The sequence below is a fragment of the Pseudomonas sp. 1L-E-NC-VB-C3 genome (assembly GCF_057291535.1).
This window is the reverse complement of the sequence record NZ_JBXAWD010000004.1, coordinates 56127-112425: the sequence shown is the minus strand read 5'-3', so window position 1 is coordinate 112425 and position 56299 is coordinate 56127. Positions and strand designations below refer to the sequence as shown.

Here is a 56299-nt window from a genome sequence, read left to right as displayed (position 1 = left end):
GGAGCGAGCCTGCTCGCGAAAGCGGTAGCGGCCGTAACGAATCACACCCTGGCGACAATAAATATTCGCTTGAATGCAAACAACGTATGCCCATCCCCCTCTTGCGGATAATGCTCATGCACCCGCATCAGGTAGTGATAGATAAACCGCGCCTGTTCCGCTGAACTCAACGCCTGCATCACCGGCCGCAGCGCCGAGACCTTCACCCAGTCATACACCGGCGACTTGCCGTCAACCACCTGCAACTGCTCGGTCTCCCAGATATCCAGCGACATAGTCATGGGCGCGAGCAACCGATAGTAATCCTCCAGTGCCAATAACGGCCGCGCCGCCATGCGCTGGCGCAGTTCAGGTGTGCCCAGTGGTGTGCCACCGGGGCCGCCGTTTTCGAGGGTGTCGAGCATCAGCCGATACCACAGCGCATCGCGCCAGTCCGGCATGTGCGCCGCCAGACAGCCGCCGGGATTCAGATAACCGAGCAGGCGCGGCAGCAGTTTTTCATGGCCTTCGATAAAGTGCAGCACGGCGGCTGCGAACAGCAGATCCGCCGGTTGCTCAGGTTGCCAATCAAGCAGGTCGCAATGTTTCCACAACGCCCGGATCGGCAGGCAGCGTGCCTCAACGAGCATCTGCGCGGAGCTGTCGACGCCCTGCAACTGCGCGCGCGGCCAGCGTTTGGCCAACAACTGCGTGGCAATGCCGGTGCCGCAGCCCAGATCGTAAATACGTTGGGGATTTTGCAGTTCGATACGGTCGAGCAATTCGTTGACCGGACGTTGTCTGAGACGGGAAAACTGCTGGTACGCCTTGGCGTCCCAATCGGGTGCAGTGGTGCGGCGTGTGATCATGAGGTGATCCTCCGGTGATCAAATGGTGTCTTCCGATGACAACCTGGTGCACAGCTGGAGACCGACTACGAAACGGAAGCGTGAAGGGTTGGAGCACCTGAGTCCTTCAGGTTTGCTCACTGTAACCGCCGCCCGCAAAAGCGCTACATGGCCTGACCAATGGCATGCATCTGTGATGGGAATCAAATGTGGGAGCGAGCCTGCTCGCGAAGGCCATTTCATATTCGACACAGATGTCGACTGAAGCAGCGCTTTCGCGAGCAGGCTCGCTCCCACAGTGGAGCATGTTTGGTTAAAGCAGGCTGATCGGGTAGCTGACGATCAATCGGTTCTCGTCGAACTCGTTGTTGCTGAAGTCGCGGCGCATGGTCGAGTTGCGCCATCTGACGTTCAAATCCTTCAACGTGCCGCTCTGCACCGTGTAACCGAGTTCCGATTCGCGACCCCATTCCTTGCCGTCGGTGATCGTCCCGGTGTGCACGTTGTCGCCGCTGATGTAGCGGTTCATCAGGGTCAGGCCGGGGATGCCCATGGCGGCGAAGTTGTAGTCGTGACGCAACTGCCAGGAGCGTTCCTGAGCGTTGTCATAACTGGCGTTGTAGCTGTCGTTGGCCAGAGTCCCGCCACTGGTGCCGTTGACGCGCATCCAGGCGCTGTCGCCGGTGAGTTTCTGCAGGCCGAGGTAGAACGTGCTGCCGCCGTACTTGGCCGAAAACATCCCGTACCAGGTCTTGTTGTCCAGATCGCCGGCACGCGCGCTGCCATCTTCCTTGCCATAGAAAAAGCCGAGGTTGGCGCCCAGCGTCCAGTCACCGAGCGGCTGACTGTGCAGCACATTGAGGTACTGCTGGCTGTAGATGTCCTTGAGTTGCGCATTCCATAAGCCGATCTGTGTGCGCTTGTCGTTGAACAGGTATTCGCCGCCCTGGAAGTTGAAACGGTCAGAGGTGAACGCGGCTTTGCCGGTCATCGACATGTCGCTCATGCTGCTGTCGTCGCGCGGGCTGTTGGCGCGGAACTGGCCGCCATAGAGGGTCAGGCCGGCGATTTCCTTGGAGGTGATCTGGCCGCCACGGAAGGTTTGCGGCAGCGAGCGACCGTCGTCCGAACGCAGAATCGGCAATACCGGCATCCACTCGCCGACCTTGACCTCGGTCTGCGAAAGTCTGGCCTTGAAGGCGACGTTGGTGCGACCGAAGTTGTCCGCCGGGCGCCCGTCATGGTCCAGCGGCAACAACTGCGTACCGCCCGTGCCTTTACCGCCATCGAGCTTGATCGAATACAGCCCGAGTACGTCCATGCCGAAACCGACGGTGCCTTGGGTAAAGCCGGATTTGGCGTCGAGGATGAAACTCTGCGTCCATTCTTCAGCCTTGCCCTGGGTTTTGGTCGGGTTGGTGAAGTTGCGGTTGATATAGAAGTTGCGCAGGTTGAGGTTGACCTTGGCGCCTTCGATGAAGCCGGCTTCTTCGGCGCTTGCCGGCAGGGCCAGACCGGCGATGGCCAGGGCGATCACAGCGGGCAATGCGTAGGGCACAGGGAAAACTGTCATGGACTTGGGTCTCTCTTGTTTTTTTAGGGCGAACGGCTGCGCTGTCGCGGCGGGTGCGGCGCAGGCAACGTGATGCAGGTCTGAGATGCAGCGGTGGCGGTCAGCCGGGCGGGGCAGGGCGCTGGAGCATGGTGTCGAACCTTGTTGTTATTGGTTTTCTGGTTCGAATGGTGAAGGGACTGTGTGTTCAGGTTCAATTGCTGAAAGCGGGTTTTGGGCGGTTATCGAACAGCAAAAGATCGCAGCCTTCGGCAGCTCCTACAGGGCAACGCATTTCAAATGTAGGAGCTGCCGAAGGCTGCGATCTTTTGATCTTCAAAAAACAAAAAGCCCACCAATAAGGTGGGCTTGATGTATTCAGCCGAGGATCAGAACAGCTTCATCTTCGGCGCTTCTTCTTTCAGCGCTTCGTTCTGCGCGGTCTGCGCATTCCAGCCACCACCCAGGGCCTTGTACAGGTTGACCGCACTGGTCAGCTGCGCGAGGCGGTCGGTGATCAGCGCTTGTTGTGCGCTGAACAACTGACGCTGGGCATCGAGGAAGGTCAGGTTGCTGTCGACGCCGATGCGATAGCGACGTTCGGCCAAGCGGTAGTAATCCTGGTTGGCCTGCACGAAGTCACGCTGCGCTTGCAACTGCTCGGTGTAGGTCTGGCGCGCGGCCAGGCCGTCGGCGACTTCCTGGAAGGCCGTTTGAATGGACTTCTCGTAGTTCGCCACGCCAATGTCCTTCTGGATCTTGGCGTAGTCGAGGCTGGCGCGCAGGCTGCCGGCGTTGAAGATCGGCAGGTTGATCTGCGGCTGGAACAGCCACGTCCCCGAGCCACCCTTGAACAGACCGGACAGATCCGGGCTCAGGCTGCCCGCGTTGGCGGTCAGGCTGATGCTCGGGAAGAACGCTGCCCGCGCCGCGCCGATGTTAGCGTTGGCCGCCTTCAGGTTGTACTCGGCCTGGAGGATGTCCGGACGACGTTGCAGCAGGTCCGAAGGCAGACCGGCCGGTACGTCGCTGAGCAGATCATCAGACAGCGGTTTGGCGGCTTGCAGATTGGCCGGGATACCGGTGCCGAGCAGCAGGGTCAGGCTGTTTTCGTCCTGCGCGACCTGGCGGGTATAACGCGCCAATTGTGCCCGGGCGTTTTCCACGGAAGTGCGCGATTGCGCCAGGTCCAGCGCCGAAGCCACACCGACTTCGTTGCTGCGGCTGGTCAGCTTGTAGCTTTCTTCGAAGGCACCGAGGGTGTCCTGCGTCAGCTTGAGCAGTTCCTTGTCCGCTTGCCAGGTCAGGTAGGCATTGGCGACGTTGGCGACCAGACTGATCTGCGTACTGCGGCGTGCTTCTTCGGTAGCGAAGTACTGTTGCAACGCTTGCTCGCTCAGGCTGCGCACCCGACCGAACAGGTCGAGTTCGTAGGCGCTGACGCCGACGGTAGCCGAGTAGGAGCTGCTGATCATCGACTCGCCGGTCTGCGAGGCACGGGCCGGCAGACGCTGGCGGCTGCCGGCGGCATTGGCCGACACTGCCGGGAACAGGTCTGCGCGCTGGATGCGGTACTGCGCCGCGTAAGCGTCGATGTTCAGCGCCGCGACTCGCAGGTCGCGGTTGTTTTCCAGGGCGACCTGGATCAGCTGTTGCAGTGCCGGGTCATGGAAAAACTGCTTCCAGCCCTGTTCGGCAGCGGCTTGCGCCGGAGCCTGGGCCGGCGAATATGCCGGCCCCTGCGGGTACTGGCCTGCGACCGGAGCCTCAGGCTGCTGATAGTCAGGTATCAGCGAGCAACCGCTCAGCACGAAGGCGGCGACTGCGATGGAGAGTAGCGACTTGCTCATTGGCCAGCCTCTTTAGGAGTTTCAGTAGTCTCATCCGCGTCGGTCTTTTTACGCTGACCGATGGACGACACAGTAACGAAGAACAGTGGGACCCAGAAGATCGCCAGGATCGTGGCCGTGAGCATACCGCCAATCACGCCGGTACCGATCGCGTGCTGACTGCCTGAACCGGCGCCGGTGGAAATCGCCAGCGGCACAACACCGAGAACGAAGGCCAGCGAGGTCATGATGATCGGGCGCAGACGCATGCGGCAGGCTTCGATTGCCGCTTCACGCAGGCTGCGTCCCTGTTCATGCAGTTCCTTGGCGAATTCGACGATCAGAATGGCGTTTTTAGCCGCCAGACCGATGGTCGTCAACAAGCCCACCTGGAAGTACACGTCGTTGGACAGACCGCGCAGGCTGGTAGCCATCAGTGCACCGATGATCCCCAGCGGTACCACGAGCATGACCGCGATCGGAATCGACCAGCTCTCATACAGCGCCGCCAGACACAGGAACACCATCAGCAGCGACAGGGCGTACAGCGCTGGCGCTTGCGAGCCGGACAGACGTTCCTCGTAGGACAGACCGGTCCAGGAGATACCGACACCGGCCGGCAGCTTCTTGGCAATCGCTTCGACTTCAGCCATCGCTTCACCGGTGGAGTAGCCCGGCGCCGGAGCCCCGAGGACCTCGACCGCTTCCACACCGTTGTAACGCGCCAGTTTCGGCGAACCGTAGACCCACTCACCCTTGGCGAACGCCGAGAACGGAACCATGGTGCCTTCGGCGTTGCGCACGTACCACTTCTTCAGGTCTTCGGGGCTCATGCGCGAATCCGGCTGGCCCTGCACGTAGACTTTCTTCACCCGACCACGGTCGATGAAGTCGTTGACGTAGCTACTGCCCAGCGCGATCGACAGGGTGTTGTTGATATCGCTGATGGTGATGCCGAGGGCACTGGCCTTCTCGTCGTCGATTTCCAGCTGGAACTGCGGCTCATCGTTCAGGCCGTTCGGACGCACTTGGGTCAGCACCTTGCTTTGCGCCGCCATGCCAAGGAACTGGTTGCGCGCTTCCATCAGTTTTTCGTGACCGATACCGGCGCGGTCTTGCAGGAACACGTCGAAACCGGTGGCGTTACCCAATTCCAGAACCGCTGGCGGGGCGAAGGCAAACACCATCGCGTCACGGAAACTGAAGAAGTGTTGCTGGGCACGCGCGGCGAGCTTGAACACGCTGTTGTCGGCGTTACGTTCGCCCCACGGTTTGAGCATGATGAACGCCATACCCGAGCTCTGCCCACGGCCGGCGAAGTTGAAGCCGGTCACGGTGAACACCGAAGCCACCGCGTCCGCTTCACCACCGTCCTTGTTCGGACGCAGCAGGTACTCACGCATTTCATCCACGACCACCTGCGTGCGCTGGGCACTGGAACCGGCCGGGGTCTGAACCTGGGCGAACAGTACGCCCTGGTCTTCTTCCGGCAGGAACGCGGTCGGGATGCGGGTGAACAGCCAGATCATGCCGACGACGATCAGCAGATACGCCAGCAGGTACGGCGCCTTGCGGGTCAGCATGTTGCCGACGCCGCGCTCGTAGCTGCGTACGCCACGGTCGAAGTTACGGTTGAACCAGCCGAAGAATCCTTTCTTCGGAGTACCGTGCTCGCCTTTCGGAATCGGCTTGAGCATGGTCGCGCACAGCGCCGGGGTGAAGATCAGGGCAACCAGTACCGACAGGGCCATGGCCGACACGATGGTGATCGAGAACTGCTTGTAGATCACACCTGTCGAGCCGCTGAAGAATGCCATCGGCAGCAGTACCGCCGAGAGTACGAGGGCGATACCGACCAGTGCGCCCTGGATCTGGCCCATGGATTTCTTCGTCGCTTCCTTCGGTGACAAGCCTTCTTCGCTCATCACCCGCTCGACGTTTTCCACCACGACGATGGCATCGTCCACCAGCAGACCGATGGCCAGCACCATGCCGAACATGGTCAGGGTGTTGATGCTGAAACCGGCGGCGGCGAGGATGCCGAACGTACCGAGCAGTACCACTGGCACGGTCATCGTGGTGATGACGGTGGCGCGGAAGTTCTGCAGGAACAGGAACATCACCAGGAACACCAGCGCGATCGCTTCGACCAGGGTGTGCACCACGCCTTTGATCGACTCGGTCACCACCGGAGTGGTGTCGTACGGGAACACCACTTCCATGCCTTGCGGGAAGAACGGCTTGAGGCTGTCGATGGTGTTGCGCAACGCTTTGGCGGTATCGAGAGCGTTGGCACCGTTGGCCAGTTTCACCGCCAGACCGGACGCCGGGCTGCCGTTGAACTGGGCGCTGATCGCGTAGTTCTCGCCGCCGAGGCCGACTTCAGCCACGTCTTTGAGGCGAACCTGCGAGCCGTCCTTGTTGACCTTGAGCAGGATTTCCTTGAACTGCTCAGCGGTCTGCAGACGGGTCTTGCCGATGATCGTCGCGTTCAGTTGCTGGCCCTGCACGGCAGGCAAGCCACCGAGCTGACCGGACGACACCTGGACGTTTTGCGCGGCAATGGCGTTTTTCACGTCGACCGGGGTCAGGTTGAAGTTGTTCAACTTGGCCGGGTCGAGCCAGATACGCATCGCGTACTGCGCACCGAAGACCTGGAAGTCACCGACACCGGCGGTCCGCGAGATCGGGTCCTGCATGTTCGACACGATGTAGTTGGACAGGTCGTCCTTGGTCATGCTGCCGTCACGCGACACCACGCCGATCACCAGCAGGAAGTTCTTCACTGCCTTGGTCACGCGGATACCCTGTTGCTGCACTTCCTGCGGCAGCAGCGGGGTGGCCAGGTTCAGCTTGTTCTGGACCTGTACCTGCGCGGTGTCGGAGTTGGTGCCTTGCTCGAAGGTCGCGGTGATGGTCATGCTGCCGTCGGAGTTACTTTCCGACGACACATAACGCAGGTTGTCGATACCGTTGAGCTGTTGCTCGATGACCTGTACCACGGTGTCCTGCACGGTTTGTGCGGACGCGCCCGGGTAGGTCACCTGGATCGCAATGGCCGGCGGCGCGATGCTCGGGTATTGGTTGATTGGCAATTTCAGGATCGAAAGTGCCCCGACCAGCATGATCACCAGGGCGATTACCCAGGCGAAAATCGGACGGTCGATGAAGAATTTTGACATGGGTTACTCCCCTTTGCCGCCGGCGGCTTTGTCAGCTGCCTGTGCGGGGGCCGGGTTCTTGGTGCCGACGTTAGTCGCTTCGGTCGCTTTGACCTCGACGCCCGGTTTGACGTACTGCAGCCCTTCGGTGATCAGACGATCGCCGGCTTTCAGGCCGTCTTCGATCAGCCACTGGCTGCCGACGGTGCGGCTGGCCTTGAGCTGACGCAGTTCGACCTTGTTGTCGGCGCCGACGACCAGTGCGGTCGGGGTGCCTTTGAGGTCGCGGGTCACGCCTTGCTGTGGCGCGAGGATCGCTGCGCTGTTGACGCCGGCCTGCAACTGGGCGTGGACGAACATGCCTGGCAGCAGGGTGTGATCGGGGTTGGGGAACACGGCGCGCAGGGTCACCGAGCCGGTGGTCTGGTCAACCGAGACTTCGGAGAATTCCAGCTTGCCGTCGAGCTTGTACTGGCTGCCGTCTTCCAGGGTCAGCTTGACCGCAGCGGCGTTGTCGCCAGCCTTCTGCAGACGGCCGCTTTCCAGTTCGCGGCGCAGTTCCAGCAGTTCCACCGACGACTGGGTGACGTCGACGTAGATCGGATCGAGCTGCTGAATCACTGCCATTGCATCGGCCTGGCCATTGCTGACCAGTGCGCCTTCGGTCACCGAAGAACGGCCGATACGGCCGGAGATCGGCGCATAGACCTTGGTGTAACGCACGTTGATCTGCGCAGTCTGAAGCGACGCTTCCGATTGCAGGCGGTTGGCCAATGCGGTGTCGTATTCCTGACGGCTTACGGCTTGCTCATCGACCAGTTGCTTGTAGCGGTCGGAGATGGACTTGGTCGAACGCAGGTTGGCTTCGGCACTTTTCAGCGTCGCTTCATAGACCGACGGATCGATCTGATAAAGCTGCTGACCGGCTTTGACGTCGGCGCCTTCCTTGAACAGGCGCTTGAGAATGATGCCGTTGACCTGCGGGCGAACTTCAGCGATGCGGAACGCACTGGTGCGGCCCGGAAGTTCCGAGGTCAGGGTAAAGGCTTGTGGTTGCAGGGTGACGACGCCGACCTGAGGGGGCGGAGCGGCTGGGGCCGCTTCTTCCTTTTTACATCCGCTGAGCAGCGATGCCAGGGCGACGGCAGTGACCAGAGCGGTAACAGCTGGCTTGAATTGCATGAAGATCCTCGGGTCAGGCGCGCATGAAGCGCACAAGAAGTGTGAAAGAGTAAAAATCGGGCACCGGGTGGATAAGTAGCTTGCTAAGTAATATACTTACGTTCATGGTTGTTTGTAAACACCTGCGCCGCGTACCCACCCTGTTACAAAAGTCGTCGCAAGGTTTGAAATTGTAGGCCGGGGAGTCGATTCACGAGAGATCGCCCCCTCTTTATTCAGCGGATATTCAGCCATCCCTGAAACATCCTGTTTGAGGTTTTACTGCCATGGTCCGTCGTACCAAAGAGGAAGCTCAGGAAACCCGCAGCCAGATTCTGGAAGCGGCCGAGAAAGCCTTTTATGAAAGGGGGGTTGCCCGCACCACCCTGGCGGACATCGCGACCCTCGCCGGCGTGACGCGTGGCGCCATCTACTGGCATTTCAGCAACAAGGCCGATCTGGTCCAGGCGATGCTCGACAGCCTGCACGAACCGCTGGATGAACTGGCCAAGGCCAGCGAAAGCGAGGACGAACCGGACCCGCTGGGCTGCATGCGGCAGTTGCTGATTCATTTGTTTCATCAAGTTGCACTGGACCCGAAAACCCGGCGCATCAACGAAATTCTGTTTCATAAGTGCGAGTTCACCGATGAAATGTGCGATCTGCGCCAGCAGCGCCGGACGGCCAGTCTCGATTGCAATCTGCGCATCGGCCTGACCCTGCGTAATGCGGTGAATCGCGGCCAGTTGCCGGAAGACCTCGACACTGCCCGCGCGGCCATCAGCATTCATGCCTACATCGACGGCCTGCTGTACGGCTGGCTGCTGGCCCCGGACAGCTTCGAACTGCACGCCGAGGCTGAACGCTGGGTCGACACCGGGCTGGACATGCTGCGCCTGAGCCCAAGCCTGCGCAAATGAAACAAAATGCGCAATTGCCCGGCAGGATGTCAATCAGCCGCCATGGCTGATCATCGCGGCGGGGAGTTTAAACGTAGCGAGTCGTGGATTTTGTAGGGAAATTGTGTCGCTGTTGTTAAACGGTGTTTGCTTGCGCTTGTCCTGCGCCAATAGCAAAAAGCCCCTGACTCTCAAAAGTCAGGGGCTTTCTTATTTCTGCGCTACAGCGTGATTACAAGGTCGGATAGTCGATATAACCGACCGGACCCTTGCCGTAGAAAGTCTCCGGATGCGGCTCGTTCAGCGGCGCATCAGCCTGCAAACGTGCCGGCAGGTCCGGGTTGGCAATGAACGGCACGCCGAACGCTACGGCGTCTGCCTTACCGCTGGCCAGCCACTCGTTGGCGCTTTCCTTGGTGAACTTCTCGTTGGCGATGTACGGGCCACCGAAAGCTTCTTTCAGTTGCGGGCCGAGGCTGTCGGCGCCTTCTTTTTCGCGCGAGCAGATGAACGCGATGCCACGCTTGCCCAGTTCACGGGCGACGTAGGTGAAGGTCTCGGCAAGATTGTCATCGCCCATGTCATGGGAATCGGCACGCGGTGCCAGGTGCACACCAACGCGGCCAGCGCCCCAGACTTCGATCGCGGCGTCGGTCACTTCCAGCAGCAGGCGCGCACGGTTTTCCAGCGAGCCGCCGTACTGGTCGGTGCGCTGGTTGGTGCTGCTTTGCAGGAACTGGTCGAGCAGGTAGCCGTTGGCGCCGTGGATTTCCACGCCGTCGAAACCGGCGGCCTTGGCGTTCTCGGCACCGGTGCGGTAGGCGTCGACGATGTCGGCGATTTCAGCGGTTTCCAGAGCGCGCGGCGTTGGGTAGTCGGCCAGCGGACGCACCAGGCTGACGTGGCCCTTTGGCTGGATGGCGCTTGGCGCGACCGGTGCTTCACCATTCAGGTACGAAGGGTGAGATATGCGGCCGACGTGCCACAGTTGCAGGAAGATCTTGCCGCCGGCGCCGTGAATCGCTTTGGTCACGTTGGCCCAGCCACGCACTTGATCGTTGGACCAGATGCCCGGGGTGTCCGGGTAGCCGACGCCCATCGGCGTTACCGAAGTGGCTTCGCTGAGGATCAGGCCGGCCGAGGCGCGTTGTACGTAGTATTCGGCCATCAGCGCGTTCGGCACACGGCCTTCGTCGGCGCGGCAGCGGGTCAGCGGGGCCATGATGATGCGGTTGTTCAGCTCGATGTCGCCGAGTTTGATCGGGTCGAAAATAGTCGCCATGTCTAAAAGCCTCTCTTTAATAAAGGAAGTTGATCAGTTGGAAGCAGGGGCCAGCTCGGCATTGCCGTTCTGGCGGAAGGTAATCAGGGTTACCAGCAGGGCCAGTACAGCCAGCGCGGCGGCAGCCAGTGGCACGCTGGTCAGGCCGTAGCCGTGGGCGATGACGCTGCCGCCGACCCAGGCGCCAAGGGCGTTGCCGACGTTGAAAGCGCCGATGTTCAGGGTCGAAACCAGGTTCGGGGCAGCCTTGCCGAAGGTCACCACGTTGACTTGCAGTGCCGGCACAGCGGCGAAACACGCGGTGGCCCAGAGGAACAGAGTGATTTCAGTCGGGATCAGCGCGACGCTGGTCCAGCTCAGCACCGTGGAAACCACGGCCATGGCGATGAACACGCCGATCAGCGTGGCGGCCATGCCTTTGTCGGCGAGTTTGCCGCCGATGATGTTGCCGACCGTCAGGCCCAGACCGATGAGCATCAGCGTCCAGGTCACGCCACGCGGCGACACACCGGTGACTTCACCGAGCAGTGGGGCGACGTAGGTGAACAGGGTGAAGACCGAGGCGGCGAACAGCGCGGTCATGCTCAGCGACAGCCAGATGCCGGCGCCTTTGAGGGCGGCGAGTTCGGCGCGCATGTCGAGTTTCTCTTCGTCACGCTTGGCCGGCAGAAAGCGGATCAGGCCGATCAGCGCGATCACACCGATGACGGTCACTGCCCAGAAGGTCGAACGCCAGCCGGCTTCCTGACCCAATGCGGTGCCCAGCGGTACGCCAAGTACGTTGGCCAGGGTCAGGCCGGTGAACATCAAGGCTACTGCCGAGGCACGTTTGTTGGGCGCGACCAGATTGGCCGCCACCACCGAGCCGATGCCGAAGAACGCGCCGTGACACAGCGCGGTGACTATCCGGGCAAACATCAGCACGTTGTAGTCGCTGGCGATGGCGCAGAGCAGGTTGCCGACAATGAAGATGCCCATCAACGCCACCAGCGCTGCCTTGCGCGGCAACCTGGCGGTGGCCAGCGCCATGAACGGTGCACCGATGGCCACGCCCAGGGCGTAACCGGTGACCAGCCAGCCGGCGCCGGGAATCGACACACCGAGATCCGCCGCCACGTCGGGCAGCAGGCCCATGATGACGAACTCGGTGGTGCCGATGGCGAAGGCGCTCAGGGCGAGGATGAGAAGCGAAAGGGGCATGCAGGTTTCCTTGTCGGCTGACTGACGTTAAGGGTCAGAGCTCTTTACTGAGAGTGCTGAGAAACGCCTGGATGACGTCCTCGTTACGTTTGAAGAAATGCCACTGCCCGGCCTTCTGGCTGCTGATCAGCCCGGCCCGTTGCAGGGTCGCCAGGTGGGCCGACACGGTCGATTGCGACAGGCCGCAACGCTGATCGATCTGCCCGGCGCAAATACCGTATTCGTGGTTGTGCAACTGCTCGGGGAATTCGCCTTTCGGGTCCTTCAGCCAGTTGAGGATGTCTCGCCGTACTGGGTGCGCCAGGGCTTTTATTATTTCGTCGAGGTCGAGGTTCATGGCTTGGGCTCGTGTTGGCAGTAGCGATATATCGCGATGGGACGAACTTTAAATCGTCGGATCGCGATATACCAATATGAATTCGGTCTGACGAGCGCATAAATCGTTATATCGGGTTATAACGATACGAGGATGCTGGAGCAGCAAGCGCAGTGCTAAGCTGCGCCCATGAACTATCTCGCGCATTTGCATCTCGGCGGCCAGCGCCCCGGTCAATTACTCGGCAGTCTCTATGGCGACTTCGTCAAAGGTCGGCTGCAAGGCCAGTTCGACCCGGAGGTAGAGGCGGCGATTGCGCTGCATCGGCGGATCGACGTGTTCACCGATCGGCATCCACTGGTGGACACTGCCCTGGGCCGCTTCAGCGAAACGCGGCGGCGTTATGCCGGAATCGTCCTCGATGTGTTTTTCGATCATTGCCTGGCGCGGGACTGGACGCTGTATGCCGACCGACCGCTGGAGCAGTTCACCGCAGACGTCTATCAGGTGCTGTCCCGCGAACGGCAATTGCCGGAGCGGCTGGCAAAGATCGCCCCGCACATGGTCGCCAACGACTGGCTGGGCTCGTATCGCGAGTTTGAGGTGCTGGAGCAGGTGCTGCGCGGGATCTCGCGACGGCTGACCAGGCCGGAGGAATTGGCCGGGGCAATGGCGGAGTTGCGGCGGTTGTATGAGCCGTTGAGTGAAGACTTCAGCTTGTTCTACCCGCAATTGCAGGATTTCGCACAAAACTCTGATCCACTGAAGATCTGAATGTGGGAGCGAGCCTGCTCGCGAAGGCGTCCTGTCAGTCAATATATTCGGCGACTGACAGGTCGCATTCGCGAGCAGGCTCGCTCCCACAGGGGATTTGTATTTTCAGGCGGCGATCAAATCGCCTGCGCGACGCGGTTCGGCAGGTTTCGCCACCTCACCAAACAACACCTTCTGCACCGCCTGCTGCGCTTCGAACGCCAGCGCCGCGCGCTCGCGGCCCTGACAGGCAATCGGCTTGAGCAGATGCACCTCGACATCGCCGCAGTCGTTGCTGAACAGGCGCATCAGGTGCGAGAGCAGGTCATCGTCACCAATGAACGGTGCGAGCGTATCGATTTCGCCGTCACGCAGATAACGAATCGCCACCGGTTGCAGCATCACCTCGGAATCGATCGCCGCCGACAGCAGGCGACCATGAAAGGTGCGCAGCGAACGGCCATCGGTGGTGGTGCCTTCGGGGAACATCAGCAGCGCATGTTCGGTTTGCAGATGGCGGGTCATCTGCTTGCGAATCAACTGGCTGTCGCCCGACCCACGGCGGATGAACAGGCTGCCGGCCTTGGCCGCTAGCCAGCCGGCCACCGGCCAGGTGCGTACTTCGGCCTTGGACAGAAACGACAGCGGCGTGAGCATGCCCAGCAGCGGAATGTCGGTCCACGACACGTGATTGCTGACCCACAGCATCGGCTGTTTCGGCAGCTCGCCATGGACCCTCACGCGAAACGGCAGGGCGTTGCTCAGCCGCGCCATGAAGAAGCGCGACCAGCGCTGGCGCCGCTCCATCGAGTGGGCCAGACCGATGCGTTCGAACACGCCGAAGACGCTCGCCATGGTCAGCCCCAGCGTCACCACCAGCAGCACTCGCGCGATTCGCGCGTACACCCGCAACCGGCTCATCACACCGCCGCCTTGAAGTGTTTGGCGTAGCGCGGGCAGAGTTCGTCGCGCTTGAGCAGGATGAACACGTCGGCCACCTGGAAGTCTTCGTCCCAGCACGGCTCGCCGCAGATCTTCGCCCCGAGGCGCATGTAGGCCTTGAGCAGCGGCGGCATTTCGGCGATGACGTTGGACGGAATATCCAGCGTCGGCAGCGGATTTTTCGGCTCGGCGCGCAGGTGTTCGGTGCACAGGTAACGTTCGCGCAGACGCTGCATGATCGCGTGGGCCTGAATGCCGCCGTCCTGCATCGGGATGCTCGCGCAACCCATCAGATAGCTGTAGCCGCCCTGATTGAGCACTTCGGCCAATTCGCCCCAGAGCACGGCGATGGTGCCGCCGTTGCGGTATGCCGGATCGACGCAGGTGCGGCCGATTTCCAGGATCGGGCCTTGCAGATGGGCGAGGCCGTGCAGGCTGAATTCTTCTTCGCTGTAGAACTTGCCGAGGCTGCTGGCGGCGGTGTGATCGAGCAGACGCGTGGTGGCGACCAGGCGCCCGGTGTTCAGATCACGCACGCCGATGTGGCTGCAGTGAACATCATAATCATCCATGTCCAGACCCAGTTCGGCGCCTTTCAGTTTGGCGTTGAACTCGCCGCTGAAGACGGCGAAGCGCAGGGCCTGGGCTTGCTGCAAGGCTTCGGCGCCGATCAGGCGTTCGGCTTGCAGGCGGCGTTCATTGCCGGTGTCGCTGATGCGGGCGATTTGCGTCATGTGAATCTCCGTACGGGCCTTTAACCCGTCGTGGGTTGCAGCCGATCGACTTTCTTTATGCAGCCGTGTTGTGCAAAGTCAGGCTATGTAGCCCCGGTGTCATCGCCATGAACGTTCGGTGATGCTTATATGACAGCCCACAAGGAGGCGCCCATGCCCTGGCCAGATCTGCTGCACCGCCGTGAACGCTTGCCCGCCGCAGCTGATCTGGCCGAGGGCTTTGCAACGTTGTTGCAGACGCTGGGCAACGTCACGCCGTTCGAATTGGCGGTGGCCGGCGGGCGGCGGATGGCGACGCCGGGGCTGGCGTTTCTGGTCGGTTATCAGGCGGCGCTGCGCATGTTGTGGCCGAGCGCGCCGCTGAGCCTCGGCGCCTTGTGCGCTACCGAACAACGCAGCCTGCGTCCGGCCGATATGCAAACGCGGCTGCGCGATTTGCGCTTGAGTGGGCGCAAGGATTTCGTCACCGTAGGCGACGCCGCCGATTGGTTACTGGTGGCTGCGCGCAGTGAGGAGCCTGGCGAAACACCGCGCCTGAGTCTGGCGGTGGTGTATCCCGGCGAGCCCGGCGTGAAGGTGGAAAAACTTCCGGCGTTGCCGTTGATGCCGGACATCAGCCACGGTCGCCTGTACCTCGACGGCGCCCTGTGCGAATTGCTCGCTGGCGATGGCTGGGACGCCTACGTCAAACCGTTTCGCACCCTTGAAGATGTCTACGTGCTCAGCGCCATGACCGCGTGGTTGTACGGCGTCGGCCAGGACAGCGACTGGCCGCAGGCCCTGCAATTGCGTTTGCTGGCGCTGCTGGCCGGGTGCGCCGAGGCCAGCCGGCAAGCGCCGAACAATCCGCCCGGGCATGTGCTGCTGGGCGGGTTGTTTGCGCAGTTTGAAGCGCTGGCGGGGGAGGTGGACCAGGCATTGGGCAATGGCCCGGTGGAGTGGGCGCAGATGTGGCAGCGGGACAAGGGCGTGATGCAGTTGGCGGCAGGGGCGAGGGCGAAGCGGTTGGCCAAGGCTTTGGCGGTGACCTGAGCGGCCCCTTCGCGAGCAGGCTCGCTCCCACAGGGACGGTATTCTTCAATTGAAATGCGATCAACTGTGGGAGCGAGCCTGCTCGCGAAGGCGGCCTCAAAATCACCATACATCTGTCATAAACCCCGACTAGTCTCGACAGGTTCATTCCCAGAGCGCCCACCATGTTCAAAGGCCTGTCCCTGTTCCTGCTGCTGATCAGCCTCACCGTCCGCGCCGAACAGTGGCCCGGCGAGCAATGGCCCATCGCCCCGCAGATCACCGGCCCGGCCGTCGAGGCGCTGGAAAACTACGCCTTCGCGCCGCGCAACGACGCCACCCGCGACGGCATCCGCACCGACGCCTTGCTGATCATCCACGACGGCCAGATCATCTACGAACGCTACGCCGCTCCGACCACTGCTCAGACACCGCATCTGACCTGGTCAATCAGCAAAAGTCTGCTGGCAACCGTTCTCGGTGTGGCCTACGGCGAAGGCCGGTTCAAACTCGATGATCCAGCGCTGAAGTTCTACCCGGCGCTGGAAAAACACCCGGCGATCACCCTCGGCCATCTGCTGAACTGGGCCTCCGGTCTCGATTGGCAGGAGGACTACGAATACGCCCCGCTGAAATCCTCGGTGGTGGCAATGCTCTACACCCGCGGCCATCGCGACATGGCCGCGTTCACCGCCGCACACGACAGTTATGCCGCAGCGGGTCAGGCTTTCCGTTATTCCAGCGGTGACAGCAATCTGCTCGCCGCTGCCCTGAAAACCATGGTCGGCGCAGAGCGTTACGCCGACTATCCGTGGACAGCATTGTTCGAGCCGTTGGGCATTCGCCACGCCGTGTGGGAAAGCGATGCCAGCGGCACATTTGTCGCCTCGTCCTATGCCTATCTCACCGCGCGGGATCTGGCGCGGGTCGGTCTGCTGATGGCGCGCGGCGGGCGCTGGAACGATCGGCAGTTGCTGCCCGAGGATTGGGTGGCATTCAATCTCAAGCCCTTTGCCGGCTACAAGGCGCATCAGGACGAAGCCATGCCCGGCGGCCATTGGTGGCTCAATCGTCCTGTCGACGGCGCCACATCACCATGGCCCGACGCCCCATCCGACACCTTCGCCGCCCTCGGCCACTGGGGCCAGGCGCTGTACGTAATGCCCAGCCAGAAGCTGGTGATCGTGCGTTACGGCGATGACCGCGATGGCAGCTACCGGCACAACGAACTGCTCAAACGCGTGTTGCAGGCGGTGCGGCGATGAAGCGCTTTCTATTGTTGCTGTTGGTCGTGCTGCTCGGCTGGGGTTGGTATGAGCGGGAGAATCTCCGGGCTTTCCCGGACATCATCAGCGCCTACACCGCCAAGGAATATTGCTCGTGTCGTTATGTGATGAACAACGACGCCGGGTATTGCCGTGGCTATGTGAAGCAATGGCTGCCAACCAGCGGTTTTACCGATGACGCTTCGAGCAAAACCATCACCGTCAGCGGCATGGGCCGCAGCAACAGCGCGCAGTGGCTGAGCGAACGCCAGGGCTGTCGCCTGAATCCTTGAATTATCTGGTCTCCCCTGTGGGAGCGAGCCTGCTCGCGAAATCGTCGCAAGCCGCAATACATGCTGTGCGGGGAGCATTGCATTCGCGAGCAGGCTCGCTCCCACAGGGCTTGCAATAACTTGGCGGGCGGTTAAGGTTCGTGCAGGTTTATCGCCCCCACGAGTGTTCAATGTTCAACCGCTCCCTCTATACAACCTTCGCCAGTCTGCTGTTGACCGCCGTTGCGCTGCCGGCCCAGGCCAATTGGTATCTGGACGGCGAGTCGTCGCGGCTGTCGTTCGTCAGCACCAAAAATGCCAGCGTTTCGGAAGTGCAGCGCTTTCTGGTACTGCACGGCAAAGTCGATCCCAACGGTCGCGCCGAAGTTGAAGTCGAGCTCGAATCGATCAACAGCGGCATTCCGCTGCGTGACGAGCGCATGCGCAAGGAGCTGTTCCAGATCGAGCAGTTTCCCGCAGCCACCATCACCACCCAAATCGACCTGCGCCCGATCAACGATCTGGCCCCCGGCGCGCAGCTGGAGTTGCGACTGCCGCTGACCGTCAGCCTGCACGGCAAGCAGCACGAATACCCGGCCGAGTTGCTCGCCACGCGTCTGGATGATCGGCGCTTTCAGGTGGTGACGCTGGAGCCGCTGGTGATCAACGCCGAGGATTTCGATCTGGCGCCTGGCCTGGAAAACCTGCGCAAACTCGCCGATCTGTCGGCGATCAGTCTGTCGGTGCCGGTGGGTGCGGTGCTGATCTTCACGGCGCGCTGACATGCGCGGTGCGGTGTTCCCCTGGCGTGACGGCAACCGTTTCGAACTGTTGATCGACGGCCCGCAGTTCTTTCCGCGCATGCTCGAGCACATCGCTGGAGCTACCGAGCAGATCGAACTGGAGCTGTACCTGGTCGAGGCCGGCGCCTGCGCCGAAGCCATCGTCCAGGCGCTGGTCGCGGCGGCCGAGCGCGGAGTGCGCGTGCGTTGCCTGTTCGATGATTACGGCAGCCTCGCGTTCACGTTGCATCTGCGCCAGCGCCTGACCCAGGCCGGGGTCGAGCTGCGCTTCTACAATCGCCTGAGCTGGCGGCGCTGGGTCGGCAACTTCTATCGCGACCACCGTAAATTGCTGTTGGTCGACCAATGCCTGGCCGTGGTCGGCGGCACCGGCGTGACCGATGAATTCTGGACGCCGGGCCACGATGTCAGCGAGTGGCACGAAGTGATGGTCGAGATCAGCGGCCCATTGGTGATCGATTGGCAATTGCTGTTTGATCGCCAGTGGATCGCCAACCGTTACCGCCGCGCCTGGCGCCCGGCCGCGCATTTCGGCTTGCCGCGCCTTCCCCGCGTACCGGACAAGGGCGAAGGCATGGGCCGCGTGGCGTATGCCGATGCCCGTCAACATCGCGACATTTTGCAGTCGTTGTTCCGTGCGTTGAACAGCGGGCAAAAACGCATCTGGATGGCCACGCCGTACTTTCTGCCCACCTGGAAAATCCGCCGCTCCCTGCGCAAGGCTGCCGCGCGCGGTGTCGATGTGCGGTTGCTGCTGACCGGCCCGCGCACCGATCACCCGTCAGTGCGCTACGCCGGCCATCGCTACTACCCGCGCCTGCTCAAGGCCGGGGTGCAGATCTTCGAATACCAGCCGTGTTTCCTGCACCTGAAAATGGTTCTGGTCGACGAATGGGTAAGCATCGGTTCGTGCAATTTCGATCACTGGAATCTGCGTTTCAATCTGGAGGCGAATCTGGAAGCGCTGGACCCGGCGTTGACGGCAGCGGTGGAGGCGAGTTTTGTGAAGGACTTCGGCTTGAGTCAGCTGGTGAGCCTGGAGGAATGGCAGCGCCGACCGTTGTGGCGGCGGATCAAGCAGCGGGTGTGGGGCTGGGTGGATCGGTTGGTGGTGAATATTCTCGATAGACGCGGATAACCACGATTTTGAATACACCCTGAATCCAATGTGGGAGCGAGCCTGCTCGCGAAAGCGGTGTGTCATTCAGCAATTTTTTGTCTGAATGATCGCTTTCGCGAGCAGGCTCGCTCCCACAGTGTTTTGCAGTGTTGCTGCTGTTACAGCAGTTCAAAACTCTGCTGCGTCACGTCCTGGGAATCCAGGCCGATCTGCACGTTGAACTTGCCAGGCTCGGCTGCGTATTTGAGCTGGGCGTTGTAGAACTTCAGGTCTTCCTCGGTGATGGTGAAGTGCACGACCTTCTGTTCGCCGGCCTTGAGCATGATCTTCTGGAAGTTCTTCAGTTCTTTCACCGGGCGAATCATCGAACCGGTGACGTCCTGGATGTACAACTGCACCACGGTTTCGCCGTCACGCTTGCCGGTGTTCTTGACCATGACGCTGGCGTCGAGCTTGCCGCTGGCGTTCAGGGTGGTCGATGACAGCGCCATATCGCTCAGGGCGAAGGTGGTGTAGCTCAGACCATAACCGAACGGAAACAGCGGGCCGGTGGTGTCATCGAAATACTGCGAGGTGTAGTTGCCCGGTTTGCCCGGCGTGAACGGCCGGCCGATGCTCAGGTGGTTGTAGTAGGTCGGGATCTGGCCCACGGAACGCGGGAAGGTCACCGGCAGTTTGCCCGACGGGTTGTAGTCGCCGAACAGCACGTCGGCGATGGCGTTGCCGCCCTCGGTGCCGCTGAACCAGGTTTCCAGAATCGCATCGGCCGACTGGTTCTCTTCGAGAATCGTCAGCGGACGGCCGTTCATCAACACCAGCACCAACGGCTTGCCGGTGGCTTTCAGCGCGCGGATCAATTCGCGCTGGGTTTCCGGGATGTTCAGGTCGGTGCGGCTCGAGGATTCGTGGGACATGCCACGGGACTCGCCCACCGCTGCAACGATCACGTCAGCATCCTTCGCCGCTTTCACCGCTTCGTCGATCAGCACGCTGGCCGGGCGCGGGTCATCGACCACTTCCGGGGCATCGAAGTTGAGGAAGTTCAGGTAGTCGAGGACCTTCTTGTCGCCCGTGATGTTGGCGCCACGGGCGTAGATCAGGTTGGCCTTGTCGCCGATCACTGAATTCATGCCATCGAACAAAGTGACCGATTGCGCCGGGCGCCCGGCGGCGGCCCAGCTGCCCATCATGTCGATCGGCGCTTTCGCCAATGGGCCGACCAGCGCGATTTTCGCGTCTTTCTTCAGCGGCAGGGTTTCGTTGTGGTTCTTCAGCAGCACCAGACTGCGACGTGCCACTTCGCGGGCCTCAGCGCGATGCAGGCGGCTTTCGGCGTAGGTATCGGCCGGGTCATCCTCGGCCTTGCCGATGCGCAGGTACGGGTCCTTGAACAGGCCCATGTCGTACTTGGCCGCGAGCACTTCGCGCACAGCGTTGTCGATGTCTTTCTGTTCGATCTCGCCGGACTTGAGCAGCCCCGGCAGCTCTTTGCCGTAGAGGGTGTCGTTCATGCTCATGTCGATGCCCGCCTTGATCGCCAGCTTCGCCGCTTCGCGACCGTCGCGGGCGACGCCGTGCTTGATCAGTTCGAAGATCGCGCCATGATCGCTGACCGCCAGACCTTTGAAGCCCCAGTCCTTGCGCAGCAGGTCGTTCATCAGCCAGGTGTTGGCCGTGGCCGGAATGCCGTTGATCGAGTTCAACGCCACCATCACACCGCCAGCACCGGCATCGATCGCGGCGCGGTAGGGCGGCAGATAATCCTGGTACATCTTCACCGGGCTCATGTCGACGGTGTTGTAGTCGCGGCCGCCCTCGACCGCGCCGTAAAGGGCGAAGTGCTTGACGCTGGCCATGATGCTGTCGGCGGCGCTTGGGGTCTCGCCCTGATAGGCCTTGACCATGACTTTGGCGATGCGCGAGGTCAGGTAAGTGTCTTCGCCGAAACCTTCGGAGCTGCGGCCCCAGCGCGGATCGCGGGAGATATCCACCATCGGCGCGAAGGTGATGTCGAGGCTGTCAGCGGCGGCTTCTTTAGCCGCAACGCGACCGGACTGGCCGATGGCGTCCATGTCCCAGCTCGACGCAAGGGCCAGCGGAATAGGGAAAATCGTACGGTGACCGTGGATCACGTCGTACGCGAAAAACATCGGAATCTTCAGGCGACTGCGCATGGCCGCGTCCTGCATCGGACGGTTTTCCGCGCGGGTGATCGAGTTGAACGTGCCGCCGATGTTGCCGCCGGCAATTTCCTTGCGGATCAGCTCGCGGGGCATTTCCGGGCCGATGCTGATCAGGCGCAACTGGCCGATCTTCTCGTCGAGGGTCATTTGTTTCATCAGGTTGCTGATGAAAGCGTCCTTGTTTTCCAAAGGTACCGGGGGCGTGGCGGCCAGTACCTGATGACTGGCCAGGCTGACGAACAGACCCAGCAAACACAGCTTCTTCATGAATTTTTTCTCTAGAGCCCAAACGGTGATGTAACACCGGCCAGCCAAAATGTAGGGAGCGACTATTGTTGTTCGGGTGCCGGCGCAAAATCCTGAGCCGGAAAACCGCAGCCGACAGCGGCAACGTGAACGCGAAGGGCACTTTTTAGCCGATTAACCCGTCGCATGCCAGTGGCGGCGCCGATTATGCCCCAACCGCTGGCCGGGAATGCCCAGCGCTCGGTTTTTAAATCAAATGTGTCATGGAGCATCACTGCAATGAATATCAGCTCAACCTCCCGTTCACGGCTACAGATCGCCACGTTGCTGGTGTTCGCCACGCTGTTGACCGCGTGCGGCATCAACAATATCCCGACCCTCGACGAACAGGTCAAAGCCGCCTGGGGCCAGGTGCAGAACCAGTATCAGCGCCGCGCCGACCTGATCCCCAATCTGGTGGAAACCGTGAAGGGCTATGCCGCCCATGAGCAGGAAACCCTGACCGCCGTGATTGAAGCGCGGGCCAAGGCGACGTCGATTCAGGTTGATGCCAGCACCCTCGACAATCCCGAGAAGCTCAAGCAGTTCCAGCAGGCGCAGGATCAACTGACCGGCGCATTGAGCCGTTTGATGGTGGTCTCCGAGCGCTATCCGGATCTGAAGGCCAACCAGAACTTCCTCGCCTTGCAGTCGCAACTTGAAGGCACGGAAAACCGCATCGCCGTGGCGCGTCGCGACTTCATTCTGGCGGTGCAGAAGTACAACACCGAGATCCGCACCTTCCCCGGTCGCCTGTGGCACAGCGTGATGTACAGCGATCTGCCGATGCGCGAAACCTTCGAAGCCACCACGCCCGGCGCGGAGAAGGCCCCGGAAGTGAAATTCTGATTCGAGGTTGCCCATGCGTGTGTTGAAACTGGGCCTGGTGCTGATGCTCTGGCTGTTCGCCGTCAGCGCCCGGGCCGAACTGACGTTTCCGCCGCTGAGCGGGCGCGTGGTCGATCAGGCGCAGATGCTCGAGCCATCGATTCGCGCGCAACTGAGCCAGCAATTGCAGGCGCACGAACAGGCCACCGGCGAGCAATTGGTGGTGGTCACGTTGCCCGATCTGCAGGGCACCACCATCGAGGATTTCGGCGTTCAGCTCGGTCGGCACTGGGGCATCGGTCAGAAAGACAAGAACAACGGCGCCTTGCTGATCGTCGCCCGTGACGAGCGCAAACTGCGCATCGAAGTCGGCTATGGCCTGGAGGATCGCCTGACCGATGCGCAGTCGTCGGTGATCATTCATCAGGTCATCACGCCGGCGTTCAAGTCCGGCAATTTCAGCAAAGGCATCAGCGACGGCGTTGCGGCGATGCTGGTGGTGCTCGGTGGCAATCCGCTGGACGAACCGTCGACCGTGTACGAATCCAGCGGCGACCCGGCGGATGATTTCATCTCACGGCATCCGGCGCTGTTCATGTTTCTGGTGATGTTGTTCATCCTGACGGTGTTTGTCTGCCAGATGCTCGGTATCCTGCCTGCCGGCCGGGGTGGCTCCGGAGGAGGGGGCGGCTTTGGCGGAGGCGGCGGATTCGGCGGCGGTGGCGGTGGCGGCTTCAGCGGTGGCGGGGGCAGTTTCGGCGGCGGCGGTTCGTCCGGCGGCTGGTGAGATCAAAAGAATAATGAGCAGGCACTTTTCGACATGGCATTACTGACTGAACACGAACAACGCAAAGTCGCCGAGGCCATCGCCCGGGTCGAACGCGACACCGACGCCGAACTGGTCACGGTGCTCGCTGCCCGCGCCGATGACTACGCGTACATCCCGCTGCTCTGGGCCAGTCTGCTGGCGCTGGTGTTGCCGGGCATCGTCCACTACCTCACGGGCTGGCTGACCCTGCGCAGTCTGCTGCTGGTGCAATGGGGCATGTTCATCGTCCTGTGCCTGCTGTTTCGTCTGCCGAAAATCACCACGCATCTGGTCCCGCGCCGCGTGCGCCACTGGCGCGCCTCCAACCTGGCGCGGCGGCAGTTTCTCGAACAGAACCTGCACCACACCGTGGGCAGCACCGGCATGCTGATTTTTGTCTGCGAGGCTGAGCGCTATGTGGAGATTCTGGTGGACGAGGGGATTTCCAAACGGCTGGATAACAGCAACTGGGACGCGATTGTCGCAGCGTTCATCGAACAGGTCCGCCAGGGCCGCACGCTGGAAGGGTTTGTCACTTGCGTGGAGGCGTGTGGCGAGTTGTTGAAGGTGCACGTGCCGGTGACGCAGGTGCGGAACGAGTTGCCGAATCGGTTGGTGGTGTTGGGCTGACGCAGTCGCGCATATTTGGCCTCTGTGGCGAGGGGATTTATCCCCGATCGGCTGCGTAGCAGTCGCAACACCTGCGCGCGTGGTTTGACGGGCCGAACACAGAGGGCCGCTTCGCGCGCCATCGGGGATAAATCCCCTCGCCACAAAGGTCGTTGTCATGGATTTTGCCGTTGGGTAAATAAGAGGGTGTCCCCAACCCCCATCCCCCCTAAAATACCCGCCATTCCCGATTCCGCCCGTCCGAGGCCGTTTGTCCATGTCCGTTTCCGCTGCTTCCGCGCCGTCCGCCAAACCGGCCGCCGATCACCACGCCCAGTTCATCGAGCTGCTGCAAGCCAGCCTCGACGACAGCGGTTTCATCAAACTGGTGCTGGCCAAGTACGTCGGTGAAGAGGCGGATCTGCAACGGGTCATCATCAAACCGGTGACGGTCAAGGCGCAGCCGTGCCTGTCATTCGTTTATCGCTACAAGACCCGCGACATCACCAAAAATCTGCCGCTGAGCGAAGGCGTGGCGCTGATCGCCGGGCTGCTGCCGGCCTCGTTCAAAAATGCTCATTTACTGGCGCTGACCGACGAAGCGCAGCTGGAATACAGCAAAAAGGGCAAGAGTTCGCTGTTCAAGAGCAAACCTCAGCAATTGCGTGAAGCGCCGTCCGCCGAGCACAACCGTGAGAAAAACCGCTTCCTCGAATTGAGCCGTCCGTTCCTCAAGGACCTGGGCGTGACCAATGCACAACACGAGCTGATCCCGGCGATGTCGCGCAAGTGGAAGCAGATCAACAAGTTCATCGAAGTGTTCAGCCATGCCCTGACCTCGTCGCCGCTGGCGCTGGACAAACCGGTGCGGGTCGCCGATTTCGGTTCGGGCAAGGGCTACCTGACGTTCGCCATTCACGACTACCTGCGCAACACGCTCAAGGCCGAGGGCGAAGTCACTGGCGTCGAGCTGCGCGAAGAAATGGTCACCCTGTGCAACGCCGCAGCGAGCAAGCTCGAGCATCCGGGGCTGGTGTTCAAGTGCGGTGACGTGCGCACAGTGGCGCCGAGTGAGCTGGACGTGATGATCGCCCTGCATGCCTGCGACATCGCCACCGATTACGCGATTCACACCGGCATCCGCTCGGGTGCGTCGATCATCATGTGCTCGCCGTGCTGCCACAAACAGATCCGCCTGCAGATCCAGAGCCCGGCGCTGCTCAAACCGATGCTGCAATACGGCTTGCACCTCGGCCAGCAGGCGGAAATGGTCACCGACAGCTTGCGTGCACTGTTCCTCGAAGCCTGTGGTTACGAGACCAAAGTCTTCGAGTTCATCTCGCTGGAACACACCAACAAGAACAAGATGATTCTCGCGGTGAAACGCGCCGAGCCGGTTAATCCAGCGCAATTGTTGGCAAAGATCGAAGAGCTGAAAGCGTTCTATCACATCAGCGAACACTGCCTGGAAACCCTGCTGCGCGCTGACGGTTTTCTCGCCTGATAGCCTGAAATACACCCCTGTAGGAGCCGCCGAAGGCTGCGATCTTTTGATCCTGATTATTTAAATGCAAGATCAAAAGATCGCAGCCTTCGGCGGCTCCTACATTTATCGCGATCGAGCGTAGTAAGCCTGGAATTACCGCAACCCTTGGATACGGTCTACCTTGAATACTCCCAGACCTTTCCCCGAGGAGTTTTCCCATGGCCGCGAAAAAGATCCTGATGCTGGTCGGCGATTACGTCGAAGACTACGAAGTGATGGTGCCGTTCCAGGCCCTGCAGATGGTCGGCCACACGGTCCACGCCGTGTGCCCGGACAAGTCCGCCGGCAGCACCGTGCGCACGGCGATTCATGATTTTGAAGGTGATCAGACCTACAGCGAAAAACCCGGTCACCTGTTCGCGCTCAATTTCGACTTCGCCAAGGCCCGCGAAGCCGATTACGACGCGCTGCTGATTCCCGGCGGTCGCGCTCCGGAATACCTGCGACTGAACGAAAAAGTCCTCGAACTGGTGCGCGCCTTCGATACCGCCGGCAAGCCCATTGCCGCGGTCTGCCATGGCGCGCAACTGCTCGCGGCGGCGGGTGTGCTCAAGGGGCGTGAGTGCAGCGCGTATCCGGCCTGCGCCCCGGAAGTGCGTCTGGCCGGTGGCACCTATATCGACATTCCGGTGACCGACGGCCATGTTCAGGGAAATCTTGTCACCGCTCCGGCCTGGCCGGCGCATCCTAAATGGCTGGCCGGTTTCCTCGGTCTGCTCGGTACGAAAATCACCTTGTAGTCGATGCAGGCGACAGATCGCAGGCGCTGGTCTTTACTCTGAAGCGCGAAATCTCTCAATCGCCCCTAGGAGAAACAGACATGTCCGGATGGTACGAAGTGAGCAAAAGCAGCAACGGCCAATTCAGGTTCGTGTTGAAAGCGGCGAACGCCGAAACGATTCTGACCAGCGAGCTCTACAGCACCCGCGCCGGCGCCGACGGCGGGATTGCCTCGGTGCAGGCCAACAGCCCGCTGGACGAACGTTACGAGAAAAAATCGACCAAGGACGGCCACCCGTACTTCAACCTGAAGGCGGCCAATCACCAGATCATCGGCAGCAGCGAGTCGTATTCATCGGATGGCGCGTGTGACAAGGGCATCGCCAGCGTGAAGGCCAACGGCCCGACGAAAACCATCAAGGACAAGACCCTGCCTGTCCTCTGAGCTCAGGGCATGAGCCTTTGAAATCAAAAGATCGCAGCCTTCGGCAGCTCCTACACCTGGAATGCATTTCCATGTAGGAGTTGCCGAAGGCTGCGATCTTTTGATCTTGCTTCATACCTCAACCGGTACCGACAATTTCGGATCACCCAACGCATGGCTCTTGGCATCAAAGAACCGCAACTCAACCCCGGTACCTTCAAACACCTTGGCGTAGTGACGCTTCTGATGCTGGATGAACGCGGCACTGCGCGGGTAAATCGAGACCGCCACGCACTTCGGTCGGGCCAGGCGCAACGCCCGCACCAGATGCGCATCCTGCTCGCCCAGCGCGTGGCCGAAGATGCACAGGCTGTCGCCATGGGCCAGTAACTGCTCGTAGCAGAACGACAGATAATCCGAGCTGCGAATGGTCTTGAGCTTGTCTGCGCTCGGCCCTTCGGTGACGAACAGCGGCACGTCATCCAGCGTCTTGATCGTGTTGTTGATGGCGAAGCTGCCGAGCAGGGTGCCCTCGGTCGAGGTCAGTTTGCGTGCGGTGCCGTCCTGATTGCGCACCAGATGCAGACCACCGTGCAGGTACAGCAGACGCGGTTTGTCGGTGGCGCTCTGGCTCAGATCGAAACTCGCGTCGGCGCCGTTGAACAGGTCGTCGATGGTCTCGCCGGGATGTTGCAGTGCCCAGTAATTGAGCAGGTCGTAGTTGGTGGTGAACACCGTGTGATAGCGCGCCAGTTCTGCATTGAGCACCGTCAGTGTCGAAGGCTGCACCAGCCGCCACGGGATGTGCACCGCGTGCACGGTGTTGATCAGCGCTTCCTTGATTGCGTAATAGCGATTGCGCGGCGCCGCCGAGCTGACCGCCAGGGCCTTGTTGACCCGGCTGGTGGTTTTCAGGGCGCCCAGCACTTGCTCGAAGCTGCGGGTTTGCAGCGCGTCGAACACCGCCAGTTCCGATGGGCTCAGCGGTTTCTCTTCGACCGTACGGGCGTTTTCGAACAGCGAGTCGTAGCCGAAGTCATCCCACACCGCGCGGCTGGCGCCATTGCCCACCAGCAAACCCTGAAAATCGTTCGCGGCGCGCAAGGCGTTCCAGTCTTCGAGGGTGGCGTCGACATTGAGAAAATCGGTCATTGCGTGGGCGGTCTCAAAACAAAGGGCAGATGGACGGCGACTTTATCACGAGCGGACATTGAGCCAGATCAACATCGCTCGTGACCGATCGGTCGATTCTGTGCGCACCCGCCGAATCGAGGCAGTCGATCCGGCTTCAGTCAGGAGACACACGATGAGCAGCACCTTCTTCATTCCGGCGGTCAACATCATGGGCAGCGGCTGCCTCGACGAAGCCATGGTCGCGATTCGCAATTATGGCTTTCGCAAGGCGCTGATTGTCACCGACGCCGGGCTGGCCAAGGCTGGCGTCGCCGCAATGATCGCCGAGAAACTGGCGATGCAGGACATCGATTCGGTGATCTTCGATGGCGCCAGACCGAACCCGACCACGGCCAATGTCGAATCCGGGTTGGGGCTGCTGAAGGAAAGCCGTTGCGATTTCGTCGTGTCGCTGGGTGGCGGCTCGCCGCACGATTGCGCCAAGGGCATCGCCCTGTGCGCAACCAATGGCGGGCAGATTGGCGATTACGAAGGCGTCGACCGCTCGAGCAAGCCGCAATTGCCGCTGATCGCCATCAACACCACCGCCGGCACTGCCAGCGAAATGACCCGCTTCTGCATCATCACCGACGAATCGCGCCACGTGAAAATGGCCATCGTCGACCGCAACGTCACGCCACTGCTGTCGGTCAACGACCCGGAGTTGATGGTCGCGATGCCCAAAGGGCTGACCGCCGCCACCGGCATGGATGCGCTGACCCACGCGATCGAAGCCTACGTCTCGACCGCCGCCAACCCGATCACCGACGCCTGCGCTTTGAAAGCCATGAGCCTGATCAGCAGCAACCTGCGTCTGGCCGTGCGCGACGGCAGCGACCTGGCGGCCCGGGAGAACATGGCTTACGCGCAGTTCCTCGCGGGCATGGCGTTCAACAACGCCTCGCTCGGATTTGTCCACGCCATGGCGCATCAGCTCGGCGGCTACTACGACTTGCCCCACGGCGTCTGTAACGCCGTGCTGTTACCGCATGTACAGAGTTTCAATGCGCTGGTCTGTGCTGATCGACTCAGGGATGTCGCCCACGCCATGGGCGCGGATATTCGTGGTTTCAGCGCGGAGGAGGGCGCACAGGCGGCGATCAATGCCATTCGCAACCTTGCCAAGGACGTCGAGATTCCCGGCGGACTGCGTGAGCTGGGCGCGAAACTCAGCGATATCCCGGTGCTCGCCACCAACGCCTTGAAGGACGCCTGTGGACTGACCAATCCACGGGCGGCGGATCAGCGCCAGATCGAGGAAATTTTCCGCAATGCGTTTTGAATGAAGGCGCGCAGGCGAGCGAAGTCGGACAAGCCTTCGCTTGCTTCTGCGACCACGGCAAATGTCCGCACACGGCCCCAATCTGAAACCTTGCCGGCGATGTTGTGGACGGCGGAGATACGGTACTGCCCGACCGCCAGGGAGGGTGCTGCCGGGGTTTGCCATTTCCGGTCGCTTTCGACCGCTGCTCTGGCAATCTCCAGGCCAGTGTCCAGATCGAAAATACTGACGAAACCCTCGGCTCGCATGACATCTCCCGAAAAGATCAGAGGCGTATCGACCTGCGCGCCCTCAATCGGTTCGACAACGACCGGGACGTCGATCTCGGGCCGCAGTCGCACCTCATATCCGCGCTCTTCGCTCCATTCGGACGTGATGCCTGCATACGTCTGGTGGGCGTGAATCTTCTGCTGGCCCTGGGCCTGAACGCCGGTGATGCTGAACGCCCATCGTCCATTTGCGCTGACCAGCCCTTCGCCAAGCGAATGGGTGTTTTCAATGTTCCAGACCTGCACAAGAGCATTGGGTATGCCGCTGCCGAGCAACAATGTCGCAGGTCCCGTCGTGCTGGCCTCCTCGGGATAAGTGATGGTCGGGGCCGGTTGTGAAATTTGCTCGTCGCGAGTGCTCATCATGCTTCTCGTCCATGGCTGATTTGAACGCTGAGGTTGGCATGACATGCCTGAATTCGAACCTGTAAGAACTACCAGTCATTCAGTCTTTTTTACACAGTAGGTAATTTCTTTTTCTTCTAAAAAACTGTCATTTCTGTCAGTTGTCCGGCGTGGCGACCTGGGGTCGAATGCTCGCTACGAGGGGGTCGACGTCGATCTCTTGAGGAGCATACGAACATGTCGGAATCTATCGCGCCATTGTCCCCAAACGTGCAGTCAGCCGGGGAGCTGGATGCGCTCTTTGGTCTGCGAACGCTGAAATTCCCCGGAGCGGGCAAGACCATTGCCAAAGGCGTGGCGATCACGCCTTCGGAGCAGATCATGGTCAGCGCTACCGTCGAGCAATCGGGCCATTCGTACTACGGCCTTGCGCGCCTGGATGCCGATGGCAATCCGGATCCGGCTTTCGGCACCGGCGGATATCTCAGCGGCCAGTTCGGCACAGGCTCGCTCACGCAAGGCGGGCCGTTGATTGTTGATGCGCTCGGACGATTCTGGATGTGCGGTGTGATTGGCGTGGTCAAAGACCAGACGCTTGAATATCAGCAAGTCATCGCCCGGTTTTTGCCCGATGGCTCGCCGGACATTGATTTCGGCGGCGACAGGAATGGCTACCGGATTGTGCCCATGCGTATTCCTTCCCTGTTCGGTGCCACCCATGGGCAACTGCTGCTGGCGAAATCCGATCCGCAGCTTGCGCAGCCGGACAGGCTGCTGTTCGTGACCGCGCAAAAGGGTAGTGGCTTGCTGACGCGATTCCATCTCGATGGCTCGGACGATTTATCGTTCGCCAGCAACGGTTGGCTGCCCCTGTCGCTGCCAGGGGTGGCCATTTCGCTGTCCGGGATCATCCAGCTCGACGATGGGAGGATCCTGCTGCATGGCAAAACGGAAGTAACCAATCAGGGATTGGTCATGGCGTTCGACCACAACGGGAAAGTTGCAGAAGGCTTCGGCGAAAAGGGCCTACTGCTATTGAACCTTCAGCGTAATGGCAAGCCGCTCGAAAGCCACGTGACCGACATCGTTGTGCAAACTGCGCAGCGCCTGCTTCTGCTCGGTTCGGCGGTCGAGTCAACGGACGGCACGAAACTGCAACACGCGTTGATCAGTGGTATTACCTACGCCGGCCAAATGGATGACGCGTTCAACAACCCTGTCCTCAGCCCGACGTTGCATGAACTCGACCTGAGAGGTTGGCAAGCAGGGTTTGCGCTGGATGATATCGCTGGCAAACGGATTGTGGCGGTCGGACAGACCTCGGGCAGCACACGAGGCTTGTTGACGGCAGGCTTTCTGGTCGATGGTGCAGTGGATGATTCGTTTGATGTCGAGGGCGCGAAGGACATTTCATGGCCAGCCATCGATGCCTGCCTGCAAGGCTCTTCGATCCTGGTGTTGGGTCGCAGGGACGACAGCGCGCAGCTGGTTCGCTTGCTGACCGCGCCTGTCACAAAACAGCGCGCCAGCATGGGCAACTGAGCAGTCAGCGGTAAAACCGGGCTATCCTGCCGGCTCGGATGAACCCTGCCTTCGAGCCCACCATGCTGCAAAAAAGCCTGATCCGCCGTCTCGACCTGATCACTCTGCAACTGTTCGTCGCCGTCCACGAGGAAGGTACGTTGACCCGTGCGGCTGCGCGCGAAGCCATCGCGGTGTCGGCGGCGAGCAAGCGCCTGATGGAGTTGGAGGAGGCGCTGGGCATCGCTTTGTTCGTGCGCCAAGCCAAAGGCATGATCCTTACGCCGGCCGGTGAAACCCTGCTGCACCACGCCCGGCAGATGCTCTTCAATGTGGAAAAGATGGGCCTGGAGCTGGGTGAGCACAGCCATGGTGTGCGCGGTTACGTGCGCATGCTGGCCAATCTTTCGGCGATCATTCAGTTCCTGCCCGAAGACTTGCGCGACTTCTCCGCGCGGCAGCCGCAGGTCAAGACCGACCTTGAAGAACGCCCCAGCGCCGGGGTGATTCAGGGCGTGCTCGATGGCGTCGCCGACCTCGGCATCTGCTCCGACGACAGCGACACCAAAGGCCTGCACAGCGTGTTGTACCGCCAGGACAAACTGGTGGTGGTGATGCTCCCGGAGCATCCGTTGGCTACGCGCGCATCGGTGACTTTCGATGAAACTCTCGACAGCGATTACGTCGGCTTGCACGCAGCCAGTTCGATCAACATGCGTACCCATGCGGCGGCGCGGCAGGCCGGCAAAGTCCTGCGCATCCGCATTCATGTGCCGGGATTCGATGCGGTGTGCCGGATGGTCCAGGCGAACATGGGCATCGGCATTCTGCCGCAGCGAGCCTATGAGTTGTTTGGTCAGGCACTGGGCTTGCGTGCGGTGCCGCTGACCGATGCCTGGGCGGATCGCGCTCTGATTGTGGTGGTGCGCGATGAGGCAGGGTTGTCGCCGGTGAGCCGGATGTTGTTTGAGCATTTGCGCGGGCGGTAGATCTTCATTGCGGCTGATGGCCTCTTCGCGAGCAGGCTCGCTCCCACATTGAACTTGTGTGAACACAGAATCTGAAACCACTACAGATCCTTGTGGGAGCGAGCCTGCTCGCGAAGGCGGCCCTGAATTCACCCCGCAATCACAGCGGAGCATTCGCATTTCGCGAACGCCCATTGCCGAGAGACGGCTGGATTCGCTGACGATCGTTCCTCTAGCCTTGGCGACATATTCCAAGAACAAGAGGTACCCGCGATGACTGCCCCTTTGAGTGCAATCAAAGTGATCGAGATCGGCACCCTGATCGCCGCGCCGTTTGCCGCGCGCATGCTTGCCGAGTTCGGCGCCGAGGTGATCAAGATCGAAGCCATGGGTCAGGGCGACCCGCTGCGCAAATGGCGCAAGCTGCACGAAGGCACATCGCTGTGGTGGTACCTGCAATCGCGCAACAAGAAATCCCTGGCGCTCAATCTGAAATCCGCTGAAGGCATCGAACTGGTCAAGCAACTGGCCGGCGACGCCGACGTGATCATTGAAAACCTGCGCCCCGGTGCGCTGGAAAAACTCGGTCTGGGTTGGGACGTGCTACATGCGCTGAATCCGAACCTGACCCTGGTGCGTATCTCCGGCTACGGCCAGACCGGCCCTTACCGTGACCGGCCCGGTTTCGGTGCGATTGGCGAGGCCATGGGCGGCATCCGCTACACCACCGGCAATCCCGATTCGCCACCGGCGCGGGTCGGCGTCAGCCTCGGCGATTCGCTGGCCTCGTTGCACGCGGTGATTGGTGCGCTGATGTCGCTGTTGCGGGTCAAGACTGGGCAGGGCGGTGGGCAGATCGTCGATGTGTCGCTGGCCGAAAGCGTGTTCAACGTCATGGAAAGTCTGGTGCCGGAATACGACATGCTCGGCCATGTCCGCGAACGCAGCGGCGGCGCCTTGCCGGGCATCGCGCCCTCCAATACTTACCTCACGTCCGACGGCGCTTATGTGGTGATTGCCGGCAACAGCGACCCGATCTACAAGCGCCTGATGCACACTATCGGCCGCGCTGATCTAGCCGAGGCAGAAGAATTCGCCCACAACGACGGCCGCGCGGCGCAGAGCGGTTTGCTCGATGCGGCCATCACACACTGGACCAGCAGCCTGCCGATCGACGAGGTACTGGCTGCTCTCGAAGCTGCCGAAGTGCCGGCCGGGCGCATCTATTCGGTGGCTGATATCGTCGCCGATCCGCACTATCAGGCGCGGGACATGCTGCTCGATGCCGAGTTGCCCGGTGGCGCAACGGTGAAGATGCCCGGCATTGTCCCCAAACTCTCGGAGACCCCCGGCGGAGTGAACTGGTCCGGGCCGAAACTGGGCCAGCACACCGACGCTATTCTCGCCAATCTTGGCCTGACTGAACTCGACATCGAACGCCTGAAAAACCAAGGGGTGGTGCAATGATCACTGACTATTCGCAAACCCTGATCGTCCAGGAAGTCTCACCCCGCGACGGTTTGCAGATCGAGCCGACGTGGGTGGAAACCGCTGACAAGATCGCCCTGATCAATCAATTGTCACAGGCCGGATTCAGCCGCATCGAGGCCGGCTCGTTCGTCTCGCCCAAAGCCATTCCGGCCCTGCGTGACGGCGAGCAAGTGTTCAACGGCATTCAGCGCCAGCCGGGTGTTATTTACGTGGCGTTGATCCCCAACCTCAAAGGCGCGCAACGCGCATTGGCAGCGAATGCCGATGAGTTGAATCTGGTGATGTCCGCCAGCCAGACCCACAACCTGGCCAATATGCGCATGCGTTGCGAAGAGTCGCTGGCGGCATTCGCTGACATTGTTGCGTTTGTCAGCGGCTCAGGTGTGCGCCTCAACGGCAGCATCGCCACCACGTTCGGTTGTCCGTTCGAAGGCCGGATCGATGAGGATCGCGTACTGCAGATCGTCGACGCTTATCAAGAGCTCGGCATTCAGGGCATCAGCCTCGCCGATACCACCGGCATGGCCAATCCGCGTCAGGTCGATCGCTTGGTGCGGCGCGTTTTGCAGCGGGTTTCGCCGGCCGATCTGACCCTGCATTTCCACAACACCCGCGGCCTCGGCCTGTGCAATGTGCTGGCCGCTTACGAGGCCGGCGCGCGGCGCTTCGATGCGGCGCTGGGTGGCCTCGGTGGCTGTCCGTTTGCGCCGGGGGCGTCGGGCAATATCTGCACCGAAGACCTGGTGAACCTGTGCGCTGAAGTCGGCATTCCCACGGGGATCGATTTGCCGCTGCTGCTGAAGCTTTCGCGCGGCTTGCCGGCGCTGTTGGGCCACGATGTCCCCGGCCAACTGGCCAAGGCCGGGCGCAACTGCGATCTGCATCCGATGCCCACCTGAGAAACACCAGTACCCCTGTGGGAGCGGGCTTGCCCGCGATGACGGCAGCAAATTCAACGAAAGCGTTAGCTGAACTGACGCCATCGCTGGCAAGCCAGCTCCCACACAAAAGCGCTCCACAGGGAGCGTCATCACCAGACAACAAAAACAATCGGACGCCCATCGGCAGTCCGCCTGGAGAAAATCTATGAGCCTCAATGTAATGGAGGCGGGCGTGAATCCGTCCGTCGATCACGACGCCGAAAAAGCCCTGGTCAGCAAAGTTGCCTGGCGCCTGATGCCGCTGATCATGGTCTGCTACCTGTTCGCCTTTTTCGACCGCATCAACATCAGCTTCGCCAAATTCCAGTTGCAGACCGACCTGAGTCTGAGCGACACCGCGTATGGCTTGGGCGCCGGGCTGTTCGTGGTCGGTTACGTGCTGTTCGAAGTGCCGAGCAACATGATGCTGTACAAGGTCGGCGCGCGGCGCTGGATCGCGCGGATCATGATGTCGTGGGGCGTGGCGACGGCGGCGATGGTCTTCGTCAACAGCGAATGGCAGTTCTATGCGCTGCGCTTCGTCATCGGTGCGATGGAAGCCGGGTTTGCTCCGGGCGTGCTGTATTACCTGACGCTGTGGTTTCCGCAGCACTTCCGTGGCCGCATCACCTCGATGCTGTTTCTCGCCTCGGCGTTTGCCGGGCTGGTCGGCGCACCGTTCTCAGGGCTGGTGTTGCAACACCTCGATGGCGTATTGCAGATGCGCGGCTGGCATTGGTTGTTCCTGCTCGGAGGCGTGCCGTGCATCGCGCTGGGTTTTCTGGTGCTGACGCAGCTGAAGGACCGCATCGAGGATGCGCACTGGCTGACGGCTGACGAGAAGAAATTGCTCTCCAGTCGCATCGCTCATCACGAACCACACAAGAGCGGCGGCTCATTGCTCGCGGCGCTGAAAATTCCCGGGTTCCTGACGTTGGGTTTGATCTACTTCCTGATCCAGGTCGCGTCCTACGGTTTGAATTTCTGGGCACCGCAATTGATCCGCAGCGCCGGCACCGAAAGCCCGGTGATGATCGGCCTGCTGACCGCCATTCCGTACATCTGCGGGGCGATCAGCATGGTGGTGATCGGACGCTTGTCCGACGCCACCGGTGAACGGCGCAAGTTTGTCGCCGGGCTGGTGATCGTCGGCGCGATCGGCTTCTTCAGCGCGGGAATCTTCGCCAGCCACACGACCTTCCTGATCATCGCGCTCGGCCTGCTCGGCGCCGGCATCATCGCTTCGATTCCGAGCTTCTGGACCCTGCCACCGAAACTGCTGGCGGGCGCAGGTGCCGGCGCGGCGGGCGGGATCGCAGTGATCAATACCCTGGGGCAGTTCGGCGGGATCGTCAGCCCGGTCATGGTCGGACGCATCAAGGACCTCACCGGCAGCACCACCCCGGCGCTGTACGTCATCGGCGTCGCCGCGCTGATTGCGGCCGCTTTGCTGCTGTGGGGCTTGCCGCAGAAGTTGCGTACGCTGGACAAGTATTGAGATTGGCGGCGTCGGCGATGACGCCTTCGCGAGCAGGCTCGCTCCCACTTTGGAATGCGCTTTCCTGTGCGAGCGTGCCTGCTCGCGAATTCCGACTTCAGACACATGAGAAGATTCGCTGGCCAGATCTGTTGAATCCTCCGATGCAGAAAGGGATAGTGCGCGCCTGGAAATATCTTCAAGGAGCGGGAAGTGACAATGAAGTCCACGTGGATCAGCGCTGCCGCGCTCTGCGGGTGGTTGATGGCTGGGCAGGCGTGGGCAGATTGCACGCCGCCGGCGGTCAGCGCGGAAGCGGATTTCTCGCTGTGCAAAGAATGGCCGGCTTATCCGCAGCTGACGATTACCGCGCTATCGACGTTCGTGCCCGATCCCGTCTATGGCCAAGACGGCAGCGTGGGCTCGTACGATCTGGATCTGGCTATCATCACGGCCGGCAGCCCCAAACCGCTGGCGACCTATCATCAGCGGTCGGCGTTTCTCTCCGATGCCATCGCGCTGGAGAGTCTGGAGCTGGATACGGCGCGTTATAAACTCACGCCCGACTTTCGTGCATTCGGCGTCCGCGCCCATTTCAAAGGCTCGTCGCGCGTCAATCCGCTGGATGAAACCCTGCTGTCGCTCTACGTGAAAGAGGGCAACAAGGTGCGCCCGGTGCTGGATCGCTTGGTCGTCTACAGCTTCAGTGGCGAGTGGGATGGCAATTGCGCCGGAGAGCGAGCGGAGACGGTGCGTACGCTTGAGATGGGCAAAACCAGTTCCCATGGTTACGCCGATATCATTGTCCGCTCACTCACCACGGGTCTGGTCGGCGAGGGTCCACCCGACACCTGCGAGTCGAAGACCACCCACGAAAAGCCGGTGCTAACCACGTTGCGCTATGACGGACAGCAATATTTCGTTCCCGAAAATCTGAGAGGCTATTGAAGGCGCGTCGTTCTACTTCCTCGATCCCGACCGACACAAGCTCGAGGTCCACGTCGGCGATTTGCAATCGCGGCTGGACGCATGTCGCCAGAAACCGTACCCCGGCATGCGTTTTCACGACGCGCAGTGATCCGCCGTGACCCTCTGATATAGACTGGCCACCAAGTATTCTGGCGCTTGCAGGTTTCTCATGACTCCATCATTGCTGTTGGCCGTTCTGGCTTCGGGTTTCATCTACGGGATCACGCCCGGGCCGGGCGTGCTGGCGGTGTTCGGGATTGGCGCGGCCCATGGCCGGCGGGCCGGGGCGGGGTTTCTGTGCGGGCATCTGCTCGGCGATGTGATCTGGTGCAGCACCGCGCTGGTGGCGATTGTCGGTGCGCGGGAAATCGGCAGCACCGCGTTCGATGTGCTCGGCGTGCTCAGCGCGTTGTACCTGTTCTGGCTCGGCTGGCGTGCGGTGCGTGCCCAACGCCGCAATGGCGACGAAGCGCAAGGGGCGGCGCGGCAGCCGTTCTGGCACGGCATCGTCTTCGGCCTGACCAATCCCAAGGCCTATCCGGTGGCGGTGGCGACCTTTACGGCGCTGTTGTCGAGCCGCGCCGAACTGCTCAACTGGTCGATGCTACCTGCACTGATCGCCCTGAGTTTCATCGGCGGTGCGCTGGCCTACGCTATCCTCATCGGCGTGGTCGGCGCACAGCGAGTGCGCATGGTGTATCAGCGGCATGAGCTGCTCATCACGCGTTTATGCGGCGTGATGTTTATCGGCTTCGCCATCAACGCGTTGATGCACGCGCTGCCGGGGCTGCTGCCGAACAAGACTTGATGGAATGGGCAGGGACGCGCAATCACGATCATGGATGATTGAAATCGCTGCACTGCGCGGACACCCCGTAGAACCATGCAAAGCCCCAACCCTGCGCCGCTGGCGAGCTACATTGACCTGTTGCTGGATGCCGTTTGCGCGGTCGACAAACAGGGCCGTTTCGTTTTTGTCAGCGCTGCCTGCGAGCGGATTTTCGGTTACACGCCTGACGAACTGATCGGCCGCTCGATGATCGAGCTGGTGCACCCGGCTGATCGCCAGCGCACCCTTGCGGCCGCTGGCGAAATCATGGGCGGCGACCCAAAGCACAATTTCGAGAACCGCTATCTGCGCAAGGACGGCAGCGTCGCGCACATTTCCTGGTCGGCGCGCTGGTCGGAAGTCGATCAACTGCGCATCGCCGTCGCCCGCGATATCACCGAGCGCAAGCAGGCCGAGTCGCGGCAAGCGGCGTTGTACGCGATTTCCGAAGCGGCGCACGCGGCGGAAGATTTGCTGGCGCTGTTCAAACGCATCCATCTGCTGATTGGCGAGTGGCTGCCGGCGCTGAATTTTTCCGTGGCGCTGTACGACGAACACTGCGCGCAGCTGAATTTTCCCTATCACGTCGACGATCACGAATTGCAGCCCGAGCAGCCCGGCACCGTCATCGGACGGCTCTGCGCGCAAGTGATCCGCAGCGGCCAGCCGATGTTGCTGACGCCGGACAGCGCCGATGCCACGCCCGATTTTGCTGAGCTGGTGGCGGAACAAAACGCGCCTTGCTGGCTCGGCGTACCGCTGAGCTCAAAAAACGGCACCATCGGCGCCTTGATCGTCAAAAGCCTCGCTGGCGGCGAACGCTACACCGAGCAGGACAAGGAACTGCTGCAATACGTCTGCGCACAAGTCGCCACGGCCATCGAGCGCCAGCAACTGCACGCGCGGCTCAAGCGCATGGCGCAATACGATCAACTGACGCAACTGCCCAATCGCGAACTGCTGCGTGATCGGCTCAGGGCTGCGCTGGCCGATGCGCGAACCCTGCACGGACACATGGCGCTGCTGTATGTCGATCTGGATCGCTTCAAACAGGTCAACGACACCCATGGCCATGCCGTCGGTGACATGCTCCTGCAAACCGTGGCCAACCGACTGAAGGGCTGCGTGCGTGAAACCGACACCGTGGCGCGTATCGGTGGCGATGAATTTGTCGTGCTGTTGCATAGCGTGCATGCCGCCGAAGATGCCGACAGTGTCGCCGGAAAAATCCGACAGGTGCTGGCGCAGCCCATGCGCCTCGACGGCCATGACCTGCGTATCGAACCGAGCATCGGCGTGGCGCGTTTCCCTGAACACGGTGAAGAAGAACAGCAACTGTTCCGGCATGCCGATCAGGCCATGTATGCGGCCAAACGCCTGAATCATCGAGCGTTGGGCATCTAAAGCGAGCGCACCGTTCGTCGCGGCCTCGGCAGATTTTCTAAACCTTTGAACGCCAAAGCATTCCTAACTGAGGCGGACCATTGTCCGCCGCGACTATTTGAGCAGCGGGCGAATCACGGCCCGCTTGAATTTTCCACGAAGGAGGGCGCGACCATGAGCCGGATGGCCACCCGTTTACGTAACGTCAGTTTTGCAACCCTGCTGGGCCTGTGCGCCAGCAGTGCGTTCGCCCAGTCGCCTGCCGAATTCATCAACGATGCCTCCGCCAAAGGCATGGCCGACATCGAAGCCAGCCGTCAGGCCCACGGCAAGACCGAATCGAAAGAGGTCAAGGATTACACCATCGTTGTGATCAACGACCGCACCACGGCCAACCAGCATCTGGCGAAAATCGCCAAGAAACTCGATCTGCCGGTTGCCCCCCGCGAAGAACTTGCTGACAAGGCCAAAGAACTGATGCCGGAAGTGAAGGACGGCGCGACATTCGATCAGGCTTACGCCGCCAGTCAGGTCAAGGCGACCGAAGAGGCCATCACCCAGATCGAGCAACAGGCACAGACCACCGATGTGCCGGAAATCAAAGCGTTTGCCGATGAGACTTTGCCGAAACTGCAAAGCCATCTGGAGAAAGCTCGAGCGTTGCAGGCCAGTCGCTAACTTCGCCTTGTTGTTGCAGCGCGAGCGAAACCTTCAGTTGAAATGCGATGCTTACCCTGTGGGAGCGAGCCTGCTCGCGAAAGCGGTGTATCAGTCAATGATGTTTTGACTGACCCTGCGTCTTCGCGAGCAGGCTCGCTCCCACAGGGTGTGTTTACTTGCTCAGCACTCATTCAAATCCTGCTTTGGCTTGCTCTTGTCGCCAAGCCCCTCAAGATCAAACACCTGATTCTCACCCAGCGCGCGGTAATGCCGGCGCAGCGCTTCGAGCTGCTTCAGATCCAGCGCCTCCAGCCCGAGCATCGCGTTCTGCGCTTCCTTGTTCACTCGCAACAGCTCATCGAGTTTCAAATGCAGAATGTCGGTATCGCGGTTCTGCGTGTTCTGAATCAGGAACACCATCAGGAACGTGATGATCGTCGTCGAGGTGTTGATGATCAGCTGCCACGTGTCGTTGTAACCAAAAATCGGCCCGCTCAACCCCCACAGCCCGATCAGAATCAACGCCCCCATGAACGTCTTCGGGCTACCGGCCCACAGGGCAAGTTTCTGGGCAATCTTTGCGAATTTCATGATGGAAGTCCTTGTTTTGGGAGCTTGAAATTCAGACATCGGTGTTGTGCTGAAAATTCTAATTACAAATAACCGGGCCGGACGCCGGAGGCGAGGCGAGCTCATCGGCCTTATCGCTGTATGGTATGGGCAGCTGCACTTCCCGGTTTCAAGCCATGCCCCGACAGGAGAACGCAATGAGTTGGTCTGCCAAGCAATACGTCGCTTTCGAAGATGAACGCACCCGCCCGGCCCGTGATCTGTTGGCGGCGATACCCACCGCGCAGGCCCGGGCGGTGGTGGACATTGGTTGCGGACCGGGCAATTCCACCGAATTGCTGGTGCAGCGTTTTCCCGAGGCGAGCGTCAGTGGCCTCGACAGTTCGGCGGACATGATTGCAGCCGCGCGCAAGCGCTTGCCTGACGTGCAGTTTCAGGTGGCCGAGGTCGACAAATGGGCTGACCAGGGGCCGTTTGATGTGATCTTCGCCAATGCGGTGCTGCAATGGGTGCCTGATCACGCTTCGTTGCTGCCAGCCCTGGCGAGCAAGCTTTCAGACGGTGGCAGCCTGGCGATTCAAATGCCGGACAACCTCAACGAACCGTCCCACCGCTTGATGCGTGAAGTCGCCGCCAATGGGCCGTGGGCGAGCAAGCTCGCAGACGCTGCCGGGCAGCGCACCGACATGGCCAGTGCCAGTGAGTATTTTTCAATGCTGCGGCCGCACTGCGCGCGGGTCGATGTGTGGCGCACCACCTATCACCACCAACTTCGGGACGGGGCGGCGGGGGTGGTGGAGTGGTTCAAGGGTAGCGGGTTGATTCCATTCCTGAGCCCATTGACCGAGGAGGAGCGGGCTCAGTATCTGCAGCGGTATCTGGCGGAAGTTGCCAAGGCTTATCCGGCCTTGGCTGACGGCTCGGTGCTGTTGCCGTTTCCACGTTTGTTCATTGTTGCGACCCGCTGAGTTACGCCTCCGGGTTCCTTGGGTTCGCCACGTTATCTCTGGTCGGCGCATCTCTTGAACGCAACACGGTCGGTCCCCTCTCCCTCGGGAGAGGGTTAGGGTGAGGGGCTTATTGGCGCAGAAACCCGATCACCGCTGCACCGCCAACATCATCGTCCTCTGGCATCCTTTCAACTCGTTCACGCTGAGCTCGTCGGAAATTTCCTTCTGTTTTCCAGGCTTTTACACGTGGTGCGCTATGGCTGTTTAAAGTTGAATCGCGTTACGTCCCGATGCCTACAAATCCTTGCGCTGCTGCCTACCGGTACGCCAGAATCCGCCGGCTTGTGCGCCTGGAGGGCGGTCGGTAACTTGGTTCGCGTCACTGATTTCCAGTGATCGGGTTTAGTAGCCCGGTAATGTCCTCCTCGTAACGGTTGCACGAGTTCCGTTGAATCAGGCGCGTGCCTGTATTTTATGGTGGCTGTGCGCATGGCGCCTTCGGGTGCGCCGGATGGGGGATGGGTCCGGTCTACTAACTTGCGTACAGCCGCCACCCTCCCGTTTAGTAGCGTGGTGGATGCGGCTCAAATGAAAGGTACCGCCCCGTGTTCAAAGTAACGCCAAATCCGCCGGAAACCGATCCGGCTTCTCCGTGCGAGTCCCTCGATTCGAAAAAACTCCACGAAGCCGCCGAACGCGCCCTCGACCACTATCTCATCCCACCAAAAACAAGCTCACCGCCGTACCAGGCCAGCAGCATGTTCATGGTTAATCCGGGCACCGATACCGAGTCGCTATTGGTCAACGCCAGCGAGTCCCTCGGCTCGGCCAGCGTCATGCTTGGCGACTTTGCCGCCTTGCTCGACGGCAGCCAGCGCAAAACCCTGCTCGGCATCGCCCAAGTCGTCATGCTGGGCGAGCTGGCGGTGAATCAGGTGCTGGATAATGTGGTGCCGGTGGGTTAGCCGGCGTTGATTTCCGAGTAAAAAGTAACCGGTCGTTGCGACCGGTTTTTCGGCTAGTGCAGCGTCAAAACCGCTGACCAATACCAGGTTTGTCCTCTTGAAAGGGCTCGGAAGGGGGAATCGGGAATTGCTGCTCCTCATACTCGCCCACCCGCCGAGCGAGAATTTCCAATTCATCGCCTTCCGGCGAGTTCATCTCAGCGCCCCAAATCTGCTCGATACGCAGCAATGCTGCGGACAAGTCTTCAGTGCTCCGAATGGGTTTGATGTCCATAAATGATGTCCGCTTTGGTAACCACATGAGCGGCGATCTTGAACGGCACAACAAACGCTGTGTTCATCATTACGTTGCCAAATATGACTGCATTGCGGAGAGTCAGATTCGCGGTGACAAAAGCGGCCACGCGTGACCCAACCGCGTAATCCTCAATGTCAGCTGTGTAGCAATCAGAAGATCTCTATTGCTCCACGAAATTAGTGAAATTTTTCAAAAATGGTCATATCTGATCCTTAAGGGAGGTTAGATGGCTACAATGGCTCTATTAAGATCCTTAAGAATTGGAAGGGTTTGCCATGTCATTCATGCATTTGCTTCACTCGCCGGCTGAGATCGCTAGAAATGTCGGAGAAAACGCCAAAATCCTGCGGCTCTCCAAAAACCTTTCCCGCAAGACGCTCGCAGAAAAGGCGGGGGTTTCCGAATCCACCATCAAGCGATTCGAAGCGACCGGCCTCGTGACGTTGGAGGCTTTGATCCTGATAGCCACTGCGCTTGATGAACTCAACGCTGTGACCAGGCTGTTCAAACCAGAGCAACCGAGCTCGCTGGATGAGCTGAAGAATGCCAGGCGCAAGAGAGGGATGCGCTGATGATCAAGCCTTTCAAACACACAGAAGCGCTGGATGTTTTGAAAGAGGGCGCCAAGGTTGGTGAGCTGGTCAGAGTCGCGGGCCGGGGGATTTACTTCGCTTACGATCCGGGTTGGCTTGCCACTGGCTACAATCTTTCGCCGCTGACAATGGCTTGGGACGAAAAGCCCCAGTTGGCCAGGAACACCAGCCTCTTCGAAGGGCTACACGGACCGTTCGCCGATTCACTGCCTGACGGCTGGGGCATGCTGCTGATGGATCGATATTTCGACAGCACCTTCGGTGACGGCACCCACCTTACCCTCACAGCGCTTGATCGCCTTGCTTATATGGGCGAGCGCAGTATGGGGGCGTTTGAATATCAGCCGAAGGCGGAAAAAACAGAGCTCACAGGCCCTTTGGATATTTGCCAACTCTACGAAGCTTCAATCGAAGTTCAAGAGGGTGAGACCCCTGCTGTGCTTACCAAATTGCGACTGGCCGGTGGCTCACCGGGGGGCGCACGACCGAAGGCAATCGTGGCGCTGTCTGCCGACAAAAAACACGCAATTTCGGCCTTTGATGCCCTGCCCGAGGGCTATGCACATTGGATCGTGAAGTTCAGGGCATTGTACGAACCGATTGAAACCGGCGGCATTGAACTCGCCTATGCCGAGATGGCTCGTGCCGCCGGAGTGACCATGGCTGAATCGGATCTTCTGGATGTGCAGATGCCTGGCGGCGAGGTTGAGCGTTTCTTCGCAACCAAGCGCTTCGACCGCGACGGCGAGCGCAAGATTCACATGATGACCGTCTCGGCGCTCATGTACGCGGACTACCGCGCATTGTCATCCATCGACTACCCGAACCTGCTCAAGCTCACTCAGGTGTTGACCAGAAGCTCCGTCGAAGTGGAAAAGATGGCCAGGTTAATGATCTTCAATGCGCTGTCTCACAACCATGACGACCATGCGAAGAACTTTGCCTTTCTCTGCCACAATCCTGAAAAAAAAGGCGAGAAAGAAACCTGGACGCTGTCCCCGGCATACGACCTGACTTTCGCAAACGCCATGGGCGAGCACACCACTGACTTCGGTGGCCGCACTCCCGGCACGCCTACGCGCAAGCGAATCATGGAGATCTGCAAGGATTACAAATACCTCAAGGCCGAGGAATACATCGAGCAGACTCTCGCAGCGCTCGCCGACTGGAAGAAAGTATTCACTCGATTGAATGTCCCGCACAAAGCCGGGGAACCGATCTTCAATGTACTGGCGAGGCTGCATCAGGATTTCGAGAAGTAATCCGGGGAGGAGGGGCTCAGCGATCTTCTGGAAGTCTTCACCGCCAACACGCTTCAACTTCCAGACACAAAAAAACCGGCCATCAAGGCCGGTTTTTCATTTCTGCATCCCCCGTCGGACAACACAACGCGAGATCAATATTCGGTGGAGCGGGTAGAGGGAATCGAACCCTCATCTAAAGCTTGGGAAGCTTTCGTTCTACCACTAAACTATACCCGCTCAGAGCGGCTGACTTTGTACCAGACTCGGCCACGGATTTGAAGTTTTCTTTTCTCTGCGAGGGCTTTGCCACGCAGAAAACGGTCGATCGCGAGCAAGGGCTGCGCCGGTGCAACAGGCACTTCAAGCTTGCAGCCTTGCCCGCGAAGACGCTGTTTCAAATGGCCAAAGCATGTTGATCCTGCACAAACGAGTAGCGCGTTCGGCTGGCTTGCGGCGCAGGTTTCAGAAAGCCGAGCAGGGCGTTCTGGCTGTCGCGGCAGGCGGCCTTGTGCTCCATGTCGAGAAAGTGTCCGGTGGCTTGCAGGGTGGTGAAGCTGCTGTGGGCAACGTGGTTGCCGAACAGTCGCGCATCCTCGGCGGCGGTGTATTCGTCCCATTCGCCGTTGAGAAACAGCACCGGCACGTTGATCTTTTTCGCCGCATTCAGATAGCACTGGCGATCGCTGTGCAGCACGTCGTTGATATGAAAATGCATCTGTCCGTATTCATGCTCGGCGAGACTGCTGACGTGGCGATAGTTGAAACGCTTGAACAGCGACGGCAGGTGTTTGCCGATGGTGTTGTTGACCAGATGGCCGACCCGATCGCCGTCGCGGCTGCCGAGGTAATCGACGCCGCGCTCAAGGTAATCGAGCATGTGCGCATTGATCACCGGGGAGAACGAGCTGATCACGGCTTTTTCGATGCGCCGGGGCTGCTGGGCGAGGGCGACCAGAGTGGCGGCGCCGCCCCAGGAGAACGACAGCACGTGTTCGGCGGCGAAGTGGTCGATCAGCTCCAGCAGAATCTGCCCTTCGACTTCCTTCGTCAGATGTTTCTCATGCCGGTTGTGGGCTTTTGACCGACCCGCGTAGGGCTGGTCGTAGCAGACCACGTTGAATTGCGGGTGCAGGTTTTTCACGGTCTGTGCAAACGACGCAGTCGTGGCCATCGAGCCGTTGACCAGAATGATGGTCTTTTCTGCGGCGTCTGCGCGATAGAACTCCGTGTAAACCCGATACTGACCCTGTATATCCAGCACAGCGATTTCTGGCCTCATGTCATAAGACTCCTGGCAAGCAAGCGGGTATGCGCGCAATCGAGATTGCACGAGCTTTGTGACAGGTAGGCATACGCCTGAAATTTGCTGGCCCATGTCGATCCGGTACGGCAGGTCGACGGGTGTTGTTATTGGCGGGCAGATTGTCGGCTGAGGCGCAGCCCTTGAGGGCAGACGACCGACAAAAAGTTTCTTGGAAGTATGTGGTGACTCATCGGTCACATTTCGGCCGACGTCCTGATTCAAGCAGGGGACTCAGGATCACGCAAGTGCCGTCGGCGAATTGTTCGACAACTTCGGCTGAGCGGTCGCCGGCTTAGAACAAATGAATCTCTTCGGTGCGCAAAGCGCGGTACTCGCCCGGTTTTAGCGCGTGATCGAGGGTCAGTTTGCCCATGGATTCGCGGTGCAGGCGCAGGACTTTGTTGTTGAAGAACCCAAACATGCGCTTGACCTGATGGTAGCGGCCTTCAACGATGCTCAGCCGTGCCGAGCGTGGGCCGAGCAGCTCAAGCTGTGCCGGTTGAGTGGTCAGATCTTCGAAAGCGAAGTAGATGCCCTCGGCAAATTTCAGCGCGTAGCTCGGGTCGATGTCCTGTTCGGTTTCGACGTAATAGACCTTCGCCAGTTTGGTTTGCGGCTGCGTCAGGCGCCGCGACCAGGCGCCGTCATTGGTGATCAGCATCAGCCCGGTGGTGTTGAAATCCAGACGCCCGGCGATGTGCAGATCGTCCTTGTGCGGTTCATCGAGCAGGTCGAGCACGGTCGCATGCTGCGGATCGCGGGTGGCGCTGACGCAGCCCGGCGGCTTGTGCAGCATGAAATAGCGAGCCGGCTTACCGCTTTGCAGCACCTCATCGTCAACTTCGACCCGGCTGAATTCCAGCACCTCACTGTGCGGGTCGTTGACGACTTTTCCGTCAATCCGCACGCGCTTTTCCACCAGCAACAGGCGCACCTGCTGACGGTTGTAGCGGGGCAGATTGCTGAGGAAGCGGTCGACGCGCATGGTCAGAATTCAACGGACAAAGGGCCGCGCATCTTACGGGATCGGCCGCCGGTCTGCTTGCAACTGCGCTTCGACCTGGGCGCAACGCGGGCACAGGCAGGCTTGATTGCGCAACTCGGCCGGCAGCGCTTCGAGCACTGCAGGGTCGATGGTCACGCCGTAGCACCAGCATTCGCGGTCGGCGGTGCGCGGGTCGGCGAGGCTGCAATCGTTGCGCGCACCGCAGGCCGGGCAGTGGTCGGGTTTGACGTCGTTATCAGGCATAGGTCGAGTGCGGCATTTCCATGCAGGTGCGGTTGCGCCCGGTTTGCTTGGCGCGGTACATCGCATGATCGGCCCGCGACAGCAGGGTGTGCAAGGTGTCATCGCGTTGCACGGTGGTGGCGCCGATGCTCACGGTCAGATGCAGGCTGTGGCCATCGTAGGCATATTCGTGTTGTTCGACGTGTTGGCGGATCTTCTCGGCAATTTTCTGCCCGGTCTCGCCGTCGGTGTCTTTCAATAGAACGATGAACTCTTCACCGCCCCAGCGGCAGACGATATCGGCGTGACGCAGGCAACTTTGCAGGTCGCGGGCGAAACCGATCAATACCTGGTCGCCAGCCATGTGCCCGTAGGTGTCGTTCAAGGCTTTGAAGTGGTCGAGGTCGAGCAGCAACGCGGTCAGCGGCTTGGTTTCCCGTTGGGCCTCGTGCAGCGCTTGCGCGGCGAGGATGTCGAAGCCGCGTCGGTTCGGCAATTCGGTGAGACTGTCGAGGGTGGCGTGCGCCTGGATCTTCGCCTGGAAGCGTTTGATCACCCGATTGAGCAGCGCCAGTACGATCAACGTCACCAACAGGCAGATCAGCAGGTTGAGATACAGCGACTGGCGGATCTCGCTCAGCGCGCCGTCTTCGCGTTTATCGACGAACAGGTACCAGTTCAACTCGGGGATAAACCGCACGTTGAGAAAATGTCCCTGGCCGTGGGTGGAGTATTCGTAGCTGCCGCTGTGCGGCTTGGGCAACTGGCTGACCAGACCTTTCATGCTCTCCAGTTCGCCAAGACTCTGGCCGATGTGCGCGCCTTCCGGACCACCCTCGGCACCGGTCAATACGAGGCGGCCGAAGGTGTCGACGAAGTACACGCTGCGTTGATAGCGCTGTTGATACTTGTCGATCAGCTTGATCACCGCGTCCACGGTCAGGCCCACGCCCGCGGCGCCGATGAAGCGGTTGTGGTAGTCGTAGACCTTGTAGTTGATGAAGAACGTCAGGTTGTCCTTGTTGGCCAGATCCGGGTCGACGTTGATCTCGTACGGGTCCTGCATGTCGCGCACGCGGAAGTACCAGGTGTCGCGCGGCTCGTCGACTTTGACCTGCTTGAGCACGCCTTTGGCGTGGTAGTAGGTGAGCGTGGCATTGGAAACGAAGAACGCCGTGTAGGCGCCGTAATGGGTCATGACCTCGTCGAGATAGCGGGTCATCTGCTCGGGATTCTGCTCGCCGTTGACCACCCAGTCGCGCATGAACGTGTCACGGGACATCATTGAGGAAATCAGGATCGGCCGGACCAGGTCTTTCTGGATTTCCGAATAGACCGTATCGGAGGTCAGTGGCAGTTCGGTGTTGACGATGTTGTCGCGGATCGACGCGCGGGAGGCGAAGTAGCTCAACAGTGACGTGGCGAGAAAGCCGGCGCCGAGCAGGGCGACCAGGGTGAGCACCAGTGAACGTTGCGAGTACAAGGGAGAACGAAGCGGCATGGCAGATCCGTTGGCAGTGGCCCGATGGGATGCATTCTAGTGGCACTGCGCGCAAATAACTGCTCCCTGTGCGGCGTGAATGGTCGTTCCTTTATTCGGGGGTGGTGCGCCAGAACCTGTGGGAGCGAGCCTGCTCGCGAAAGCGGTGGGTCAGCCACATCCATGTTGAATGACATACCGCATTCGCGAGCAGGCTCGCTCCCACAGGGCGACAGATTCAGGCCAGGGTTTTGAGGTATGCCCGCCATCCCCCGAAATGACTGATATCCACCGCACCCTCCAACCCATACGGCTCACAGATAAACCCGCTCTCCCAGCGCCCATCCGCCAGTTGCACCTTGCCCAACCCGAGCGGCGCCGGAATTCCGGTGAGAAACGAGCCCAGCTCGCTGCTCGGCAATTCCCAGACCTCCACGGCAATCGCCACGCCGCCGTCCTTGACTCGTACCATCCCCGGACGCAGCGGTGGGCCGCCGGCGAGGGCGTGCAGTCGATAGTCCGGCGAACTGAATGTGGTTTCCAGCAAGCGCCCGCCACGCTGGGTCAGTTGCCAGTTCAGCGCCAGCCCTTGCAGATGCGCGCCACACACCACCAATCGAGCGCGGTCGTTGCGCGCAGCGTTCGCCGGAGCTGGCAGGGCGCTGTCCTGCTGGCGCTGCAACGCATCCGCCACGCTCAACAGATACTGATCGGTAAATACCCGCCCGAACAACGTCACGCCCCACGGCAAACCATTGTCCATGAACGCGGTCGGCACGGCGACGGCGGCGTAGTCGAGCAGGTTCATGAAGTTGGTGTAATAGCCAAGTTCGGAATTGCGCAGCACCGGTTCCGCCTCAAGTTCGGCCAGGGTCACTGGACGGCCGATGGTCGGTGTCAGCACGCAGTCGAGATTTTCCAGGGCTTCGTCGCACAGGGCCTTCAGCGCCTGCAATCGATATTGCGCGCGGAAGGTCTGCACGCCAGTCACTGCCGGAGCCCTGGCCAGCACCGCACGGATCACTGGCAGCACCGCTTCGGGATTCTGCTCCATCAGCTCACCGGCGACGCTGTAGCGCTCGGCCACCCATGGCCCGTCGTAAAGCAACCGCGCTGCTTCCAGAAACGGTGACAGGTCCAGCTCGACGGCTTCGCCACCCAAGGCCTTGAGCCGTTCGATGGCGGCTGCGAACAACTGTGGCCCCTCGTTGCAGCCGAAAAATTCAAGGTCCTGTGCCCGTGGCACGCCGAAGCGAAACGGCCGTGGCGCGCCAAATGCCGAGCCGTCGTTCCATGCCGGATTGCCTCGGCTGTATTCATCGCGAGGATCGTGTCTGGCCGTCAACGCCAGCAACTGACTGGCCTCACGGGCGGTCGCGGTGAAGGTGGTTACACAGTCCAGCGTGCGGCACGCCGGCAGCACGCTAGCGGTGGAAATCAGGCCTTTGCTCGCCTTCAATCCCACCACATTATTCAGCGCCGCCGGCACTCGCCCGGAACCGGCGGTGTCAGTGCCCAAGGCAAAACTCGCCACACCCAGCGCTACCGCCAGCGATGAACCCGCACTGGAACCGCCGGACGGATACTCCGCCAGCACGCTGTTCGGGCACGCACCATAAGGCGAGCGGCTGCCATTGAGGCCGGTGGCGAACTGATCGAGATTGGTCTTGCCCAGCGGGATCGCCCCCAGCGCCAACAGTTGCTCGACGATGGTCGCCGACTGCTGCGGCACATAGGCAAACGCCGGGCACGCGGCTGTGGTGGGAATGCCGGCCAGATCGATGTTGTCCTTGATCGCGAATGGCACGCCATACAGCGGCAGACTGTCGAGGTCACGACCGTCGAGGGCGGCGAGGTACGGCTCCAGTTCATCGACGCTGAGCAAGTGAATGAACAGGTGATAGTCGGAATTCAGCGCGGCCGCTTTTTCGCGCAATTGCAGCAGCAGTTGGCGCGGTGTGGTGTCGCCATTGCGATAGGCCTGGCGCAGTGCATCGAGTTGCAGATTCATCGGTTGATCCTTATAAAAAATGGCTTCAGTCGAGTTCCAGCACCACCACCCTTTGTCCGGCGCGCACCGCCGAACCGGGTTGCACGCGGATCTCGCGCACCACACCGGCCAGCGGCGCGAGCACAGGGATTTCCATCTTCATCGACTCGAGAATCACCAGCACATCGCCCGCCGCGACACGCTGGCCGGCCTCGACCTGCACCTGCCAGAGATTGCCGGCGATGTGGCTGTCGACGCTGTGTTCACCGTTTTCCAGTGGTGCTTCTTCGCTGGCGTCAGGCACGGCTTCTTCGCTGTCGAAATGCGCCTGGCCGCTGGCGATCCAGCGCTCGCGTTCAGCTTTGAACGCGCCCTGTTGCTGCGCACGGAAAGCGCTGATGCCCGCGGCTTGCTGACTGAGAAATGCCTGATAGTCGGCGAGGTTGAGCTGGCTGTGTTCGATGTTCAGATCGAAGCGCCCCAACGGGAAATCGCGGCGAATGCGCAGCAGTTCTTCGGCGCTGACCGGGTAGAAGCGGATCTGATCGAAGAAGCGCAGCAGCCACGGTTTGCCGTCGAACGCGGCGACTTCGCGATAGCGATTCCACATCTGCAGGGTGCGCCCGACAAACTGATAACCGCCCGGGCCTTCCATGCCGTACACGCACATGTAGGCGCCGCCGATGCCGACCGAATTTTCGGCCGTCCAGGTACGTGCCGGGTTGTACTTGGTGGTCACCAGACGATGACGCGGGTCGAGCGGCGTGGCCACCGGCGCGCCGAGATAGACGTCGCCAAGGCCCATCACCAGATAGCTCGCATCGAACACCGTGCGCTGCACTTCGTCGAGATTTGGCAGGTCGTTGATGCGCCGGATGAACTCCAGATTGCTCGGGCACCACGGCGCGTCCTTGCGCACGGTGGTCATGTATTTCTCGATCGCCAACTGACAGGCCGGGTCGTCCCACGACAGCGGCAAGTGCACGATGCGCGAAGGCACCTGCAAGTCCTTGGCGGCGCACACCGCGTCCCATTCGCCAGCGATGGTGCCGAGCAGATCGGCCAGCGGCAGTTGCTCGGGCTGGTAGTGCACTTGCAGCGAGCGAATGCCCGGGGTGAGGTCGATCACGCCATGCAGGGCTTGGCTTTCCAGCGCCTGCATCAGCGCGTGGGCGCGAAAGCGCAGGACCAGATCAAGCTCCGGCGCGCCGATTTCCAGCAGTAAATGAGTGTCGCCAGAAACCCTCCCGACAAGCCGCCGATCCCCCTGACCCAACTCAAGAACCACAGGCGACACAATCCCTTGTGGGAGCTGGCTTGCCAGCGATGAAGTTGATGCGGTGTCAGATCGGGCACCATCGCTGGCAAGCCAGCTCCCACAGGGGGCATCCCATTTCAGGGCGAGATTGCGGGCGGTGCCGAGGTCGACGGGGATGAACTGAATTTTATCGCCGGCCTTGAGCTGCCCCAGCTGCCACAGGTCCGCCTCAATCACCGTCACCGGGCAGACAAACCCACCCAGGCTCGGGCCATCCGGGCCGAGAATTACCGGCATGTCGCCAGTGAAGTCCACCGCCCCGATCGCATACGGATTGTCATGGATGTTCGACGGGTGCAGACCCGCTTCACCGCCATCCTCACGCACCCACTCAGGTTTCGGTCCGATCAGGCGCACGCCGGTGCGGCTGGAGTTGAAGTGCACTTCCCACTGGGTCGCGAAGAACGTGGCGATGTAGTTTTCGCTGAAGTATTCCGGGGCGCCGTGCGGACCGTAGATCACCCGGATCTGGCGCACGCTCGGCAGCGTGGTGATGTGCTGCTCGGCCAGTTGCTGGCCGGCGCTGTGGTCGGCCAATGCCGGCACATGCAACACGTCACCGGCCCTTAACGCCCGTCCGCCATGCCCGCCGAACTGGCCGAGAGTGAAGGTACTTTTGCTGCCCAGATAATCCGGCACCTGCACGCCGCCGCGCAGGCACAGATAACTGCGCGCGCCGGCGCCGCTGATGCTGCCCAGTTGCAATGTCGCGCCGGCCGGGATCAGCAGCGCGGTGTTCATCGGCACCGGTTCAGCGTCAAGGGTCAAGGCAATCGGCGCGCCGGTCACCGCGACCACCGCGTCACAATTGAAGCGCAGGATCGGCCCGCTCATGGTGATTTCCAGTGCGGCGGCGCCTTGTTCATTGCCGAGCAGGCGATTGCCCAGACGCAGCGCTCGGCTGTCCATCGGCCCCGAGGGTGGCACGCCGACGGCCCAGTAACCGAGGCGTCCGGGATAGTCCTGCACGCTGGTTTGCGTGCCGGCGCTGAGCACTTCGAAGGTGTTGGCGTGATAGAGCAGATTTTCCAGGCAACGGGTCCACGGCTGGCCGCTGGCGAATGGAGTATCGAGGAGAATCTGCCGCAGGTAATCGCGGTTGGTTTCCACGCCATACAGCAGGCTATCGCCCAGTGCCTGATGGAGTTCGGCGCGAGCCTGTTCGCGGCTCGGCGCCCAAGCGATGAGCTTGGCAATCATCGGGTCGAAATACGGCGGGATTTCCACACCGGCTTCGACCCAGGTGTCGATGCGCAACTCAACGCCGTTGGCTGGCGGAAACTGCACAGCGGTCAGCAGGCCCGGGCTCGGCTGGAAATCACGCCCCGGATCTTCCGCGTACAGACGTGCCTGAATCGCATGGCCCTGCGGTTCCAGGCCTTGATACAACTCGTTCAGCGGCGGCAGATCACCGGCGGCCAACTCGATCATCCAGCGCACCAGGTCCACGTCCCACACCTGTTCGGTGACGCCGTGCTCGACCTGCAAGCGCGTGTTCACTTCGAGAAAATAGAAGCGCTGGCCCTCGCTGTCGAAGACGAATTCGACGGTGCCGGCGCTGCGATAATTCACCGCTTGCGCCAGTTTGATCGCCGCTGCGCACAGCTCATCGGCCATGCCTTCTGGCAGGTTCGGCGCCGGGGTTTCTTCGAGGACTTTCTGGTTGCGCCGCTGCACCGAACAGTCGCGCACACCGAGAGCGATGACTTCACCGCAGCCGTCGCCGAACACCTGCACTTCCAGATGCCGCGCGCGTTCGATGTACTTCTCGATGAACACCCCGGCGTCGCTGAAGTTGTTCTGACCGAGGCGTTTCACCGCTTCGAATGATTCGCTCAATTCACTGGCGCTGCGGCACACGCGCATGCCGATGCCACCACCGCCAGCGGTGCTTTTCAGCATCACCGGGTAGCCGACCTGTTCGGCGGCACTCAGCGCGCAATCGAGGCTGTCGAGCAGGTCGGTGCCTTCGAGCATCGGTACGCCGTGCTGTCTGGCCAATGCGCGAGCAGTGTGCTTGAGGCCGAACACCCGCAATTGCTCCGGCGTCGGGCCGATGAAGGCGATGCCCTGCGCTTCGCAGGCTTCGGCGAACGCTGCGTTTTCCGAGAGAAATCCGTAGCCGGGATGAATCGCCGTGGCGCCGCTTTGTTTGGCGATAGCGAGGATTTTATCGACGGCCAGATACGTCGCGGACGCCGCGCCTTCGCCGAGGCTGTACGCTTCAGCGGCCTGGGAGATGTGCAGGCTGGCAGCATCGGCTTCTGAGTACACGGCGACGCCTTGGGCCTTCAGCACGTTGATCGTGCGCAGGATGCGACAGGCAATCGCGCCACGGTTGGCGATCAGGATTTTTTCGAACATGGCATAACCCCTGAAGGGGGAGCGGGCCGTCCCGCTGTTTTTCGACAGACATCCGGGCCGTCCCGGATGGAAAAAACACACTTCACTCAAACCCACCACAAACCCCCTGTGGGAGCGAGCCTGCTCGCGAAGGCGGTGGATCAGCCACATCAATGCTGAATGACACGGCGCATTCGCGAGCAGGCTCGCTCCCACAGGGTTCAGGGTTGTCTGGTGGATTTCAGGCACTGCCCGGAACGCGCCTGGCACAGGGCAAAAAGCCAACGGCGTAAACGGCTGATGGTCAGTTCCATACGAGCAACTCCGCCGGGGTCGGGTTGTAGGCATTGCACGGGTTGTTCAACTGCGGGCAGTTGGAAATCAGCACGATCACGTCCATCTCGGCGCGCAAGTCGACATACTTGCCCGGCGCCGAAATACCGTCCTCGAAAGTCAGCCCGCCGTCCGCCGTCACTGGCACGTTCATGAAAAAATTGATGTTCGGCCCGATGTCACCTTTGCTCAATCGGCCGTCGTGGGCGCAGGCGCGCAGGTAGTTGTCGCGGCAGCTGTGCATGTAGCGTTTTTCCAGGGCGTAGCGCACGGTGTTGCTCTCTTGCGCGCAGGCGCCGCCGAGGGTGTCGTGGCGCCCGCAAGTGTCGGCAACGATGGTCAGCATCGGCTGGCCGAGGTTGGAATACAGCACGCTGCCGGTGCTCAGGTAGACGCTGTTCTGCCTACGCAAGGTGCGTTGCACGTCGTAGCGTTCCTTCGGGTTGGCGAGGCTGTAAAACAAAGTGTCGACGGCCTGATTGCCTTCCAGATCAAGGATGCGCAGGGTCTGCCCGGCCTTGACTTCCATCAGCCAGGGCTCGCCGGCGGGAATGGTGGCGCGGTAGATCGCGCTGTCGGCTTGCTTGTGCGAAGTGGCAATTGCGAGTGACATGGCAGCGATCCTCAGGCGAACAAACGGTCGGTGTTGATAAAGCCGCGCTCGTTTTCCGGGCGCGAAGTGCGGCAGTGTTCGGCGACGCTGGCGTCGGCGTTCATCCAGCTCAGCTTCAAGGGTTTCGGGGCGTATTCGGGTGACGGGTCCATCGGATGTTGCAGGGCGGTGAGCACCACCAGGGTGTCCATCGGCGCGTACAACTCGATGTAGTCACCTGCCTTCGAATTGCCCTCGACGAAGTGGAAACGCCCGGCCTCATCGACGTTCACGCGGCTGAACAGATTCAGGGTCATCAGCAGGTCGGACAGGCCCAGGCCCCACTTGCCGAGTTCCACCAGCAGGTTGTCGGTGCCGTTGCGAAAGAAGCCGTTGCGCAGTTCCTGGTAGCGGCCCTGGCCGTACTTTTCGGCGACTTCCTGTGCGCAAAGCACACCGCCGAGGCTGTCGCTCCAACCGCAGGTGTCGCCGGTGATCGCGGCGAGTACGCGGCCCATGTCCGAGTACAGGCAGTGGCCGGCGGTGAGCTTGGCGGTGTGTTGGCATTTGAGGCTGTCGGGCAGGTTCAGCCGCTCGGTTTTTTCATTGGCATTGAGCAAGGTCAGGCTGACATTGGCGCCGCCGCGCAGGTCGGTCAGGCGCAGTAACTGGCCGCGCTTGAGCACGAACGAACGGTGGCCGCCGCCCGGCAGCAGTTCTTCAGCGAAGGGTGGGAAGAGTTGGATTGAATCAGTCATTGGAGCAGTCCTCTCAAGCAGTGCGAAGGGTGCCCGCCAGCGGCAGCGGCAGCGCCTCGACGGCGGCGCGCTGGGCGCGGCGGTCGCTGTTCAACGGGATGTCGTAGGTGATGCGGGCGCCATAGGCGCCGGGGGCGTGCGGGTCGAGGCGCACCTTGTCGAACACCAGCAGACGCGTGCCGAGGCTGAAGCCTTCGGGCAGGTCGTGGGTGACCATGAACACCGTCAGTTGCGTCTCGCGCCACAGTTCCAGCAGCAGCGCGTGCATGTCTTTGCGAATGCCCGGATCGAGCGCGCCGAAGGGCTCGTCGAGCAGCAACACGCGCGGCTTCATGATCAGCGCCTGGGCGATGGCCAAGCGTTGCTGCATGCCGCCGGACAGCTGTGCCGGGTACTTGTCCAGCGCATGGCCGAGGCCGACTTTTGTCAGCAGGGCTGCAGCCTGCTCGCGCGCCTCGCGTTTGGCGTTGCCGAACAGCCGGCCAAGCAAGGGCGCGCGCGGCAATTCGAGACCGAG

The 56299-nt window shown here is 60.9% G+C and carries 51 protein-coding genes, 1 tRNA gene and 1 pseudogene (1 of these 53 running past the window's edge); 28 read left to right on the top strand and 25 right to left on the bottom strand.

Annotation, left to right across the window (positions count from 1 at the left end; all coding sequences use genetic code 11):
• Window positions 1-41: 41 nt before the first annotated feature.
• The 5 genes from AC0Z5Z_RS08300 to emhA all read right to left on the bottom strand — a co-directional run bounded on the left by AC0Z5Z_RS08300 (window position 42) and on the right by emhA (window position 8551).
• Window positions 42-848 (bottom strand): methyltransferase domain-containing protein, encoded by an 807-nt coding sequence (locus AC0Z5Z_RS08300; RefSeq protein ID WP_305382363.1) that lies wholly within the window; start codon window positions 846-848, stop codon window positions 42-44.
• Window positions 849-1140: 292 nt separating this feature from the next.
• A complete protein-coding gene (locus tag AC0Z5Z_RS08295) occupies window positions 1141-2400 on the bottom strand; it encodes an OprD family porin (RefSeq protein WP_305382365.1) in 1260 nt (419 codons plus the stop codon).
• A 368-nt stretch (window positions 2401-2768) separates the two neighbouring features.
• On the bottom strand, window positions 2769-4229 hold the full coding sequence (gene emhC / locus AC0Z5Z_RS08290) for an efflux RND transporter outer membrane subunit EmhC (protein ID WP_024011945.1): 1461 nt from the start codon (window positions 4227-4229) through the stop codon (window positions 2769-2771).
• On the bottom strand, window positions 4226-7390 hold the full coding sequence (emhB, locus tag AC0Z5Z_RS08285) for an efflux RND transporter permease subunit EmhB (protein WP_252879566.1): 3165 nt from the start codon (window positions 7388-7390) through the stop codon (window positions 4226-4228). Before emhB ends, emhC begins: the two co-directional genes overlap by 4 nt.
• Before the next feature lie 3 nt (window positions 7391-7393).
• The gene (emhA, locus tag AC0Z5Z_RS08280; protein ID WP_039762673.1) at window positions 7394-8551 is read right to left on the bottom strand and encodes an efflux RND transporter periplasmic adaptor subunit EmhA; all 1158 of its coding nucleotides are present in this window, start codon (window positions 8549-8551) and stop codon (window positions 7394-7396) included.
• Window positions 8552-8817: 266 nt separating this feature from the next.
• Between emhA and emhR the strand changes: the two genes are divergently transcribed.
• Complete coding sequence (emhR, locus tag AC0Z5Z_RS08275; RefSeq protein ID WP_016771330.1) at window positions 8818-9450, top strand: efflux system transcriptional repressor EmhR; 633 nt, start codon at window positions 8818-8820, stop codon at window positions 9448-9450.
• 211 nt (window positions 9451-9661) lie between these two features.
• On the opposite strand, the gene AC0Z5Z_RS08270 is transcribed toward emhR, so the two are convergent.
• The 3 genes from AC0Z5Z_RS08270 to AC0Z5Z_RS08260 are packed head-to-tail and all read right to left on the bottom strand — an operon-like array spanning window position 9662 to window position 12248.
• Window positions 9662-10711 (bottom strand): alkene reductase, encoded by a 1050-nt coding sequence (locus AC0Z5Z_RS08270; RefSeq protein ID WP_016771329.1) that lies wholly within the window; start codon window positions 10709-10711, stop codon window positions 9662-9664.
• Window positions 10712-10744: 33 nt separating this feature from the next.
• Window positions 10745-11911, bottom strand: coding sequence for an MFS transporter (locus AC0Z5Z_RS08265; protein WP_150636450.1), 1167 nt, complete (start codon window positions 11909-11911; stop codon window positions 10745-10747).
• A gap of 34 nt (window positions 11912-11945) precedes the next feature.
• On the bottom strand, window positions 11946-12248 hold the full coding sequence (locus AC0Z5Z_RS08260; protein WP_016771327.1) for an ArsR/SmtB family transcription factor: 303 nt from the start codon (window positions 12246-12248) through the stop codon (window positions 11946-11948).
• Between the two features lie 168 nt (window positions 12249-12416).
• Between AC0Z5Z_RS08260 and AC0Z5Z_RS08255 the strand changes: the two genes are divergently transcribed.
• A complete protein-coding gene (locus AC0Z5Z_RS08255) occupies window positions 12417-13001 on the top strand; it encodes an acyl carrier protein phosphodiesterase (RefSeq protein ID WP_095180569.1) in 585 nt (194 codons plus the stop codon).
• 105 nt (window positions 13002-13106) lie between these two features.
• On the opposite strand, the gene AC0Z5Z_RS08250 is transcribed toward AC0Z5Z_RS08255, so the two are convergent.
• Window positions 13107-13901: a lysophospholipid acyltransferase family protein gene (locus AC0Z5Z_RS08250; protein ID WP_485610947.1), complete on the bottom strand. Its 795-nt coding sequence runs from the start codon at window positions 13899-13901 to the stop codon at window positions 13107-13109.
• Window positions 13901-14656 carry an L-ornithine N(alpha)-acyltransferase gene (gene olsB, locus AC0Z5Z_RS08245; protein ID WP_016771324.1) on the bottom strand — a complete coding sequence of 252 codons (756 nt, stop codon included), beginning with the start codon at window positions 14654-14656 and terminating at the stop codon, window positions 13901-13903. The genes AC0Z5Z_RS08250 and olsB overlap by 1 nt, the downstream gene beginning before the upstream one ends.
• 153 nt (window positions 14657-14809) lie before the next feature.
• Between olsB and AC0Z5Z_RS08240 the strand changes: the two genes are divergently transcribed.
• The 5 genes from AC0Z5Z_RS08240 (at window position 14810) to AC0Z5Z_RS08220 (ending at window position 19145) form a co-directional block, all read left to right on the top strand.
• Window positions 14810-15688 (top strand): acyl-CoA dehydrogenase middle domain-containing protein, encoded by an 879-nt coding sequence (locus AC0Z5Z_RS08240; RefSeq protein WP_485610946.1) that lies wholly within the window; start codon window positions 14810-14812, stop codon window positions 15686-15688.
• Window positions 15689-15852: 164 nt separating this feature from the next.
• Window positions 15853-16932: a serine hydrolase domain-containing protein gene (locus tag AC0Z5Z_RS08235; protein WP_485610945.1), complete on the top strand. Its 1080-nt coding sequence runs from the start codon at window positions 15853-15855 to the stop codon at window positions 16930-16932.
• A complete protein-coding gene (locus AC0Z5Z_RS08230) occupies window positions 16929-17225 on the top strand; it encodes an amidase (RefSeq protein WP_485610944.1) in 297 nt (98 codons plus the stop codon). Before AC0Z5Z_RS08235 ends, AC0Z5Z_RS08230 begins: the two co-directional genes overlap by 4 nt.
• A 170-nt stretch (window positions 17226-17395) precedes the next feature.
• A complete protein-coding gene (locus AC0Z5Z_RS08225; protein WP_016771320.1) occupies window positions 17396-17986 on the top strand; it encodes a YceI family protein in 591 nt (196 codons plus the stop codon).
• A 1-nt stretch (window position 17987) separates the two neighbouring features.
• Window positions 17988-19145: a phospholipase D-like domain-containing protein gene (locus AC0Z5Z_RS08220; protein WP_305382369.1), complete on the top strand. Its 1158-nt coding sequence runs from the start codon at window positions 17988-17990 to the stop codon at window positions 19143-19145.
• Window positions 19146-19285: 140 nt separating this feature from the next.
• On the opposite strand, the gene bglX is transcribed toward AC0Z5Z_RS08220, so the two are convergent.
• Window positions 19286-21577, bottom strand: a complete 2292-nt coding sequence (gene bglX / locus AC0Z5Z_RS08215) for a beta-glucosidase BglX (protein WP_485610943.1) — start codon at window positions 21575-21577, stop codon at window positions 19286-19288.
• Window positions 21578-21835: 258 nt separating this feature from the next.
• Here bglX and AC0Z5Z_RS08210 point away from each other — a divergent pair, with 258 nt between their 5' ends.
• The 6 genes from AC0Z5Z_RS08210 (at window position 21836) to AC0Z5Z_RS08185 (ending at window position 26551) form a co-directional block, all read left to right on the top strand.
• Window positions 21836-22444, top strand: coding sequence for a LemA family protein (locus AC0Z5Z_RS08210; RefSeq protein ID WP_095180575.1), 609 nt, complete (start codon window positions 21836-21838; stop codon window positions 22442-22444).
• Window positions 22445-22457: 13 nt separating this feature from the next.
• Window positions 22458-23210 (top strand): TPM domain-containing protein, encoded by a 753-nt coding sequence (locus AC0Z5Z_RS08205; protein WP_252877622.1) that lies wholly within the window; start codon window positions 22458-22460, stop codon window positions 23208-23210.
• A gap of 33 nt (window positions 23211-23243) precedes the next feature.
• A complete protein-coding gene (locus tag AC0Z5Z_RS08200; protein WP_252877623.1) occupies window positions 23244-23861 on the top strand; it encodes a TPM domain-containing protein in 618 nt (205 codons plus the stop codon).
• A 256-nt stretch (window positions 23862-24117) separates the two neighbouring features.
• Window positions 24118-25344, top strand: a complete 1227-nt coding sequence (locus tag AC0Z5Z_RS08195) for a class I SAM-dependent methyltransferase (protein WP_252868929.1) — start codon at window positions 24118-24120, stop codon at window positions 25342-25344.
• Window positions 25345-25544: 200 nt separating this feature from the next.
• A complete protein-coding gene (locus tag AC0Z5Z_RS08190) occupies window positions 25545-26126 on the top strand; it encodes a DJ-1/PfpI family protein (protein ID WP_460137848.1) in 582 nt (193 codons plus the stop codon).
• 80 nt (window positions 26127-26206) lie between these two features.
• Window positions 26207-26551: a YegP family protein gene (locus tag AC0Z5Z_RS08185; RefSeq protein ID WP_076566339.1), complete on the top strand. Its 345-nt coding sequence runs from the start codon at window positions 26207-26209 to the stop codon at window positions 26549-26551.
• A gap of 111 nt (window positions 26552-26662) precedes the next feature.
• On the opposite strand, the gene AC0Z5Z_RS08180 is transcribed toward AC0Z5Z_RS08185, so the two are convergent.
• Window positions 26663-27682 (bottom strand): DUF4917 family protein, encoded by a 1020-nt coding sequence (locus tag AC0Z5Z_RS08180; protein ID WP_252877625.1) that lies wholly within the window; start codon window positions 27680-27682, stop codon window positions 26663-26665.
• A gap of 154 nt (window positions 27683-27836) precedes the next feature.
• On the opposite strand from AC0Z5Z_RS08180, the gene yiaY reads away from it, so the two are divergent.
• Complete coding sequence (gene yiaY / locus AC0Z5Z_RS08175; RefSeq protein WP_056783452.1) at window positions 27837-28985, top strand: L-threonine dehydrogenase; 1149 nt, start codon at window positions 27837-27839, stop codon at window positions 28983-28985.
• Here yiaY and AC0Z5Z_RS08170 read toward each other — a convergent pair.
• Complete coding sequence (locus AC0Z5Z_RS08170; RefSeq protein WP_485610942.1) at window positions 28946-29620, bottom strand: hypothetical protein; 675 nt, start codon at window positions 29618-29620, stop codon at window positions 28946-28948. The two genes, yiaY and AC0Z5Z_RS08170, sit on opposite strands and share 40 nt — an antisense overlap.
• Before the next feature lie 216 nt (window positions 29621-29836).
• On the opposite strand from AC0Z5Z_RS08170, the gene AC0Z5Z_RS08165 reads away from it, so the two are divergent.
• The 10 genes and pseudogenes from AC0Z5Z_RS08165 (at window position 29837) to AC0Z5Z_RS08120 (ending at window position 39835) form a co-directional block, all read left to right on the top strand.
• On the top strand, window positions 29837-31141 hold the full coding sequence (locus AC0Z5Z_RS08165; protein WP_252877627.1) for an NHL repeat-containing protein: 1305 nt from the start codon (window positions 29837-29839) through the stop codon (window positions 31139-31141).
• 62 nt (window positions 31142-31203) lie between these two features.
• Window positions 31204-32109 (top strand): LysR family transcriptional regulator, encoded by a 906-nt coding sequence (locus AC0Z5Z_RS08160; protein ID WP_122505788.1) that lies wholly within the window; start codon window positions 31204-31206, stop codon window positions 32107-32109.
• Between the two features lie 252 nt (window positions 32110-32361).
• Window positions 32362-33555 carry a CaiB/BaiF CoA transferase family protein gene (locus tag AC0Z5Z_RS08155; RefSeq protein WP_252877628.1) on the top strand — a complete coding sequence of 398 codons (1194 nt, stop codon included), beginning with the start codon at window positions 32362-32364 and terminating at the stop codon, window positions 33553-33555.
• Window positions 33552-34478 carry a hydroxymethylglutaryl-CoA lyase gene (locus tag AC0Z5Z_RS08150; RefSeq protein ID WP_056783466.1) on the top strand — a complete coding sequence of 309 codons (927 nt, stop codon included), beginning with the start codon at window positions 33552-33554 and terminating at the stop codon, window positions 34476-34478. Before AC0Z5Z_RS08155 ends, AC0Z5Z_RS08150 begins: the two co-directional genes overlap by 4 nt.
• 187 nt (window positions 34479-34665) lie before the next feature.
• Window positions 34666-35997 carry an MFS transporter gene (locus tag AC0Z5Z_RS08145; protein WP_252877629.1) on the top strand — a complete coding sequence of 444 codons (1332 nt, stop codon included), beginning with the start codon at window positions 34666-34668 and terminating at the stop codon, window positions 35995-35997.
• Between the two features lie 192 nt (window positions 35998-36189).
• Window positions 36190-36924, top strand: coding sequence for a PA3715 family protein (locus AC0Z5Z_RS08140; protein WP_252877630.1), 735 nt, complete (start codon window positions 36190-36192; stop codon window positions 36922-36924).
• Window positions 36923-37054, top strand: a pseudogene (locus tag AC0Z5Z_RS08135) (glutathione transferase); the annotation flags it as partial. The gene AC0Z5Z_RS08140 and the pseudogene AC0Z5Z_RS08135, both read left to right, overlap by 2 nt.
• 60 nt (window positions 37055-37114) lie before the next feature.
• The gene (locus AC0Z5Z_RS08130) at window positions 37115-37753 is read left to right on the top strand and encodes a LysE family translocator (protein WP_041478891.1); all 639 of its coding nucleotides are present in this window, start codon (window positions 37115-37117) and stop codon (window positions 37751-37753) included.
• 75 nt (window positions 37754-37828) lie between these two features.
• The gene (locus tag AC0Z5Z_RS08125) at window positions 37829-39178 is read left to right on the top strand and encodes a sensor domain-containing protein (protein ID WP_252877631.1); all 1350 of its coding nucleotides are present in this window, start codon (window positions 37829-37831) and stop codon (window positions 39176-39178) included.
• Between the two features lie 153 nt (window positions 39179-39331).
• Window positions 39332-39835, top strand: a complete 504-nt coding sequence (locus tag AC0Z5Z_RS08120) for a DUF4142 domain-containing protein (protein WP_110644971.1) — start codon at window positions 39332-39334, stop codon at window positions 39833-39835.
• 162 nt (window positions 39836-39997) lie between these two features.
• Here AC0Z5Z_RS08120 and AC0Z5Z_RS08115 read toward each other — a convergent pair whose 3' ends face one another.
• Window positions 39998-40408 carry a low affinity iron permease family protein gene (locus AC0Z5Z_RS08115; RefSeq protein ID WP_016771301.1) on the bottom strand — a complete coding sequence of 137 codons (411 nt, stop codon included), beginning with the start codon at window positions 40406-40408 and terminating at the stop codon, window positions 39998-40000.
• 176 nt (window positions 40409-40584) lie between these two features.
• On the opposite strand from AC0Z5Z_RS08115, the gene tam reads away from it, so the two are divergent.
• On the top strand, window positions 40585-41355 hold the full coding sequence (tam, locus tag AC0Z5Z_RS08110) for a trans-aconitate 2-methyltransferase (RefSeq protein ID WP_236167987.1): 771 nt from the start codon (window positions 40585-40587) through the stop codon (window positions 41353-41355).
• A gap of 587 nt (window positions 41356-41942) precedes the next feature.
• A complete protein-coding gene (locus AC0Z5Z_RS08105) occupies window positions 41943-42302 on the top strand; it encodes a DUF6124 family protein (protein WP_252877632.1) in 360 nt (119 codons plus the stop codon).
• 64 nt (window positions 42303-42366) lie between these two features.
• Here AC0Z5Z_RS08105 and AC0Z5Z_RS08100 read toward each other — a convergent pair whose 3' ends face one another.
• A complete protein-coding gene (locus AC0Z5Z_RS08100; RefSeq protein ID WP_374046327.1) occupies window positions 42367-42576 on the bottom strand; it encodes a hypothetical protein in 210 nt (69 codons plus the stop codon).
• A 299-nt stretch (window positions 42577-42875) separates the two neighbouring features.
• On the opposite strand from AC0Z5Z_RS08100, the gene AC0Z5Z_RS08095 reads away from it, so the two are divergent.
• Both AC0Z5Z_RS08095 and AC0Z5Z_RS08090 read left to right on the top strand, forming a co-directional pair.
• Window positions 42876-43172 carry a helix-turn-helix domain-containing protein gene (locus AC0Z5Z_RS08095; protein ID WP_095180586.1) on the top strand — a complete coding sequence of 99 codons (297 nt, stop codon included), beginning with the start codon at window positions 42876-42878 and terminating at the stop codon, window positions 43170-43172.
• Complete coding sequence (locus AC0Z5Z_RS08090) at window positions 43172-44455, top strand: type II toxin-antitoxin system HipA family toxin (RefSeq protein WP_095180587.1); 1284 nt, start codon at window positions 43172-43174, stop codon at window positions 44453-44455. The genes AC0Z5Z_RS08095 and AC0Z5Z_RS08090 overlap by 1 nt, the downstream gene beginning before the upstream one ends.
• A 145-nt stretch (window positions 44456-44600) precedes the next feature.
• Here AC0Z5Z_RS08090 and AC0Z5Z_RS08085 read toward each other — a convergent pair.
• From AC0Z5Z_RS08085 to AC0Z5Z_RS08040, 10 genes are all read right to left on the bottom strand, one after another.
• A tRNA-Gly gene (locus AC0Z5Z_RS08085) sits at window positions 44601-44674 on the bottom strand.
• A gap of 157 nt (window positions 44675-44831) precedes the next feature.
• On the bottom strand, window positions 44832-45716 hold the full coding sequence (locus tag AC0Z5Z_RS08080; protein ID WP_041478884.1) for an alpha/beta fold hydrolase: 885 nt from the start codon (window positions 45714-45716) through the stop codon (window positions 44832-44834).
• 316 nt (window positions 45717-46032) lie between these two features.
• Window positions 46033-46725, bottom strand: coding sequence for a pseudouridine synthase (locus AC0Z5Z_RS08075; protein ID WP_056783483.1), 693 nt, complete (start codon window positions 46723-46725; stop codon window positions 46033-46035).
• 33 nt (window positions 46726-46758) lie between these two features.
• Window positions 46759-46989: a cysteine-rich CWC family protein gene (locus tag AC0Z5Z_RS08070; protein ID WP_150636490.1), complete on the bottom strand. Its 231-nt coding sequence runs from the start codon at window positions 46987-46989 to the stop codon at window positions 46759-46761.
• Entirely contained in the window at window positions 46982-48469 is a 1488-nt protein-coding gene (locus AC0Z5Z_RS08065; RefSeq protein ID WP_252877634.1) for a sensor domain-containing diguanylate cyclase, read from the bottom strand. Before AC0Z5Z_RS08065 ends, AC0Z5Z_RS08070 begins: the two co-directional genes overlap by 8 nt.
• 217 nt (window positions 48470-48686) lie before the next feature.
• Window positions 48687-50459, bottom strand: a complete 1773-nt coding sequence (gene atzF / locus AC0Z5Z_RS08060; RefSeq protein ID WP_252877635.1) for an allophanate hydrolase — start codon at window positions 50457-50459, stop codon at window positions 48687-48689.
• Between the two features lie 25 nt (window positions 50460-50484).
• Window positions 50485-54120 carry an urea carboxylase gene (uca, locus tag AC0Z5Z_RS08055; protein ID WP_252877636.1) on the bottom strand — a complete coding sequence of 1212 codons (3636 nt, stop codon included), beginning with the start codon at window positions 54118-54120 and terminating at the stop codon, window positions 50485-50487.
• A 283-nt stretch (window positions 54121-54403) separates the two neighbouring features.
• The gene (locus AC0Z5Z_RS08050) at window positions 54404-55045 is read right to left on the bottom strand and encodes an urea amidolyase associated protein UAAP2 (protein WP_125917748.1); all 642 of its coding nucleotides are present in this window, start codon (window positions 55043-55045) and stop codon (window positions 54404-54406) included.
• Window positions 55046-55056: 11 nt separating this feature from the next.
• The gene (locus AC0Z5Z_RS08045) at window positions 55057-55782 is read right to left on the bottom strand and encodes an urea amidolyase associated protein UAAP1 (protein WP_252877637.1); all 726 of its coding nucleotides are present in this window, start codon (window positions 55780-55782) and stop codon (window positions 55057-55059) included.
• A 13-nt stretch (window positions 55783-55795) separates the two neighbouring features.
• Window positions 55796-56299, bottom strand: partial view of an ABC transporter ATP-binding protein gene (locus AC0Z5Z_RS08040; protein WP_252877638.1) — the 3' portion only. 285 nt of this gene lie beyond the right edge of the window; the window shows 504 of its 789 coding nt (coding positions 286-789); the start codon falls outside the window, past its right edge; the stop codon is at window positions 55796-55798.

Bases quoted from the DNA above. Each gene is read 5' to 3' on its own strand.
- AC0Z5Z_RS08180 (WP_252877625.1), bottom strand. From the start codon at position 27,682: ATGACCGATTTTCTCAATGTCGACGCCACCCTCGAAGACTGGAACGCC.
- AC0Z5Z_RS08195 (WP_252868929.1), top strand. From the start codon at position 24,118: ATGTCCGTTTCCGCTGCTTCCGCGCCGTCCGCCAAACCGGCCGCCGAT.
- AC0Z5Z_RS08230 (WP_485610944.1), top strand. From the start codon at position 16,929: ATGAAGCGCTTTCTATTGTTGCTGTTGGTCGTGCTGCTCGGCTGGGGT.
- AC0Z5Z_RS08130 (WP_041478891.1), top strand. From the start codon at position 37,115: ATGACTCCATCATTGCTGTTGGCCGTTCTGGCTTCGGGTTTCATCTAC.
- olsB (WP_016771324.1), bottom strand. From the start codon at position 14,656: ATGACGCAAATCGCCCGCATCAGCGACACCGGCAATGAACGCCGCCTG.
- AC0Z5Z_RS08125 (WP_252877631.1), top strand. From the start codon at position 37,829: ATGCAAAGCCCCAACCCTGCGCCGCTGGCGAGCTACATTGACCTGTTG.
- AC0Z5Z_RS08150 (WP_056783466.1), top strand. From the start codon at position 33,552: ATGATCACTGACTATTCGCAAACCCTGATCGTCCAGGAAGTCTCACCC.
- emhA (WP_039762673.1), bottom strand. From the start codon at position 8,551: ATGCAATTCAAGCCAGCTGTTACCGCTCTGGTCACTGCCGTCGCCCTG.
- AC0Z5Z_RS08090 (WP_095180587.1), top strand. From the start codon at position 43,172: ATGATCAAGCCTTTCAAACACACAGAAGCGCTGGATGTTTTGAAAGAG.
- atzF (WP_252877635.1), bottom strand. From the start codon at position 50,459: ATGAATCTGCAACTCGATGCACTGCGCCAGGCCTATCGCAATGGCGAC.
- AC0Z5Z_RS08050 (WP_125917748.1), bottom strand. From the start codon at position 55,045: ATGTCACTCGCAATTGCCACTTCGCACAAGCAAGCCGACAGCGCGATC.
- AC0Z5Z_RS08270 (WP_016771329.1), bottom strand. From the start codon at position 10,711: ATGGCGACTATTTTCGACCCGATCAAACTCGGCGACATCGAGCTGAAC.
- AC0Z5Z_RS08100 (WP_374046327.1), bottom strand. From the start codon at position 42,576: ATGGACATCAAACCCATTCGGAGCACTGAAGACTTGTCCGCAGCATTG.
- AC0Z5Z_RS08250 (WP_485610947.1), bottom strand. From the start codon at position 13,901: ATGAGCCGGTTGCGGGTGTACGCGCGAATCGCGCGAGTGCTGCTGGTG.
- AC0Z5Z_RS08265 (WP_150636450.1), bottom strand. From the start codon at position 11,911: ATGCCCCTTTCGCTTCTCATCCTCGCCCTGAGCGCCTTCGCCATCGGC.
- AC0Z5Z_RS08095 (WP_095180586.1), top strand. From the start codon at position 42,876: ATGTCATTCATGCATTTGCTTCACTCGCCGGCTGAGATCGCTAGAAAT.
- AC0Z5Z_RS08260 (WP_016771327.1), bottom strand. From the start codon at position 12,248: ATGAACCTCGACCTCGACGAAATAATAAAAGCCCTGGCGCACCCAGTA.
- AC0Z5Z_RS08300 (WP_305382363.1), bottom strand. From the start codon at position 848: ATGATCACACGCCGCACCACTGCACCCGATTGGGACGCCAAGGCGTAC.
- AC0Z5Z_RS08165 (WP_252877627.1), top strand. From the start codon at position 29,837: ATGTCGGAATCTATCGCGCCATTGTCCCCAAACGTGCAGTCAGCCGGG.
- AC0Z5Z_RS08240 (WP_485610946.1), top strand. From the start codon at position 14,810: ATGCCCTGGCCAGATCTGCTGCACCGCCGTGAACGCTTGCCCGCCGCA.
- emhC (WP_024011945.1), bottom strand. From the start codon at position 4,229: ATGAGCAAGTCGCTACTCTCCATCGCAGTCGCCGCCTTCGTGCTGAGC.
- AC0Z5Z_RS08200 (WP_252877623.1), top strand. From the start codon at position 23,244: ATGGCATTACTGACTGAACACGAACAACGCAAAGTCGCCGAGGCCATC.
- AC0Z5Z_RS08075 (WP_056783483.1), bottom strand. From the start codon at position 46,725: ATGCGCGTCGACCGCTTCCTCAGCAATCTGCCCCGCTACAACCGTCAG.
- AC0Z5Z_RS08115 (WP_016771301.1), bottom strand. From the start codon at position 40,408: ATGAAATTCGCAAAGATTGCCCAGAAACTTGCCCTGTGGGCCGGTAGC.
- emhB (WP_252879566.1), bottom strand. From the start codon at position 7,390: ATGTCAAAATTCTTCATCGACCGTCCGATTTTCGCCTGGGTAATCGCC.
- AC0Z5Z_RS08145 (WP_252877629.1), top strand. From the start codon at position 34,666: ATGAGCCTCAATGTAATGGAGGCGGGCGTGAATCCGTCCGTCGATCAC.
- AC0Z5Z_RS08295 (WP_305382365.1), bottom strand. From the start codon at position 2,400: ATGACAGTTTTCCCTGTGCCCTACGCATTGCCCGCTGTGATCGCCCTG.
- AC0Z5Z_RS08235 (WP_485610945.1), top strand. From the start codon at position 15,853: ATGTTCAAAGGCCTGTCCCTGTTCCTGCTGCTGATCAGCCTCACCGTC.
- AC0Z5Z_RS08160 (WP_122505788.1), top strand. From the start codon at position 31,204: ATGCTGCAAAAAAGCCTGATCCGCCGTCTCGACCTGATCACTCTGCAA.
- bglX (WP_485610943.1), bottom strand. From the start codon at position 21,577: ATGAAGAAGCTGTGTTTGCTGGGTCTGTTCGTCAGCCTGGCCAGTCAT.
- tam (WP_236167987.1), top strand. From the start codon at position 40,585: ATGAGTTGGTCTGCCAAGCAATACGTCGCTTTCGAAGATGAACGCACC.
- AC0Z5Z_RS08190 (WP_460137848.1), top strand. From the start codon at position 25,545: ATGGCCGCGAAAAAGATCCTGATGCTGGTCGGCGATTACGTCGAAGAC.
- AC0Z5Z_RS08065 (WP_252877634.1), bottom strand. From the start codon at position 48,469: ATGCCGCTTCGTTCTCCCTTGTACTCGCAACGTTCACTGGTGCTCACC.
- AC0Z5Z_RS08185 (WP_076566339.1), top strand. From the start codon at position 26,207: ATGTCCGGATGGTACGAAGTGAGCAAAAGCAGCAACGGCCAATTCAGG.
- AC0Z5Z_RS08070 (WP_150636490.1), bottom strand. From the start codon at position 46,989: ATGCCTGATAACGACGTCAAACCCGACCACTGCCCGGCCTGCGGTGCG.
- AC0Z5Z_RS08255 (WP_095180569.1), top strand. From the start codon at position 12,417: ATGAACTATCTCGCGCATTTGCATCTCGGCGGCCAGCGCCCCGGTCAA.
- AC0Z5Z_RS08045 (WP_252877637.1), bottom strand. From the start codon at position 55,782: ATGACTGATTCAATCCAACTCTTCCCACCCTTCGCTGAAGAACTGCTG.
- emhR (WP_016771330.1), top strand. From the start codon at position 8,818: ATGGTCCGTCGTACCAAAGAGGAAGCTCAGGAAACCCGCAGCCAGATT.
- AC0Z5Z_RS08220 (WP_305382369.1), top strand. From the start codon at position 17,988: ATGCGCGGTGCGGTGTTCCCCTGGCGTGACGGCAACCGTTTCGAACTG.
- AC0Z5Z_RS08205 (WP_252877622.1), top strand. From the start codon at position 22,458: ATGCGTGTGTTGAAACTGGGCCTGGTGCTGATGCTCTGGCTGTTCGCC.
- uca (WP_252877636.1), bottom strand. From the start codon at position 54,120: ATGTTCGAAAAAATCCTGATCGCCAACCGTGGCGCGATTGCCTGTCGC.
- AC0Z5Z_RS08120 (WP_110644971.1), top strand. From the start codon at position 39,332: ATGAGCCGGATGGCCACCCGTTTACGTAACGTCAGTTTTGCAACCCTG.
- AC0Z5Z_RS08225 (WP_016771320.1), top strand. From the start codon at position 17,396: ATGTTCAACCGCTCCCTCTATACAACCTTCGCCAGTCTGCTGTTGACC.
- AC0Z5Z_RS08080 (WP_041478884.1), bottom strand. From the start codon at position 45,716: ATGAGGCCAGAAATCGCTGTGCTGGATATACAGGGTCAGTATCGGGTT.
- AC0Z5Z_RS08155 (WP_252877628.1), top strand. From the start codon at position 32,362: ATGACTGCCCCTTTGAGTGCAATCAAAGTGATCGAGATCGGCACCCTG.
- yiaY (WP_056783452.1), top strand. From the start codon at position 27,837: ATGAGCAGCACCTTCTTCATTCCGGCGGTCAACATCATGGGCAGCGGC.
- AC0Z5Z_RS08210 (WP_095180575.1), top strand. From the start codon at position 21,836: ATGAATATCAGCTCAACCTCCCGTTCACGGCTACAGATCGCCACGTTG.
- AC0Z5Z_RS08170 (WP_485610942.1), bottom strand. From the start codon at position 29,620: ATGATGAGCACTCGCGACGAGCAAATTTCACAACCGGCCCCGACCATC.